This window comes from Stenotrophomonas sp. Steno-C18 (genome assembly GCF_056393195.1).
Map to the genome: position 1 here is coordinate 1 of NZ_JBWJOX010000008.1, position 57,671 is coordinate 57,671.

Annotated in this window: 30 protein-coding genes, 1 pseudogene and 1 riboswitch (1 of these 32 running past the window's edge); of the genes and pseudogenes, 9 read left to right on the forward strand and 22 right to left on the reverse strand. The window is 68.3% G+C overall.

From position 1 onward, the window contains the following. Nucleotides 1-195, forward strand: a pseudogene (locus tag AC06FE_RS15485) (transaldolase); the annotation flags it as partial. Between the two features lie 591 nt (nucleotides 196-786). On the opposite strand, the gene AC06FE_RS15490 reads toward AC06FE_RS15485, so the two are convergent. After that, a complete protein-coding gene (locus AC06FE_RS15490; protein ID WP_165931148.1) occupies nucleotides 787-2,202 on the reverse strand; it encodes a coniferyl aldehyde dehydrogenase in 1,416 nt (471 codons plus the stop codon). Between the two features lie 185 nt (nucleotides 2,203-2,387). On the opposite strand from AC06FE_RS15490, the gene AC06FE_RS15495 reads away from it, so the two are divergent. After that, nucleotides 2,388-5,171 carry a TonB-dependent receptor plug domain-containing protein gene (locus tag AC06FE_RS15495; protein ID WP_478073546.1) on the forward strand — a complete coding sequence of 928 codons (2,784 nt, stop codon included), beginning with the start codon at nucleotides 2,388-2,390 and terminating at the stop codon, nucleotides 5,169-5,171. 509 nt (nucleotides 5,172-5,680) lie between these two features. Here the strand turns inward: AC06FE_RS15495 and AC06FE_RS15500 are convergent. From AC06FE_RS15500 to AC06FE_RS15535, 8 genes are read right to left on the reverse strand one after another with little or no spacing between them, the layout of a single operon-like run. Then, a complete protein-coding gene (locus AC06FE_RS15500; protein ID WP_478073547.1) occupies nucleotides 5,681-8,020 on the reverse strand; it encodes a DPP IV N-terminal domain-containing protein in 2,340 nt (779 codons plus the stop codon). 25 nt (nucleotides 8,021-8,045) lie between these two features. Further along, entirely contained in the window at nucleotides 8,046-9,248 is a 1,203-nt protein-coding gene (locus AC06FE_RS15505) for a M24 family metallopeptidase (protein ID WP_478073548.1), read from the reverse strand. Further along, nucleotides 9,245-10,837, reverse strand: a complete 1,593-nt coding sequence (locus AC06FE_RS15510) for an aldehyde dehydrogenase family protein (RefSeq protein WP_478073549.1) — start codon at nucleotides 10,835-10,837, stop codon at nucleotides 9,245-9,247. The genes AC06FE_RS15505 and AC06FE_RS15510 overlap by 4 nt, the downstream gene beginning before the upstream one ends. A gap of 1 nt (nucleotide 10,838) precedes the next feature. Next, the gene (locus AC06FE_RS15515; protein ID WP_192287124.1) at nucleotides 10,839-11,744 is read right to left on the reverse strand and encodes a dihydrodipicolinate synthase family protein; all 906 of its coding nucleotides are present in this window, start codon (nucleotides 11,742-11,744) and stop codon (nucleotides 10,839-10,841) included. Beyond that, nucleotides 11,744-13,048, reverse strand: coding sequence for an FAD-dependent oxidoreductase (locus AC06FE_RS15520; protein WP_478073550.1), 1,305 nt, complete (start codon nucleotides 13,046-13,048; stop codon nucleotides 11,744-11,746). Before AC06FE_RS15520 ends, AC06FE_RS15515 begins: the two co-directional genes overlap by 1 nt. Further along, nucleotides 13,045-13,287 carry a (2Fe-2S)-binding protein gene (locus tag AC06FE_RS15525; RefSeq protein WP_132863943.1) on the reverse strand — a complete coding sequence of 81 codons (243 nt, stop codon included), beginning with the start codon at nucleotides 13,285-13,287 and terminating at the stop codon, nucleotides 13,045-13,047. Before AC06FE_RS15525 ends, AC06FE_RS15520 begins: the two co-directional genes overlap by 4 nt. After that, nucleotides 13,284-14,426 (reverse strand): NAD(P)/FAD-dependent oxidoreductase, encoded by a 1,143-nt coding sequence (locus AC06FE_RS15530; RefSeq protein WP_478073623.1) that lies wholly within the window; start codon nucleotides 14,424-14,426, stop codon nucleotides 13,284-13,286. The genes AC06FE_RS15525 and AC06FE_RS15530 overlap by 4 nt, the downstream gene beginning before the upstream one ends. Then, nucleotides 14,399-15,343 carry a proline racemase family protein gene (locus AC06FE_RS15535; protein WP_478073551.1) on the reverse strand — a complete coding sequence of 315 codons (945 nt, stop codon included), beginning with the start codon at nucleotides 15,341-15,343 and terminating at the stop codon, nucleotides 14,399-14,401. Before AC06FE_RS15535 ends, AC06FE_RS15530 begins: the two co-directional genes overlap by 28 nt. 149 nt (nucleotides 15,344-15,492) lie before the next feature. Here AC06FE_RS15535 and AC06FE_RS15540 point away from each other — a divergent pair, with 149 nt between their 5' ends. Beyond that, nucleotides 15,493-16,260, forward strand: coding sequence for an AraC family transcriptional regulator (locus AC06FE_RS15540; protein WP_192287128.1), 768 nt, complete (start codon nucleotides 15,493-15,495; stop codon nucleotides 16,258-16,260). A gap of 235 nt (nucleotides 16,261-16,495) precedes the next feature. Next, a complete protein-coding gene (locus tag AC06FE_RS15545) occupies nucleotides 16,496-17,572 on the forward strand; it encodes a helix-turn-helix transcriptional regulator (protein WP_478073552.1) in 1,077 nt (358 codons plus the stop codon). A 13-nt stretch (nucleotides 17,573-17,585) separates the two neighbouring features. On the opposite strand, the gene bla is transcribed toward AC06FE_RS15545, so the two are convergent. The 5 genes from bla to AC06FE_RS15570 form a co-directional block, all read right to left on the reverse strand. Then, nucleotides 17,586-18,614, reverse strand: coding sequence for a class A beta-lactamase (bla, locus tag AC06FE_RS15550; RefSeq protein ID WP_478073553.1), 1,029 nt, complete (start codon nucleotides 18,612-18,614; stop codon nucleotides 17,586-17,588). Between the two features lie 71 nt (nucleotides 18,615-18,685). Next, nucleotides 18,686-21,406, reverse strand: a complete 2,721-nt coding sequence (locus tag AC06FE_RS15555; protein ID WP_478073554.1) for a TonB-dependent receptor domain-containing protein — start codon at nucleotides 21,404-21,406, stop codon at nucleotides 18,686-18,688. Between the two features lie 176 nt (nucleotides 21,407-21,582). Next, entirely contained in the window at nucleotides 21,583-23,262 is a 1,680-nt protein-coding gene (locus AC06FE_RS15560) for a cation acetate symporter (RefSeq protein WP_313255867.1), read from the reverse strand. 38 nt (nucleotides 23,263-23,300) lie between these two features. Further along, entirely contained in the window at nucleotides 23,301-23,618 is a 318-nt protein-coding gene (locus tag AC06FE_RS15565) for a DUF485 domain-containing protein (protein WP_192287132.1), read from the reverse strand. Nucleotides 23,619-23,768: 150 nt separating this feature from the next. Continuing rightward, nucleotides 23,769-25,208 carry a DcaP family trimeric outer membrane transporter gene (locus AC06FE_RS15570; RefSeq protein ID WP_192287133.1) on the reverse strand — a complete coding sequence of 480 codons (1,440 nt, stop codon included), beginning with the start codon at nucleotides 25,206-25,208 and terminating at the stop codon, nucleotides 23,769-23,771. Between the two features lie 239 nt (nucleotides 25,209-25,447). Here AC06FE_RS15570 and acs point away from each other — a divergent pair, with 239 nt between their 5' ends. Both acs and AC06FE_RS15580 read left to right on the forward strand, forming a co-directional pair. Then, nucleotides 25,448-27,391, forward strand: a complete 1,944-nt coding sequence (gene acs / locus AC06FE_RS15575; RefSeq protein WP_132863959.1) for an acetate--CoA ligase — start codon at nucleotides 25,448-25,450, stop codon at nucleotides 27,389-27,391. Between the two features lie 174 nt (nucleotides 27,392-27,565). Beyond that, nucleotides 27,566-28,231: a response regulator transcription factor gene (locus AC06FE_RS15580; protein WP_132863961.1), complete on the forward strand. Its 666-nt coding sequence runs from the start codon at nucleotides 27,566-27,568 to the stop codon at nucleotides 28,229-28,231. 261 nt (nucleotides 28,232-28,492) lie between these two features. Here AC06FE_RS15580 and AC06FE_RS15585 read toward each other — a convergent pair whose 3' ends face one another. Further along, nucleotides 28,493-30,985: a methyl-accepting chemotaxis protein gene (locus AC06FE_RS15585; protein WP_478073555.1), complete on the reverse strand. Its 2,493-nt coding sequence runs from the start codon at nucleotides 30,983-30,985 to the stop codon at nucleotides 28,493-28,495. 206 nt (nucleotides 30,986-31,191) lie between these two features. Further along, nucleotides 31,192-31,352: riboswitch (yybP-ykoY riboswitch) on the forward strand. Nucleotides 31,353-31,359: 7 nt separating this feature from the next. On the opposite strand from AC06FE_RS15585, the gene AC06FE_RS15590 reads away from it, so the two are divergent. Continuing rightward, nucleotides 31,360-31,938 (forward strand): manganese efflux pump MntP, encoded by a 579-nt coding sequence (locus AC06FE_RS15590; RefSeq protein WP_132863963.1) that lies wholly within the window; start codon nucleotides 31,360-31,362, stop codon nucleotides 31,936-31,938. A gap of 222 nt (nucleotides 31,939-32,160) precedes the next feature. On the opposite strand, the gene AC06FE_RS15595 is transcribed toward AC06FE_RS15590, so the two are convergent. The 6 genes from AC06FE_RS15595 to AC06FE_RS15620 form a co-directional block, all read right to left on the reverse strand. Further along, nucleotides 32,161-35,610 carry a hybrid sensor histidine kinase/response regulator gene (locus AC06FE_RS15595; protein WP_192287136.1) on the reverse strand — a complete coding sequence of 1,150 codons (3,450 nt, stop codon included), beginning with the start codon at nucleotides 35,608-35,610 and terminating at the stop codon, nucleotides 32,161-32,163. Nucleotides 35,611-35,948: 338 nt separating this feature from the next. Then, the gene (locus AC06FE_RS15600; protein ID WP_478073556.1) at nucleotides 35,949-36,974 is read right to left on the reverse strand and encodes an OmpA family protein; all 1,026 of its coding nucleotides are present in this window, start codon (nucleotides 36,972-36,974) and stop codon (nucleotides 35,949-35,951) included. A gap of 10 nt (nucleotides 36,975-36,984) precedes the next feature. Further along, entirely contained in the window at nucleotides 36,985-40,365 is a 3,381-nt protein-coding gene (locus tag AC06FE_RS15605; RefSeq protein WP_478073557.1) for an Ig-like domain-containing protein, read from the reverse strand. Further along, the gene (locus tag AC06FE_RS15610; protein ID WP_478073558.1) at nucleotides 40,362-48,716 is read right to left on the reverse strand and encodes an SdrD B-like domain-containing protein; all 8,355 of its coding nucleotides are present in this window, start codon (nucleotides 48,714-48,716) and stop codon (nucleotides 40,362-40,364) included. The genes AC06FE_RS15605 and AC06FE_RS15610 overlap by 4 nt, the downstream gene beginning before the upstream one ends. Nucleotides 48,717-49,052: 336 nt before the next feature. Next, the gene (locus tag AC06FE_RS15615) at nucleotides 49,053-49,787 is read right to left on the reverse strand and encodes a winged helix-turn-helix domain-containing protein (RefSeq protein ID WP_192287140.1); all 735 of its coding nucleotides are present in this window, start codon (nucleotides 49,785-49,787) and stop codon (nucleotides 49,053-49,055) included. Between the two features lie 149 nt (nucleotides 49,788-49,936). Next, the gene (locus AC06FE_RS15620; protein ID WP_478073559.1) at nucleotides 49,937-52,081 is read right to left on the reverse strand and encodes a S46 family peptidase; all 2,145 of its coding nucleotides are present in this window, start codon (nucleotides 52,079-52,081) and stop codon (nucleotides 49,937-49,939) included. 210 nt (nucleotides 52,082-52,291) lie between these two features. Here AC06FE_RS15620 and AC06FE_RS15625 point away from each other — a divergent pair, with 210 nt between their 5' ends. Further along, complete coding sequence (locus AC06FE_RS15625) at nucleotides 52,292-53,977, forward strand: Hsp70 family protein (protein ID WP_478073560.1); 1,686 nt, start codon at nucleotides 52,292-52,294, stop codon at nucleotides 53,975-53,977. Continuing rightward, a complete protein-coding gene (locus AC06FE_RS15630; protein ID WP_478073561.1) occupies nucleotides 53,974-55,461 on the forward strand; it encodes a hypothetical protein in 1,488 nt (495 codons plus the stop codon). Before AC06FE_RS15625 ends, AC06FE_RS15630 begins: the two co-directional genes overlap by 4 nt. 93 nt (nucleotides 55,462-55,554) lie before the next feature. On the opposite strand, the gene AC06FE_RS15635 is transcribed toward AC06FE_RS15630, so the two are convergent. Further along, nucleotides 55,555-57,671, reverse strand: the 3' portion of a protein-coding gene (locus tag AC06FE_RS15635; protein WP_478073624.1) for a translocation/assembly module TamB domain-containing protein. It continues 1,663 nt past the right edge of the window; 2,117 of the gene's 3,780 nt are visible here — the last part of the coding sequence; its start codon lies off the right edge, out of view; the stop codon is at nucleotides 55,555-55,557.

A 57,671-nucleotide genomic window follows, 5' to 3' on the forward strand; every position in this document is an offset into this window, starting at 1 on the left:
TTCGGCGAGCTGCCGCGCAAGCTGGTGGCCGGTGCGGCCGAAGCCGTCAACGTGGCTGCCATCAATGAAGCCCAATTCGACGCCGACCTGGCCGCCGACCCGATGGCCACCGAGAAGCTGGCCACCGGCATCGAGGCGTTCGCCAAGGACCTGCAGACGCTGCGCCAGCGCATTGCCGACGAACTGGCGAAGTAAGCAGACCCACACGCAGTGCCCGAGAATCTCCCTTCTCCCGCCTGCGGGAGAAGGGGCCCCGAAGGGGCGGATGAGGGCGTATTTGCGTTGCCGTAGCGTTTACGTGCTTCCACAGCGCCCTCACCCCAACCCCTCTCCCGTTCACGGGAGAGGGGCTTGAGCAGAAAGCCAGGGCACGCAATGCCCGAGAGCCTCCTTCCCCGCCTTGCGGGAGAGCGGCTTTGGACACCACTTTTCGACACCGGCTCCCTCTCCCTTTGTGCCGGGTCATCCGTAACCGGCCGGTCCCCGGTCCGGTTACGGCTTTTCCTTTCCAACAGCAGCGGCGGGAATGCAGCCAAGCCCCATCCGGGCACGCAATGCCGCAGCTCCTCCCTTCTCCCATGCAATGGGAGAAGGTGCCCCGAAGGGGCGGATGAGGGCGTTTTTGCGTTGCCGTAACGCTGGCGTGCTTTCAAAGCGCCCTCACCCCAACCCCTCTCCCGTTCACGGGAGAGGGGCTTGAGCGGAAAGCCAGGGCACGCAATGCCGCAGGTCCTCCCTTCTCCCATGCAATGCCCCGAAGGGGCGGATGAGGGCGCTTGGGCAGCGTCAGCGCGAAATGAAGTCGATGAACTTCGCGACCTTGCTGTAGGGCGGTCGCAGCAGGTCACTGCCCGCACGCTTGGTCTGCCACAGCACCGGCAAGCGCTTGCTCATCGCATCGAACCCGGCGCGGCCGTGATACGCACCCATGCCACTGGCACCGATGCCGCCGAATGGCAGGCCGTTGATCGCGAAATGCAGCAGCGTGTCGTTGACGGTGACGCCGCCGGACACGGTACGGCCCAGGATCTTCTCCACCGTCGCCGCATCGTGGCTGAAGGGGTACAGCGCCAACGGCCGGTCGCGCCCGTTGATGGTGGCGATGGCGTCGTCCAGCGTGCGGTAGCCGCGAACCGGCAGGATCGGGCCGAAGATCTCCTCCTGCATCACCGTGGCGTCGTCGCCGGGCTGCAGGATCACCGTCGGCGGGAACAGGCGCTCGCGGCGCTGGCGCTCGGCATCGATCTGCGCCAGCTCGACCACCTGCAGGCCGCGCGCGCGCGCATCGCTCACGTAGCCCTTCAAGCGCGCGAACTGTGCGTCGTTGATGATGCGGCTGTAGTCGCTGGCATCGTCGAAGTTGCCATAGCGCGCGCCCACCTGTTCGCGCAGGGCCTGCACCAGGGCATCCACGCGGCCAGCGTCGACCAGCACGTAGTCCGGGGCGATGCAGGTCTGCCCGGCGTTGAACCACTTGCCCGTCGCCAGCCGCGCGGCGGCGGCCTCCAGCGGGTAGTCGGTGGCCACCACCGCCGGCGACTTGCCGCCCAGCTCCAGCGTCAGCGGCGTCAGGTGCTGCGCGGCCGCGGCCATCACCTTGCGGCCCACGGTGGTGGAGCCAGTGAACACTAGGTGGTCCAGCGGCAACGCGGAGAATGCCGCCGCCACGCCGGCATCGCCCTGTACCACGCTCACGCGCTCGGGCGGGAACACCTCGGCCAGCAATGACTGCAGGAAGGCCGAGGTCTGCGGCGTGTGTTCGGAAGGCTTGAGCAGCACGTGGTTGCCGGCCGCGATCGCGGTGGCCAGCGGCACCAGCGCGAGGTTGACCGGGTAGTTCCACGGCGAGATCACGCCGACCACGCCCACCGGCACCGCGCGCACCTGTGCCCGCGCCGGCCAGAACCGCCAGCCCACGCCCACGCGCTCGGGTTTCATCCAGCCGCGCAGGTGCGCGAGCAGGTGGTCGATCTCGCCGGTGACGGTCATGCCATCGGCGATCACCGATTCATGCCGGGAGCGATGGCCGAAGTCGGCGGCGATGGCATCGCTCATCTGGCCGATGCGTGCCTTGAACGCGGCGCGCAGGCGCTGCAGGTCGTCACGGCGCTGGGCATGGTCCGGGCGCTTGTCCATCCACGCCTGGCGCAGCCGCGCCAGCGTCACCTGCAGGTCCTGATCCGGCGACCCCACTGCATTCATCGGCATCTCTCCCTTGGGACGGGAGGGGCCAGTGCGCGTTCCGGGCTGTGCGGAGTTCCGCATCGGTCACCGGCGTTTCGTGCTATCGGCCCTGCCCCGCCATCAACACCATGAAAAAAGGCGCATTGCGCGCCACCGCACGGCGGCATCAGACCGCCAACCAGACACCACGCTCGGGAGGGAGTATGAGGGGTTTGCCACAACGCTGCACCATCGCCACGGCCATCGGCCTGGCATTGTTACCCGGACTGTCGCTGGCCCAGCAGGCCACGAACGAGGCCGGGGCCAGGACCCTGGACAAGGTGGAAGTGACCGGGTCGCGGATCAAGCGCACCGAGATCGAGGGGATCGATCCGGTGCAGATGATCACTGCCGAGGACCTGGAGCACCAGGGCTTCGCCAACGTCTATGACGCACTGTCCAACATCACCGCCAACACCGGTGTGTTCGTCGGCGAGGAGAACACCAACAACTTCAACGCCAACGCGCAGGCACTGAACCTGCGCGGCTTCGGCCCCGGCTACACGCTGGTGCTGCTCAATGGCCGCCGCATCCCGATGCTGCCCAAGCCGGCCGGCACGGTCAGCGGCAACGTCACCAACCTGGCGATGATCCCGACCTCGGCGGTGGACCGGGTCGAGATCCTGACCAGCGGTGCTTCGGCGATCTATGGTTCCGATGCGGTGGCCGGCGTGGTCAACGTGATCCTGAAGGACAAGGTCGAGGGCACCACGCTGTCCTATCGCCACGGCGACACCGTGCACGGCGGCGGCCGGTCCGAGCGGGTGTCGGTGACCACCGGCTTCGAGTTCGGCGACACCCAGGTGACCGCCGGCCTGGAATGGGACCGGCGCTGGCCGATCCAGGGCAACCAGCGCCGCTGGTTCGCCTCGCCGGACCGCTCGCCCGACCCGGACTACCGCGACCCCACCCAGGTCATGTCGTTCTGGGACCGCGAGAGCGGCTGGGACCTGCTGGACATCAGTGGCCGCTGCGACCCGCTCGGCTACGTGCCGGCCAAGCCCGGCAGCGCCACCGGCACGGAGCGCTACTGCGGTGACAACGACTTCGACAGCTACACCGTGCGCAACGGCCGCAAGCGCCTGTTCGGCTTCCTCAACGCCACCCATGCGCTGGGCGAGCACGAGCTGTACGCCACCGCGCTGAGCACGCGCTCGCGCGCCGATGCCGGCATGTACCGCTACGGCTACGCGGTCGACTACGAGGTGGTGGACGACATGCAGGCCGCGCAGCCCAACGCGGTGGCCTGGCGCCACGCCTACCGCACCTTCCGCAACAACGAGTTCCCGGGCAGCAACCAGAAGTTCAAGGAGAACAACGACGTCATCATCGCCGGCATCCGCGGTGCGGTGGGCCGCTTCGACTACAGCCTGAACTACAACTACGGCCGCTATCGCTACCGCGACACGGTCGAGCGCTTCAACGACAAGGCGATGATGGGCCTGCTGTTCGGCGAGGAAGGCCGCGACTGGTCGCTGCCGTGGGCCGGCAGCCGTTGGGTGCGCGTGGGCGCCGGCAGCCTGGACGCCAACCTGATGCCCAACGGCAACATCGACTTCTTCGGCCAGCTGTCGCCGGAAGTGTTCCGCGACGTCATGCACACCTCGGTGGGCGACGGGCGCTCCACCTCGCAGTCGTTCACCGCCGACCTGTCCGGCAACCTGTTCGACCTGCCGGCCGGGCCGCTGGCGTTCGCCGCGGTGGCCGAAGCCACCCGCGACAGCTACCGCTTCATCACCGACCAGCCCACCGTCGATGGCGACATCTACGGCTGGAGCGGCATCCGTGGCAGCGGCAAGCGCAACCACTACGCGGTGGGCACGGAGTTCTCGGTGCCGCTGCTGGCGGCCGGCTCGGGCTTCGGCCAGTGGGATGCCAAGCTGGCCGCACGCTACGACCACTACGACGACGCCTCTGACGTCGGCGGCGCCTTCACCTGGCAGGCCGGGCTGAGCTGGCGCCCCAGCGACTGGCTGCTGCTGCGTGCATCGCACGCGACTTCGTTCCGCGCGCCGGACATGCACGTGATGTTCGCCGAGCGCAGCTCGGCCTATACCAGCGGCGTGGACTACCTGAGCTGCGTGCAGCAGGAAGGCCTGCAGCGCGGCCAGAGCTGGCAGGGCTGCGGTGACGACTATGGCACCGGCTCGATCCGCCAGTACTCCGAGGGTGACCCGGGGCTTCACGAGGAAAAGGGCAGCAGCGACACCCTCGGCATGGTCGCGCAGATCGGCCAGAACCACTCCTTCACCCTGGACTGGTACCGCATCAAGCTGGAGGAGCAGGTCGGCCTGATCGGCGCCGACGCGGTGCTGCGCTATGCCGCCGAATGCGCGCTGGGCTTCGATGCACAGGGCCTGGACGTGGACCCGAACTCGCCCAAGTGCCAGACCATGCTGGCGCGCGTGCAGCGCGGTGGCCGCAACGACAGCGTGCTGTCGGTGATCACCAGCCCGTTCAACACCGGCATGTACCAGCAGAACGGCATCGACGCGAGCTGGAGTTCCACCCTGCCCACCGACCATTGGGGCCGTTTCTCCGCACGCATCAGCTATACGCACATCCTCAAGACGCTCAGCCGCTACCTGCCCGAGGACGCCGTGGAGAACATCCGCGACCGGCAGTGGAACAGCGAGTTCCGCACCCGCTCGAACATGACCCTGGGCTGGGACTACAAGCGCTTCTCCAGCTACCTGCACTTCAACCGCCTGGGTTCCTCGCCGGTGCGCTGGGCCGACAGCTACGAGCGCTTCAGGCCGTGGATGACGGTGAACCTGTCGCTCGCCTACCGCGCCACCGAGCAGCTGTCCTTCAACCTGGCGGTGGTCAACCTGTTCGACAAGACACCGTACCGGCATGCCTCGGAAAAGTGGTGGCCGTATGCGGACATCACCAAGTACAACCCGGTGGGGACGGAGTACTTCATGACCGTGGAATACAAGCTGTAACAAGCGGTCCGCGTTTCCCTTCCGCCACCGCGGTGCGTTCTCGCCGCGGTGGTTTTTTTTGCACGTGGAACGCCCCAGATAGGGCGCGGACATGCCTGGCTCGCCGCCGCCGCAGCACGACCTGCACGCCGGTCTTCTGCGGCGGCGTGCAGGGACCTTCCCCGGCGGTGCAAGGCGCCGGCTACCGCAACGACAACCATTGCCCGCCTGCGCACAGGGCCGGCCGGTACGATGCACGACGCCACCGGACCGCGTTGCGCGGCATGTTGGTGGCGTTTCCCGTGAGGTGCATGGCGTGGCGTGCAGGCAACCGGCCTGCACCATCCTCCACTGCCGCGTGTGCCGGCTCGGCAGCGACCGCCGCGCGGTCGATCGCCGCGCAGCGGCGGGCACGCCGCCAAGCCTGCAATCCGGTGCTTCAATGCAGATCGCCGCCGGACTGCACCCAGGGCAGCCGGCGGCGATGTGTCGGGAAAGGCGATCGCGACCGCGCGGTCGCGAGGGGTGCGTCAGCGCGTGCCCTGCTGGTTCCAGTCCGGCGTGGACAACCCGCGCAGGTGGCGCACGAAGAAATCGAACTTGCGGCGCTGGATGTAGTCCACCGGCTCCTGCGAACGGCCCACGCCATGCCCGGTGCCCGGCACCGTGAGCAGGTCGAAGTCCTTGCCGGCACGGATCAGCGCATCGGCCACCTGGTAGGTCGAGGCCGGGTCCACGTTCTCGTCCTGTTCGCCCACGATCAGCAGCAGCTTGCCCTGCATCCGATGCGCGTTGTCCACGCCCGAGGCGCGGCTGTAGCTGGCATCCACCGGCCAGCCCAGCCATTGCTCGTTCCAGCTGAGCTTGTCCATGCGGTTGTCGTAGCAGCCGTTATAGGCCACCGCCACGGTGTAGAACTCCGGGTGGAACTGCAGCGCGTTGAGCGCGTTCTGGCCACCGGCCGATGCGCCGTAGATGCCGACGCCGCCACTGATGTCATAGGAAGGATCACGCGCGGCCATGGCCTTGTGCCAGGCGATGCGGTCCGGGAAGCCGGCATCGCCCAGGTTCTTCCAGGCCACGTCGTGGAAGGCCTTGGAACGGTTCATGGTGCCCATGCCGTCGATCTCGACCACGATGAAGCCCAGGTCGGCCAACGCCTGCAGGCCGATCAACCGCTCGTTGCTGGACTGCGAATCGAACGGCCAGAACTTCTTCTGCACCGAGGAATCGTGCGGGCCGGCATAGATGCTCTCGATCACCGGGTAACGCCGCGTCGGGTCATGGCGGGTGGGCCGCACCACCAGCCCGAAGATCGGCGTGCTGCCATCGCGGCCGGGCGCGGAGAAGGTTTCCGGCGCGCGGTAACCGGCGGCGAACAGCGCGCTGGCGTCGCCGCGTTCCACGGTGTCCAGCAGGTGCCCGTCACGTGCGTCGCGCAGCTCGGTGATGTTGGGCTGGTCCAGCCGTGACCAGGTGTCCACGTAATGGTTCATGTCCGGCGACAGGCTGATCTCGTGCCAGCCGTCGCCGGGCGTCATGTGCTGCAGGTTGCGGCCGTCGAAATCGACACGGTAGAAGTGCTGCAGGTAGGGGTCGCCCGGCTCGCGGCCGTTGGCGGCGAACCAGACCTGGCGGCGCGCCTCGTCGACCTTGACGATCTGCCGTACCACCCACGGGCCACGGGTCAGCTGCTGCAGCCGGCCAGTGCGGCCGTCGACCATGTACAGGTGGTTCCAGCCGTCGCGCTCGGACATCCACACGATCTGCTCGCCGCGATTGCCCACGTCGTGGAACTCGGCGCGGTACCACCAGCTGTTGACGAAGGTCTTGCTGGCTTCCTCGACCACGCTGCGCGCCGCGCCGCTGTGCGCGTCCACCTCGACCAGGCGCACGCGCTGGTGGCCACGCGCGGTGTAGCGGAATGCCAGGGTGCGGCCGTCGGCGCGGAACTGCGGGGGGGTGATCTCGTAGGCGTTGTCGAACAGGGCGGTCGGCACGTCGATGCGACGGCCACCGGCCACCTCGAAGATCACCGGGCGATCGATGTCCACCGGGTCGCCGGGCTTGGGGTAGAGCTGGGTGCGCACCCGCGGCTGCACCTGGTCGCGCGGCGCGGTTTCCACCCGCGTCACCTGGCGTGCGAAGCCGGGCACCACGCGCAATACCACGAGGCGCGAGGAGTCCGGCGACCAGACGATGCTCTCCGGGTCGTAGAAATCGGTGGCCGCGCCGTCGCGCGCCAACACCCGGGTCTGGCCGTCGGCGAGCTGGCGCAGCACCACGCTGCCCTCGCGCACCTGCGCCTCGTAGCGCCCGTCGGGCGAGCGCTGCGGTGTGTCGTCGGCGGGCACCGACAGGTCACGCACCACGCCCCAGCCACGCGGGCGCGGTTCCCGCTCCGGCGCGCTCCAGCGCGCGCAGCGGTAGGCATCGCCCAGCTCGCACCGCATCCAGCCACCGTCGACCCAGGCACGCAGGGCACGCCCGTCCGCTTCCAGCGTGTAGTCGGAGAACGGCAGGCGCAGGGCCTGGACGCTGCGGCCCAGCAGCGGCGACAGCGCCGTCGCCAGCCGTGCCTGGTCGAACGCCGGCACCGCGCCGGCCTGGCCCACGCTGCGGCTGACGAACTCGAAGCCGCCCGGCGCGGTGCGCCGGTAGCGGTATTGCCGTGCATCGGTCCAGGTCGCCGGCCCGGCCAGGCCCTGGGTCAGGTACATCCACTGTTCGCGCAGCTGCAGCGAGCGGTTGAACGCCGCCGCATCCGGTGCCGGCGGCGCATCGGCCCGGGCCAGCAGCGGTGCACCGGCGCAGGCCAGGCCCAACGCCAGGCTGCGGGCGTAATGGTGGATTCCCCTGGATCGAAGCATGCAGCGTGTCTCCTTGCGTATCAGGTCAGGCAAAAGGCCGGTCGATGGCCGGCGATGGCGGCGTGAACCATTGCGCGCCGTCGGCGGTGACATGGAAGTGGTCCTCCAGGCGCACGCCGAAGCGGCCCGGCACCACGATCATCGGTTCGTTGCTGCAGCACATGCCCGGTGCCAGCGGCAGGGTATTGCCACGCACCAGGTACGGCGCCTCATGGATGGCCAGGCCGCAGCCGTGGCCGGTGCGGTGCGGCAGACCCGGCAAACGGTAGTCCGGACCCAGCCCGGCCGCTTCGAGCACGTCGCGCGCGGCCTGGTCGACCACCTCGCACGGCACGCCGGGGCGCACCGCGTCGAAGGCGGCCTGCTGCGCGGCGCGCTCCAGTTCCCAGATGCGGCGCTGCTCGGCATCCGGCTCGCCGAAGATCCAGGTGCGGGTGATGTCCGAGTTGTAGCCCTGCACGGCGCAGCCGGTGTCGATCAGCACCAGTTCGCCGCGGCGCAGGTGCTGCACGCCGGGAATGCCGTGCGGGAAGGCGGTGGCATGCCCGAACTGCACGATGCAGAAGGTCGAGCCGCCGTCGGCGCCCAGCGCACGGTGTGCCTCGTCGATGAAACGCACCAGCGTGTCGGTGCCGATGCCCTCGTGGGCGATGCCGGCGGCCAGCTGCTGCACGAACAGCGTCATGTCGCAGGCCTGCTGCATGAGTGCCAGTTCGGCCGGCGACTTGCACATCCGGCAGCCATCGATGAGGGAGGCCGCCGACTGGATCGCATCGGCGCCCAGGTGGGCGGCCAGGCCGACCTGCACGCGGAACGGTGCCTCCGGGTCCAGCGCCAGCGTGCGCGCGCCGCGTTCGGCCATGGCCTCGGCCACCCGCGCGTACGGGTCCTCGTGTTCCTCCCACAGGCGCTTGCCGGCCGGGATGCGCAGCACCGCGTCGAGCGAGCCTTCCTCGAATACCGGGCACACCAGCAGCGGCTCCCCTTCCAGGGTCAGCAGCATCGCCACCAGCCGTTCGCTGCCACCCCACGGCACGCCGCAGAACCAGCGCAGCGAGGTGCCGGCGGTGACCAGCAATGCGTCCACGCCCTGCGCCCGCATCAGCGCACGGGCCCGCTGCAGGCGTTGCGCATGCTCCTCGGCGCTGATGGCCGGTGCGCGCTGTGGCCACGGTGCCAGGCGTGCGCGTGCCTGTTCCAGGGTGAGGTGTCCGATCTGTGCATTCATGGCTGTGCTCCGATGTCATCGGTGGTCCAACGCTGGTCGATCCAGCGCAGCAATCCACCCGGGTTGCGGTCGCGCAGCTCCGGCGGGAGCAGCGCATCGGGCACATTGTCGTATGCCTGCAGCGCACTGAAGCGCAGGATCGCGGCCGGCAGGCCGACGGCGGTGAATCCCGGCTGCGTCGAGGCCGGGTATGGCCCGCCATGTTGCTGCGCCGGGCTGACCGCCACGCCGGTGGGCATGCGATCGCAGATCAGCCGCCCCACGCGCGGCCGCAGTACGCTGGCCACGGCCTGCCACGCGGCATCGTCGCTGCCGTCGCCGGCGCGGTACAGCGTGCCGGTGAGCTGGCCCTCCAGCGTGGCCGCCACTGCCTGCATCTGGGCGACATCGCTGACCCGCAGCAGCAGGCTGCTCGGGCCGAACGCCTCGCCCTGGAACCGCGCGGGCGCGGCGAGGAACGCCTCGGCATCCACCTCGAACAGGGTCGGGGCATGGGTGATGCCCACGCTGCCCGGCGTACCGCCGCACAGCAGGCGCGCACCGGCCTGGCGCAACGCTCCGATCGCGTGCTGCAGCGTGGCCAGCACCGCCGGCGACAGCAGCAGCTGCGGCGCGGTGCCGGCAAAACGACCGGCCACCGCCGCGACGAACGCATCGCCAGCGGCACCGCGCGGCACCAGTACCAGCCCCGGGTTGGTGCAGAACTGGCCACTGCCGAGCAGGCACGACGCGCTGAACGCCTCGGCCAGCGCTTCCCCGCGTTCGGCCAGCGCACCGGGCAGCAGGAACACCGGGTTCAGGCTGGACAGCTCGCCGAAGAACGGGATGCCCGCGGCATCGGCCGCCTGCTTCAAGGCCAACCCGGCGCTGCGGCTGCCGGTGAAGGCGATCGCGCCCAAACGCGTATCGCCGGCCAGCGCCCGCCCCAGTGGCGCGGGCATGTCGTACAGCAGCTGCACCGTGCCGGCGGGCAAGCCGGCCGCGTCCGCGGCGCGTTGCGCGTGTTCGGCCAGGCGCTGGCTGGTGCCCGGGTGCCCCGGGTGCGCCTTGGCGATCACCGGGTTGCGTGCGGCGATGGCGGCGGCGAAGTCGCCACCGGACACCGCGTTGAACGCGAACGGGAAATTATTGGGGCCGAACACCAGGACCGGCTTGCCCAATGGCGCGTGGCACGAACGCAGGCCGGCGCCGGTGTCGATCACCGGCCGGGTCCAGCTGGCGCTGCGTGCGGCGCTGGCGGCCTGGCGCAACTGGTTGCAGGTGCGCGGCAGTTCATTGCCGCGCAGGCGGGTGGCGGCCGGCAACCCGGTCTCGGCATGCGCCAGCGCCACCAGCGCTTCGGCATCGGCTTCCAATGCATCGGCGTAACCTTCCAGGAACGCGGCGATGCGTTCCGGGGCGAGCGCCGCCAACATCGGCGCGGCGGCGCTTGCCGCCGCCAGCGCCTGTTCCACCTCGGCCGCACCGCTGCGCGGGAACGCATCCCCGATGGCCTGCGCGGTGGACGGGTCCACCGCGCGGAAGCTGTCCGTGCCTTCCGCTGCCGGACGCCAGTGGCCGGCAATCAACAACGGCGCGACCGTGGCCATCTCAGCGCTTCCCGCGGGTGGCGATGGCGTGGTCGATCACCTGCAGCGCCTGCGCGCGTTCGCCGCCTTCCACCACCAGCCGCGGCGCGCGCACGCGCTCGCTGCCCAGGCCCACGCGCTCCTGCATCAGCTTGATCAGCTGCACGAACTTGGGAACGGTGTCCATGCGCAGCAGCGGCAACGACCACTCGTACAACTCGCGGGCCGCCGCGTAACCACCGCGCCGTGCCTGCTCGAACAACTGCACCGCTTCTTCCGGGAACGCGTTGACGGTACCGGCGATCCAGCCTTCGGCGCCCATCGCGATGCCTTCCACGATCAGGTCGTCCACGCCGACCAGCAGCACCAGGCGATCGCCGAGCAGGGCCTTGATCGCGGCCAGGCGGCGGATGTCGCCGGAGGACTCCTTGATCGCCTGCACGTGCGGGAACTCGGCGGCGAACGCGGCCACCTGTTCCGGGCTGAAGTCGGTCTTGTAGGCGATCGGGTTGTTGTACAGCAGCACCGGCAGATCGGTGGAGGCGATGACTGCGCGGATGTACGCATCCATCTCGTGGCGGTCGCTGGAGTACACGTACGGCGGCAGCACCATCAGGCCACCGGCGCCGGCCTGCTTCACCGCCGCGGCCAGCGCGATGCCTTCCTGCGTCGACAGCGCGGCGATGCCGGCCACGATCGGCACGCGGGCCCCCACCGCATCGACCAGGGTGCGCACGATGGCCACCTTTTCCTCGAAGCTCAGGGTGGCGCTTTCGCCCAGCGAGCCCAGCGGCACCAGGCCGCTGCAGCCGGCATCGACCAGGCGGCGTGCGTGCTCGGCCAGGAAGGCATGGTCCACCGTGCCGTTGGCGGTGAAGGGAGTGGTGATGGCCGGCAGTACGCCGCGCCAGAAGTCTGCATTGCTCATCAAGGCTTACCTGGTTCGTATGGGTCGAAGGATGCATCTGCCAATGCAGCCAGGCTGACCGGGGTCAGTGGCGGCCGCACGGCCGTGGGGGAGGCGGAAGGGGAGGTCAATCGCAGTTCGCGCAGCGCGGCACCGCAGATGCGGCCCTGGCAGGCACCCATGCCGCAACGGGTGACCAGCCGCAGCTGGCGCGGGTCCGGGTGCGCGTGCACGTCGGCCATCGGCACGTCTTCGCAGCGGCAGACCAGGGTGTCGGGGTCGGCCAGCGTGCGGGCCTGTTCGCCGGGCTGGAAGGTCCGAGCCAGCAGCGCGGCATAGGCACGCTCATGTTCGCGCCGGTGGCGCAGTGCCTCGCCGCCGCGCACGTCGCCCAGGGCGAAGCACGCCGCCATCGCGCCTTCGATGCGGGCGCAGTCGCGGCCGCCGATGCCGAGGCTTTCGCCGGCCACGTGGATGTCGGAGTGGCTGCTGCGCAGTTGCAGGTCCACGCGCACCACCGGGTGCGTGCAGGAGGTGTCCAGTTCACAGCCCAGCAGCCGCGCCAGCTCCACGTTCGGCACCAGGCCCCAGCCGACCGCCAGCAGGTCGCAGGCCACGCGCGTGCGCGGGCCACCGGCAGTGACGATGTCCACGCCCTGCAGGCGCTGGTCGCCATGCGCGGCCACGACCGTGCTTTGCCGGTGCCATGGCACCGGCGCCAGGCCGGCGCGCAGTGCCACCGCCTGCGCCAGCTTGCCCGGCCAACGCCACAGCTGGCGGGCGAAGCCATGCAGCTGCGCGGTGCTGGCCTGTTCGTGGATGCCGACCAGCGTCGCGCCATGGCGCTTGAGCGTGGCGGCCGTCGCCAGCAGCAGTGGGCCGGTACCGGCCACCACCACCCGCTTGCCGGCCACTGGCAGGCCCTGCTTGGCCAACGCCTGCAGGCCACCGGCACCGGTGACGCCGGGCAAGGTCCAGCCCGGGAAGGGCAGCAGCAGCTCGCGTGCACCCGTGGCGATCACCAGCTTGCGCCAGTGCAGCGCCACTGCGCCGTGCGCATGGACGGCGAGCAGCCGGTGCGGGTCGGCCAGGGTCACTTCGTGCCCGGCCAGCAGCGCGATGCCCGCGGCCTCCAGGCCTTCGATCTGCGCCCGCGCCATCGCCGGCACGCCGAAACGCAGGTCATGCCGCCATACCTGGCCGCCGGCGCGCGGCTGTGCATCGACCAACCCCACCCGCGCGCCACGGCGGGCACCGGCATGGGCCGCGGCCAGGCCCGCAGGGCCGGCCCCGACCACCAGCAGGTCGTAATGATGATGTTTCATCGCTGTGTCTCCACCCGCATGCCCGGGCGTGCCACCACCATGCAGGCGCGCAGCTGCTCGATCGCATCGATGCGGACCCGGCATTCGAAGCACAGGCCCATGCCGCACAGCGGCGCGCGCGGCTCGCCGCCGGGCGAACGCCGGAAGCTGCTGCGCACCTGCGCGATGGCGGCGGCGACGGTGGCGCCCTCCTCCACTTCCACGCGCAGGCCGTCCACACTCAATACGACGCGGCTCATGCCACCTCCTGCTGCAGCCGATCCGGCCGATAGGGGTCCAGCGCAAGCGCCGGACTGCGGCCGAGGAACGCATCGACCAGCAGCCGCGCACTGCCCGGTGCGGCGGTGATGCCCAACCCTTCATGGCCGGCTGCCACCCATACCCGGTGACGGCCCGGCACCGCGCCCAGGTACGGCAAGCCGTCCGGCGTGGCCGGGCGGAAACCGCACCAGCTGCGCAGCGCACGCAACTCCTGCAGCACCGGGACGAAGTCGAACGCGCGGCGCAGCATGCGTTGCAGCAGCGCCATCGAGATGCCGTTGTCCGCGGCGTCGTATTCGCGCGAGGACCCGATCAGCAGTTGGCCGTTCGGCCGCGGCTGCACGTTGAATGACACGCTGGCGGCATCGGCGCCATGCGCGGCGGCGGCATAGCCCATCTCGATCAACTGGTGGCGCAGCAACGGCCGGTGCCGGTCGGTGATGACCAGCTGCCCTTTGCGCGCACGCATCGGCAGTTCCGGCAGCAACTCCGGCAATGCGCTGCCGGTGGCCACCAGCACCGGCCCACGCAGCACGCGGCCATCGGCCAGCAGCACGCCGTCGTCGACCAGTTGCGTGGCACGGGCGCCGGCAAACAACTGCATGCCCTGCCGGCAGGCATCTTCGATCAGCCGCCAGGCCACCCGCGGCGGGTAGACCACCGCGTCGCCCGGCACGTGCATGCCACCGCACAGGCCCGCGGCAAGCTGCGGTTCGCGCTGGTACAGCCCCGCCGCATCCACCGCCATGGCCTGCACGCCGACCGCCGCCAACGCATCCACGCGGGCGGCCACGGTGTCCAGTTCGTCGCCGTTGCGTGCCACCCACAGGGTGCCGCAGCGTTGGTATTCGGCCTGTGGCCAATCGGCCCAACGCTGCCACAGCCGCAGCGAATAGCTGCACAACGCCAGCTCATGCGCATCGCCATCCATCGCCACCAGGTGGCCCATCGCGGCCGCGCTCGCGCCGCCGCCCACCGCGCCGCATTCCACCACCGCCACGCGCAGGCCGGCGGCCACCGCGGCTTCGGCGCAGGCGGCGCCGACGATGCCGGCGCCGATGATGATCAGCTCGAACGTACCGCCTGCACTCACGGCCGCGGACCGCCAATGCCCCAGGCGAACGGGTCGGCCGGATCGATCAGCACGGTGGCACGCGCGGTGATCCACGCCTGGCCGATGATGCGCGGCAGGATGCCGCGCGTACCGGGCTGGTAGGACGCTTCGAACGCGGTACCCAGCACGCCCTGCTGCGTCCAGTGCTCACCCGCATCGAGCTTGCCGTCAGCGGCCAGGCAGGCCAGTTTGGCGCTGGTGCCGGTGCCACACGGCGAACGGTCGTAGGCCAGCCCCGGGCACAGCACGAAATTGCGCATCTGCCCGCTGCCGTCCGGTGCGGTGGCGTTGACTTCGATGTGGTCGATCTCGCCGTCCTGGCCGCGGATGCCGGCCTGTTCCAGCGCCACGCGGATGGCCTCGGTATAGGCGGTAAGCGTGCGCTGGTTGGCCAGCTCCACCGTGCACGGTGCCTGCGCGGTGATGAAGAACCAGTTGCCGCCCCAGGCGACGTCGCCGCGCACCGGGCCATGCCCGGCCACCTCGACCACGACATCGGCCTGGTACCGCCAGCTCTCGACGTTGTCGACCGCGACCCGGCCATCGGCGAACAGTTCCACGCCCACCGTGCCCACCGGCGTCTCGATGCGATGCCGGCCCACGCCGATGCGGCCCAGCTCGGCCAGCGTGCGGACCACACCGATGGTGCCGTGGCCACACATGCCCAGGTAGCCGACGTTGTTGAAGAAGATCACCCCGGTGCACGCGGCCGGATCCTGCGCCGGCAGCAGCAGTGCGCCGACCATCGTGTCCGAGCCACGCGGCTCGCACGCCAGCGCCGCGCGCCAATGGTCGAACTGCCCAGCAAAACGCTCGCGGCGCTGCTGCAGGCTGCCTTGGCCAAGATCGGGAAATCCGCCAAGCACGACCCGGGTGGGCTCGCCTGCGGTATGCGAATCGATGATGTCTATCCGGTGCATGCGGCCATGCTCCCATTCGCCGCGCAGGCCCGAATAGCAGGCGATTGGGCGTGCTCATGCGGAATTCGGCACAGCCACCTGAACACGCGCAAACGCCTTCCGGCATGCGCTAGGATCGGCCGCACGCCACCCTGAAGGCCGCCACCGTGATGACGACGCCCCTGGATGCACGCCACTCCTCAAGCGATGTGCAGGACCTGTTCGATGCACTTCCCGACACCGTGTTCTTCATCAAGGACCGGCAGGGGCGCTATACGCACTGCAACCTCACCCTGGTGCAGCGGCTGGGCAGGAAGAAGCGTGGCGAAGTGATCGGGCGCTCGCCGCTGGAGGTGTTCCCCGCGCCGCTGGGCAACCGTTACCTGCTGCAGGACCAGCAGGTCCTCGGCGGCGACCCGATCGCTGACCGCCTGGAAGTGCACCTGTACCCGAACCGGCGCCCGGGCTGGTGCCTCACCCTGAAACGGCCGATGTACACCGATGGCGCCATCACCGGGTTGATGGGCGTCTCGCGCGACCTCGGCCGCCCCAACAGCCGCCACTCGGCGTTCGCCCAGCTCGACAAGGTGGTGGCGCACATGCAGCTGCATTTCGAGACCAACCTGCGCACACCGCAGCTGGCCGAACGCGCGGGCATGTCGCTGGCGCAGCTGGAGCGCCACTTCCGCCACGTGTTCCAGCTCACCCCGCAGCAGTACATGATCAAGCTGCGCATCGAGATGGCGATGCGGCTGCTGCGCGGGGAGGGCAGCATCGCCGGCATCGGCCAGCGTTGCGGCTTCAGTGACCAGAGCGCGTTCGCGCGGCAGTTCAAGGCCACCGTCGGCATGACGCCCAGCGAGTACCGGGCACTGGACGAACGCTTCGGCATGACCGAACCGGCACCGGACAGCCGCATGGCCGAGCTCACCGGCTGAGGCGCACCCACCGGCCCGGCAGCTGCACGCACGAGCGCATCGCGCTGCCCCACCCTGCCGTCCCCGCCCCCAGCGTCGCCACGCCCGCCCGGGCGAGGCTTGCCTGCCCGCGCGACGGGGTGCTAGAAGGGTCCATGCCGGCCCCTGTCCGGGCCGGGCATCTGGCGCGGCACGACGTACGGGGATCACAGCGGTCACGGCCGCTGCGTTTTATGGCTCGGGGACATGCAACACCATGGTCGGACGTGAACATGACATCGCGGTGAATCCCGATGCCTGCCCGGTACAAGCCAAGCAGGACATGCTCCGGGCGCTGGACATGCATGCCCTGTGGCGCGCCTGCGTGGACCTGGTCAGCCAACGCCTGCCCTGCCATTCGTGCACGCTGATGTACGACATCACCTGCGGCTACCAGCCGCAGCGCAGCCTGCACTTCCTCGGCGAGACGCCTTCCGGCCTGCCACCGCCCCTGCGCAGCCTGGACGTGGCCGCGCCCTACCTGCAGCAGCATCCGCGCATCCATTGGTACACGCTGTCGCAGATCGCCTCCGGCGACGCACAGGCGCGGCAACGGCTGCGCGCGCAGAACCCGGCGCCGGGCTGGCACGAGTTCATCCACATGGCGTTCTGGGGCGAGGACGGCCTGGAAGCGGTGCTGAGCATCCGCATGCGCGAAGGCCACGAACAGATCACCGACGGCCACCAGCAGTTCCTGGACGAGCTGCACCCGCTGATGGCCGCCGGACTGCAGCGCCTGCGCTCACTGCGCGACGAGCGCCGCAGCGTCTACCAGGCACTGCTCGACCGGCAGAGCCTGCCGGAGCTGATCCTCGACCACGAGCTGCACCCGATCAGCCTGTCCCCCGCGGCGCAGCGGCTGTGCGCCGACTGGCTGGAACCGGACCGGTCCGGACTGCCGGATGTCATCGCCGTGGAACTGCGCCGCTGGCTCGGCCAGCCCGGCGCAGTCGCCGCCGGCAGCAGCACGACGCTCAGCCACCCGCGATGTCCGGGCAAGGCGCTGCACATCCGCCTGGAAGCACAGCTGCCGGCCCATCCACTGCAACCGCTGTACCTGCTGTGCCTGGCCACGGCCGCGCCGGCGGGCAGCCAGCGGCCGGTATGGTCCAAGCTCTCGCCCACCGAACAACGCGTGGCCGAACTGGTCGTCGATGGCCTGCGCAACGACGAGATCGCCCATCACCTGAGCCGCTCGCGCAAGACCATCGAAAGCCAGATCAGCGCGATCTACCGCAAGCTCGACGTCGGCCACCGCGCCCAGCTGGTGCGCCTGCTCAGCACCGCCTGCTGAGCACCACGCGCGCTCAGGGCACGAACAGGAAGTAGTCATGCGCCGCCCGCGCCAGCTGGGCGATGGCCGCGTCGCGCTCCTGGCTGCTGGCGCGCGACTGCACGAACACGCTGATCACCGCATGGCCGCGTCCGCCCGGCAGGGTGATCACGCCGACATCGTTGATCACGTCGCCCACCGTGCCGGTCTTGTGCGCCACCGGCGTGTCGCGCGGCAGCATGCCGGGCAGGCGCGCGGTGCCGGTGCGGGTATCGCGCATGATCGCCTGCAGCACGTCCAGGCTGGCCGGGCTCAGCACCTGCCCCTTCCATGTCTTTTCCAGCAGCAACGTCATCGCGCGCGCGGTACTGGTGTCGCGCGGGTCGGCGTTCCAGGCGTTGGTGTGGCCGCGCCGCTGCTCCTCGCTGCGTTCGCCGCGCGAGAGCTCGGCGTAGGCGGCCGGGCCCATCGGCTGGGCCTGCGAGGCAGCGTTGCCACGGTAGTTGGCCAGCAGCTCCCAGATGTAGCGGTCCACGCGCAGGCCGTCGATGCCCAGCGCGCGCATGCGCGCGTCCACCGCGGCGGTGCCGCCGCCGAGCCGGATCAGGATGTCGGTGGCGTTGTTGTCGCTGACGGTGATCATCATGTGCAGCAGGTCGCGCACGGTGATCGCCGAACCGGCGCTCAGGTGCAGGTCCATCGGCCCGCCCATCTCCGGATAGATGTCATCGGCCTTCAGCGTGACCTGCTGCTGCAGCGACAGCGTGCCTTCGTCGACCAGCGTGAGGATATGCACCGCCACCGGCACCTTCATCGTGCTGGCCATCGGGAACGGCCGATCACCGTTGATGTAGACGCTGCGTCCGCTTTCCAGGTGCACGATGGCCGCACCCAGCTCGCCCCCGGGCAGCAGGCTGGCCAGGCGTTGCGCCTCGGCCTGCAGCGGCGCGGCCGGTGCGCTGCGCGCCAGCAGCGTGCCGGGCAGCCACAGGCTGGCCAGCAACGCGGCAGCCAGCAGCGGACGGCGCGGATGCAGGCGGCGAGGGGAAGCGGAACGGGTCATGTTCAAGGGGGTTTCCTCCAGGGACGGGAAGCGCCGCGGCGGGACTGACGATCATCCCGCCGCGACCAGGCTCAGAAACGCATGCGGGCGCCCAGCGTGTAGTAGCGGCCGACCACGTCGTAGTACGGCGAGCCTACCGCGCCCAGCGGCGATTTCTTGTCGAACAGGTTGCTGACGTCGGCGTAGATCTCGAACTCGCGGTCCGCGGACATCGGCAGGCGCATGCGTCCGCCCACGTCCCAGTACACGTAGGAACCGATGTCGCCGTTGGTCAGCTGCAACTGGTTGTTGTAGACGCCGGCGGACAAGTAACGGGCGCGCGCCTGCGCCGAATAACGGTCGCCACGCCAGCCGAAGGTGGCGTTGCCGCGCCAGCGCGGCACGCCCGAGCCGCCGGTCAGGCCCTGCGAGGTGACGTACTCGAAGCTGTTCTTGCCGTCGTAGGTGGTCAGGCTGTCCACCCAGGTCGCCAGCACGCGGGCGTGGAACTGGCCCGGCATCGCGGCGAACAGCGTGGCCGCCGGCAGGCTGTACATCAGGTCCACGTCCACGCCGTTGGTGCGGTACTCGGCCAGGTTGACGTAGTTGGAGTTGATCCGCTCGATCTCGCCGTTGCCGTCGCGCACCACGCGGCCACACATGGCCTGGTTGCCGGCGATGCAGCGCAGCACGGTTTCCTGCGCCGACACCTGGGTGATCACGTCCTTGATCTCGATGTCGAAGTAGTCCACCGACATGATCAGGCCCGGGGCACGGGCCGGTGCCCAGGTGAAGCCGACGGTCAGCGTATCGGCCTTCTCCGGGTCCAGGCGCGGGTTGCCACCGCCGATCACCAGTGCGCTGAGCGAGGTGCCGGTGAGCGGGTCGCTGATGGTCGACCAGCCGGTGGTGCTGGTGGTGTACATCTCCGACAGGTTGGCCGAACGGATGTCGCGCGAGCGGGTGAAGCGGCCGCGGAAGCCATCGAAGAACTCATTGGTCATGCCGTACTTCCACGACCAGATCGCACCGGAGCTGTTGTAGTCGCTGAAGCGCGCGGCGGCATTGACCTGCAGGTCGCGCAGCGCCGGCACGTCGCGCAGCAGCGGCGCGGCCACCTCGGCGAAGGCCTCGCGCACGGTGAAGCTGCCGGCCATCGGCGAGGAGCTCCAGGTGCTGAACGCCTTGGCCAGGTCCTGCGCGCCCACCTTCTGATCGATCTGCTCCTTGCGCGCCTCCAGGCCCACCGCCACCGATACCTCGCCGGCCGGCAGCGAGAACGGCTCGCCGCGCAGGTCCAGGCCGGCGGTGTCCAGCCGGGTGTTGGTCATGCGCCGCGGCGTGCCGGTCACGTAGGCGGCCGCTTCGGCCGAGGGCGCGCCGTGGCCGAACAGGTTGATCGGCACGCAGCCGGAGCCGGGGTTGGTCAAGGTCACCCGGCAGACCACCTTGCCGCTGACCGGATCGATCACCGCGTCCACCGCGTCGCGGTAGTTGCTGGTCAGCAGGAAGCCCGGCGCGGCCAGGTCGGATTGGTTGTCGCCGTGGCTGTAGTAGCCGCCCCAGCGCCAGTTGTCGCCCACCACGCCATCCAGCGCGACGGTGAACTGGGTGGTGCGACGGTCATAGTCGATGTCGGGGAAGGCGAAGTCGCTGTTGAAGCGGCCCAGGGTGAAACTGGTCTCTCCGGCCGCTTCCATCGCATCACGCACCGCCGCCGGCAGGAACGCGTTGTCCACGCCGAGGCGCAGCCCGGTGCCGCGGTTGTGGTCGCCGAACCACGGGAAGCGGTTCCAGCTGCGCGAATGGCGCACGTCCACGGTCAGGCCGACGTTGTCGGTGAGGTTCCATGACAGCCGCCCCAGCACGTTGTAGCGCCGCTGCGGCGTCATCAGCGAGCTGATGTCATCGTTGCTCGGGCTCTCGCCACCCTGGATCAGCGATGCGCCGGTATAGCCGGGGAAGGGACGCAGGCTGCCGTCCGGGTTGAAGGCCATGCCGGCCAGCACGCCGCTGGTGATCAGGCCACCGATGGCAGCGTTGCCGTAGCCCACGTCGCCGACCATCGTGTAGGTACCGTCGCCATTGGACAGCTGTGCGGTGCGGCCCAGCCAGCGGCGCGAGGTCTTGGGAATCACGCCGTCGTTGTTGAGCGCCTCCGCGCCGATCACCACATGGCCACGGCCCTGGGCGACCTCGAAGCCGGTGGCCGCCGAGACGTACTGCTTCTGGTTGTCCGAACGCGAGGACACCCCGCCCTGCACGTCGACCTTGGTCCCGACCAGCTGGCTGTCCAGCTGCACGTTGACCACGCCGCTGACCGCGCCCGAGCCCCAGGCCGCCGAGGCGCCGCCGGTGACCACGTCCACGCCACTGATCAGGATCGAGGGGATCGCGGCCAGGTCGTTGTCGCTGGAGAAACGTCGTCCGTCCAGCAGCACCAGCGTGCGGCTGGTGCCCAGGCCACGCAGGTCGACCGGCGCGCGCGCCGCGTCCACGCCGGTGGTGTGGGTCTGCGGCGACACCGTGCCGCGGAACTGCGGCAGGTCGTTGAGCGCGGCGGCGATGTTGGTGTGGGTGGAGAGTTGCAGTTCCTCCGGCGTCACCTTCACCGTCGGCGTGGGCGCGTTGAAGCCGGGGCGGTCGATGCGCGAGCCCGAGGCGATGACCTTGACGCTGGCGATGTCCACCACCTTGCCGTCGGCCGGTGCCGGTGGCGTGTCTGCGTTCTGGGCCGATACGGCGGGGATCGTTCCGACAAGGATCAGGGCGATGCCCGTGGACAACGCGGTTCTGGCGATACGAGACGACATACGGTTCCTCGCAGACGGCTGGAAGTGGATACGACGGACCTGTGATGCGGAACTCCCCTTGTCCGCATCTTAGGAAGCCGTCTTCCGACCCCGCATCAGGGAAAACCCCCATAGCCGACCCATAAACGACAACGGCCGGCGCAAGCGCCGGCCGTTGTTTCAAACGTTACCAATTATCAGTGCTCGGCCGCCTTGCTGGCACCGATGCCGGTCTCGGCACGCACTTCCTGCGCCGGATAGGCCGCACGTTCCTGCTGTGCGTTGCGGCTCTTGTCCAGCACCGAGAACAGCCAGATGCCGACGAAGGCGATGGTCATGGAGAACAGCGCCGGGCTGGTGTACGGGAACGGCGCGCTGCCGGCCGGGTTGCCCAACGTGTCCACCCACACCGACGGCGACAGCAGGGTCAGCAGCAGCGACGAGGCCAGGCCCAGGAAGCCGCCGATCACCGCGCCACGGGTGGTGCAGTCCTTCCACAGCAGCGACAGGATCAGCACCGGGAAGTTGGCCGAGGCGGCGATGGCGAAGGCCAGCGACACCATGAAGGCCACGTTCTGCTTCTCGAACACGATGCCCAGCAGCACCGCGACCACGCCCAGCACCAGGGTGGTGATGCGCGAGACACGCAGCTCCGAACCCGGCGGCGGGTTGCCCTGCTTGAACACGGTGGCGTACAGGTCATGCGACACCGCCGAGGCACCGGACAACGTCAGGCCGGCCACCACCGCCAGGATGGTGGCGAAGGCCACCGCCGAGATGAAGCCCATGAACAGGTTGCCGCCCACCGCCTTGCCGACCAGCACGGCCGCCATGTTCGGGCCGCCCTGGATGGTGCCGGTCACCGGGTCGGCGTACTCGGGGTTGGTCAGCACCAGTGCGATCGCACCGAAACCGATGATGAAGATCAGGATGTAGAAGTAGCCGATCCAGGTGGTGGCCCACAGCACCGACTTGCGTGCCTGCTTCGCATCTGGGACGGTGAAGAAGCGCATCAGGATGTGCGGCAGGCCGGCGGTGCCGAACATCAGCGCCATGCCGAACGAGATCGCCGAGATCGGGTCCTTCACGAAGCCACCCGGGCCCATGATCGCCAGGCCGGCGCTGGCCGCTTCCTCGGCGCTCTTGCCGCCATTGGCCGCGATCTGGGTCTTCACCCGCACCGCTTCGCTGAACAGCGCCTCGAAGCTGAAGTTGAACTTCCACATCACCATCAGCGCCATGAAGGTCACGCCGAACAGCAGCAGGCAGGCCTTGATGATCTGCACCCAGGTGGTGGCGGTCATGCCGCCGAACAGCACGTAGACCATCATCAGCACGCCGACCAGCGCCACGGCCACCCAGTAGTCCAGGCCGAACAGCAGCTTGATCAGCGCACCGGCGCCGACCATCTGCGCGATCAGGTAGAACAGCACCACCACCAACGTGCCGGAGGCGGCGAACATGCGGATGGGCTTCTGCTGGAAGCGGTAGCCGGCCACGTCGGCGAAGGTGAAGCGGCCCAGGTTGCGCAGGCGTTCGGCCATCAGGAAGGTCAGGATCGGCCAACCGACCAGGAAGCCCAGCGCGTAGATCAGGCCGTCGTAGCCATTGGCCATGACCGCCGCGGTGATGCCCAGGAACGAGGCGGCGGACATGTAGTCGCCGGCGATGGCCAGGCCATTCTGGAAGCCGGTGATGCCACCGCCGGCGGTGTAGAAGTCCGATGCCGAACGGGTGCGCTTGGCCGCCCACTTGGTGATGCCGAGCGTGGCCAGCACGAACACGGCAAACATGGTGATCGCCGTCCAGTTGGTCGGCTGGCGCACGGTCTGGCCGATGTCGCCGCCGGCGGCCAGGGCTGCGCCGCTGGCTGCCATCAGCGCGAGCAGCGCGCCCGATCGCAGGAAGGAATGGCTCATCGGGTCTCCTCCACGATCTGCTGGGTCAGCTGGTCGAATTCCTTGTTGGCGCGGCGCACGTAGAAGCCGGTGATCAGGATGGTGAACACCATCAGGCCCAGCGCGATCGGGATGCCCACGGTGGTGATCTTGCCCGCGGCGATCGGCGTGGCCAAGAACGCCTTGTCGAAGGCGATCAGGCCGATGTAGCCGTAGTAGGCCAGCAGCATGAGCACGGTCAGGGTCCAGCCAAGCCGGTTGCGCACCTTGCGCAGGCGTTGGTAGAGCGGATTGGAGGCGATCCGCTCAACACGGGGATCGACGGAAGCATTCATCGGGATTCTCCAGACGTGGGAATACGAGCGCCCCGGCGCGGGGTACGCGCCTCGGCGGTGACATGAGTGCTCCCCGTGGGGGTAGGGAGATGGTACGGACTACATTCCTGCAGACGGTGCCGGCATGGCCTGCATGCCGGCACCGCAGGATCAGAAGCTGTACTTGGTGGTGAACTGCAGGCGGCTGATGTCACCCTTCTGGCCGTTCTCGATCTCGCGCACGCCGTACATCAGCTCGGCGCCGATATCGACCTTGGGCATCGGGGTGTAGAACACGTTGCCGCGGATGGACTGCACGCTCTTGGTCACCAGGTTGCCGGTGATCGAGGCATCGTTGTCGTAGTCGCTGCGCGCGTAGATCAGGTTGGTGCGCAGCTTGGGCGAGAACGCATGGCGCCAGCCCACGTAAGCGGCGACCACGCCGGTCGGGTCGATCTCGTCGCGGATCGCGTCGTAGCCGCTGTCGGCGGTGATGCCCAGGCCGATGTAGCGCGAGATGCCTTCGCCACCGGTGAGCTGGTAGTGCAGGCTGTCGCTGTCGCCCATCACCCACTTGCCGCCCAGCGTCACGCCGCCGGCGACCTTGGTGGCATCGGCACCGGTGGCCTGGTTGTCGACCTTGAGCTGGCGCACCAGGCCAGCCACGCCGAACGTGCCCCAGTCACCCTTCCAGCCGTAGCGGGCGGTGAGGTCCGGCAGCGAACCGCGGTCGGAGTTGACCACCGACGGTACGTTCCACTTGCCGGTACCCGGGTTGTAGGTGCCGGTGAGGGTGGTGGTCTCCGGGTTTTCCAGGGCCACGCTGAAGCCGCCGTTGGTGTAGCGGACCTGGGCCTGGCGCACGAACACCACGCCGTCGGTCGGGCCGACGAAGTCCACCGCCTCGGGGATGGAGGCGGCATCCATGAAGTTGGACCAGGTCTGGCCGGCCAGCCAGTTGTTCCAGTACATGTAGGCATGGCGCAGGGTCACGCCGTAGGTGTTGGTCGCGGTCTGGTTGCCCAGCGAGTTGCCGAAGAAGTCCATCTCGACCATGGCGCCGGCCTTGTCGCCGTTCTCGGCCACGTGGTCCACGCCCAGGTTGAAGCGCGAGAACTTGGCGTGCGCGTTGTAGTCCACATCCGAGGCCTTGCCCGAGCCGCCGGCACCGTGCACCGGCGTCTGCCCCGGCAGGTACAGCGCGCGGCCGGTGGCGTCGTCGGCGAGCTGGCCGTCGCCGGTGCGCGTGGCCAGGAAGTCGGCCTTGATGAAGCCGCCGAACTTGAACGTGGTGCCCGGCGTCGCGCCCGGGGTGATGCTGGTGACCTGGATCGGCTGCTTGCCGGCCGGCACCGTCGCCGCCGGCCGTGCGGCCAGGTCGGCCTGCGCGGCACGCACCTGGCCGACGTCGGTCTGGGTCTGCGTGATCACGCCCTGCTGTTGCTGTTGGGTGGACACCAGCAACTGCACCTGCCGTTCCAGTTCGGCCACGCGCGCTTCGAGCGCTTTCTCCCTGGCCGTCTCGGCCCACGCCATGCCCGGCGCAACCAGCGCAACCAGCAGCGCGGCGGCGAGCGGACGGCGGGCCGTCTTCAACACGGATGTATTCATTTTCAGCCTCTCTCCCGACTGGCGTTTGCGGCCGCACCAGCTGCACGGTCGCGGCCAGCGTGCGGTCGGCCGGCACGGGGCGGCTATTCGCCATTAGTCGTAAGTCGGCGTGCATTCGACCATCGTCTAATCCGGGGGGCAGCGCGCGGGGGGGTGGATACGGCACACTTGGGTTGTCCGGCCCTGTCGCGCAGACAAGGCCTTTTCATTGGTTACAAGTGCAAAGGTGAGGGGTTGCCATGACTGATGTTTATCCCGTTGATGCCGGGTTCGCCGCGAAGGCACGGATCAACAAGACCACGTACCAGCAGCAGTACCGCGAATCGGTGGAAAACCCCGACGCGTTCTGGGCCAAGGCCGCCGAGCGGCTGGACTGGTACGTCAAGCCCAGCAGGATCCGCAACGTCAGCTACCAGCTCGACGATTTCCGCATCAAGTGGTTCGAGGACGGCGAGCTCAACGTCAGCGTGAACTGCCTGGACCGCCAGCTGGCCACGCGCGGTGACAAGACCGCCATCCTGTTCGAGGCCGACAGCCCGGACAGCCCGGCGCAGAAGGTCACCTACCGCGAGCTGTACGAGCGCGTCTGCCGCCTGGGCAATGCGCTGCGCAACCTCGGCGTCAAGAAGGGCGACCGCGTCACCATCTACCTGCCGATGATCGTCGACGCCGCCGTGGCGATGCTGGCCTGTGCCCGCGTCGGTGCGATCCACTCGGTGGTGTTCGGTGGCTTCGCCGCCAACTCCATCGCCGACCGCGTCGGCGACTGCGGCAGCAAGCTGATCATCACCGCCGACGAAGGCCTGCGCGGTGGCAAGAAGGTGCCGCTGAAGGCCAACGTCGACGCTGCGCTGAAGCTGCCGGGCACCAACACCGTGGAAACCGTGCTGGTGGTGCGCCACACCGGTGGCGCGGTGGACATGCAGGCCCCGCGCGACCGCTGGTTCCACGACGTGGTGGACACCCAGCCGGCCGAGTGCGAACCCGAGCGCATGAACGCCGAGGACCCGCTGTTCATCCTGTACACCTCCGGTTCGACCGGCAAGCCCAAGGGCGTGCTGCACACCAGCGGCGGCTACCTGCTGTACGCGGCGTACACGCACGAGGCGGTGTTCGACCTGCGCGAGGACGACATCTACTGGTGCACCGCCGACGTGGGCTGGGTCACCGGCCACAGCTACATCGTCTACGGCCCGCTGGCCAACGGCGCCACCTCGGTGATGTTCGAGGGCGTGCCCAACTACCCCAACACCTCGCGCTTCTGGGAGGTGATCGACAAGCACCAGGTCACCATCTTCTACACCGCGCCCACCGCCATCCGCGCGTTGATGCGCGAGGGCGAGGCGCCGGTCAAGCGCACCTCGCGCACGAGCCTGCGCCTGCTCGGCAGCGTCGGCGAGCCGATCAACCCGGAAGCCTGGCGCTGGTACTACGACGTGGTCGGCGATGCGCGCTGCCCGATCGTGGACACCTGGTGGCAGACCGAGACCGGCGGCATCCTGATCTCGCCGCTGCCCGGTGCCATCGACCTGAAGCCGGGCTCGGCCACGCTGCCGTTCTTCGGCGTGCAGCCGGCCCTGGTCAGCGCCGACGGCGAACTGCTGGAAGGCGCGGCCGAGGGCAACCTGGTGATCCGCGACTCCTGGCCGGGCCAGATGCGCACCGTCTACGGCGACCACCAGCGTTTCATCGACACCTACTTCCGCACCTACCCGGGCAACTACTTCACCGGTGACGGCTGCCGCCGCGACGAGGACGGCTACTACTGGATCACCGGCCGCGTCGACGACGTGATCAACGTCTCCGGCCACCGCATCGGCACCGCCGAGGTGGAAAGCGCGCTGGTCTCGCACCCGAAGGTGGCCGAGGCGGCCGTGGTCGGCTTCCCGCACGACATCAAGGGCCAGGGCATCTACGCCTACGTCACCCTGGTGGCCGGCGAGCCGCAGACCGACGAACTGCTCAAGGAGCTGGTGACCTGGGTGCGCAAGGAGATCGGCCCGATCGCCGCGCCGGACCACCTGCAGTGGGCACCGGGCCTGCCCAAGACCCGCTCGGGCAAGATCATGCGCCGCATCCTGCGCAAGATCGCCGAGAACGCCCCGGACCAGCTGGGCGACACCTCCACGCTGGCCGACCCCTCGGTGGTCGCCTCGCTGGTGGAAGAGCGCAAGGTGCGGTAACCGCGGGTACGGGAAGCTGCGTGGCTTCACCTTCTCCCTCCGGGAGAAGGTGCCCCGAAGGGGTGGATGCGGGGAGGCGCGCAGCGCACAACGGGCTTGGCCTGTGTACCCTCTCCCCTACCCCTCTCCCGCAGGGAGAGGGGGCTCAATACTCCGCCAACTCCGATTTCCGCCATGCCTACCCTGCTGATCGCCGATGACCACCCGCTTTTCCGCGAAGCCCTGAAGGGCGCGGTACAACGCGTCATCCCCGGTGTGCAGCTGCTGGAGGCGGACAGTGTCGAGGCCCTGTACACCCTGGCCGAACAGCATCCCGACGCCGACCTGGTGTTGATGGACCTGAACATGCCCGGCGCGCAGGGTTTCAACGCGCTGGTGCACCTGCGCTCGCTGCACCCGCAGCTGCCGGTGGTGGTGGTCTCCGCACGCGAGGAGCCCAAGGTGATGCGCCGCGCGCTCGACCACGGTGCCTGCGGCTTCATTCCCAAGTCCGCCGATTCGGACACCATCGGCCATGCCCTGGGCACCATCCTCGACGGCGAGCGCTGGGCCCCGGCCGAAGCGCACAACGTGCCACCCACCGACCATGAGGAATGCGAGGTCGGGCAGCGCCTGCGCGAGCTGACCCCGCAACAGTTCCGCGTCCTGCAGATGCTCGGTGCCGGCCGCCTGAACAAGCAGATCGCCTATGACCTGGGCGTCTCCGAGGCCACCATCAAGGCCCATGTCACCGCCATCCTGCGCAAGCTCGGCGTAACCAACCGCACCCAGGCGGTGCTGATGGCCGGCAAGCTGGCCATCGACGACGACGCCATCGTCGTCCCGCCGGAAGAAGACTGAGCCGCAACGCCGGTTCGGGAGCATTGCTGCGTTTGTGATCTGCGGCAGGTGATGCTGGGCTTGGGTGTGGAGCAAGAGCGACCCCTCCCCGGCCCTCCCCGTGGCTGCGCCAAAGGGAGGGGGCGGTTCATGCAATCTGGCAGCGCGCAGCCAAGCCCGCTCTTGCCCCCTCCCTTTGGCGCAGCCACGGGGAGGGCCGGGGAGGGGTGACGCTCGACTGCTCGACTGCTCACCGGCTTGCCCACTCAACCGCTCAACTCTTCACGCTGACCGTCGCAGCCCCCCGTTCCCCGCGACAGTCTTCGCAGCCTCCGCCTCGCCCACCACCACGAAGCGCTCCGCCGCCGCGGCCAGTTCCTGCGCCTGCACGCGCATTTCCGCCGCTGCCTGCGAGGAAGCGCGTGCGACGTTGCCACTCTGCCGGGTGCCTTCGCCGATACGGCGCAGCAACCGTTCCACGTCATCGACCGCGCTCACCTGGCGCTCCGAGCCGGCATCGATGCGCGCCATCGCCGTCACCACCTGCTGCACCCGGCCGCTGATGTCGTGCATCACTTCACCGCTGGTATCCACCAACCGCGCACCGGCCTCCACCTGCTGCAGCGACGCATCGACCAGCACCCGGATCTGCTGCGAGGCCTCGGCCGAGCGCTGCGCCAGCATCCGTACCTCACCGGCCACCACCGCGAAGCCGCGCCCGTGGCTGCCGGCACGCGCGGCCTCCACCGCGGCATTGAGCGCCAGCAGGTTGGTCTGGAACGACAAGCTGTCGACGGTGGCGACGATCTCGCGGATGTGCCGCGATGACGCACGCAGCTGTTCCATGCCGCTGATCGCCGCGGCGGTGGCCTCGCTACCGCGCGTGGCTGCCTCGCTGGCCGCTTCGGATACCGCCGCGCTGTGCCGCGCACTGCCGGCATTCTCGCGGGCCTCGCTGGCCACCGAGCGTACCCGTGCCAGCGCGTCATGCACGTCACTGACCTGCTGCTCGACCCGCCCGGACAGGTCGGCGGTGCCGCTGGCCATGTCGTCCACCGCGTCCTGCACGCTGCCGGCCGAGTACTGGATGCTGGAGACGATGCCGCCCACCTGCCGCATCGCCACTTCCAGCCCCTGCCGCAGCTGCGCGTAGATGCCGCGGCCGTCATCGCGCATGCGCGCACTCAGGTCACCGCGGGCGAAATGGCCGATCACGCGGGTGGCGTCGCCCAGCTGGGCCTGCACGCTGTCGAGCAAGGCATTGATGCGCTCGCCGAGCTGGTGGACGAAACCCTGCTTGTCGTCCAGCACGATCCGTCCCTGCAGCTCACCGGCAGCGGCCGCTTCGACCACCGCCGCCACCTCGTTGACGATCACCCGCTCCAGCCGGCGGTCCTGCCACTCCATCACCAGCCCCAGCACGCGCGACTGCTCCAGCACCGGGCTGACCCGCAGCAGGAAGCCGGTGTTGCCCAGCGCCACGTCGGCGTTGACGCTGATGCCTTCCTCCAGCGCCTGCCGGGCCAGTACCTCCACCTGCACGCCCAGTGCCTGCAGTTCGCATCCGGCCTCGACCACCCACCCGACGTCGGCCAGCGCGAACGAGTGCGCCAGCGCCGGATTGGCATAGACCACCCTGCCCTGCGCATCGGTGACCAGTACCGCGGCGCTGGCCACGTCCAGGGCCTGGCGTACGCGCTGGTTGGCCTGCGCGGCCAGCCGCTCGCTGGCGATGCGTTCGCGCAGGCTGGACTGCATCTGCATCAGCGCGCTGGCCAGGCGTCCGATCTCATCGTGCGAATTGCGGACCACCAGCCGCCCGTCCAGATCATCGTCGGCAATGGCGCGGGCGAACGCGGCGGCATCGGCCAGCGGTCGCTCCACCGCGCGCAGCAGCAGCACCAGCAGACTCACCAGCAGCAGGCCGACCACCAGCACGGTGGCGGCGAAGGCGGCGTCCATCCAGCGGCGTGCCGCGGCCTGCTCGTCGCGCTGCCGGGCCAGGCTGCTGCGCTGCGCCTGCTGCAGGCCGGTGATCACCGGCACCACCTGTGCGGCGAGGTCGTCCATGGCCTGGGTTTCACTGTCCGCGCCATACCGCGCGGCGGCATAGGACAGGAATGCACCCTGATACCGCTGCATCGCCTCGCGCACCTGCCCGCGCACGTCCTCGGGCATGCGCGTGGACTGCAGCAACAGTTCGAACGGCATCACCTGCGCGCTGAGTTCATCGGCGTATTTCTGCTCGCGGCGCAGGATGAAATCCTTCTCGTAGCGGCGCATGGTCAGCATCGACACCTGCAACGCCGGTGCCTGGTAATCGGCGATCAGGTTCTCCACCTCATGCACGGCACCGCGCAGTTCGCCCTGCATGCCGCTGTCGGCGTCGTGGCCGAGTTCGGTGATGCGTTCGTCCAGCGCCTGCCCGGATTCGACGTAGGCACGCAGCGGCTTGGCCAGCGCCTCGCTCCAGCCCGGACCGCCCTTGGCCGGCACCAGCGCGGCCTGCAGGCGGTTGTTGGCGGCGACGAAGGCCTGGCCGGCGGCGGCGGAAAACGACATGGCATATTCGGCCTGCGCGCGCCGTGCCTCGGCAAACGCAGCAGCCAGCGCTTCCAGTTGCGCGGCATCCTGCTGGTAGCGTTGCAGGCGCTGGTCGGCGTTGCGCATGCCGACGCTGAGCCAGGCATAGGCCGAGCCGATCACGATCAGGCCGATCACCAGCGCCAACAGGCTCAGGCGCAGTTTCTGGGCGATACCGAGGGGGAACTTCATGGGCCGGTACTCCGGGCGTAGGGATGCCTCGGAATCGGCCGGCAGACGGGTTTCTTGAGCACCCGATGGCGCGGGGCAACCGGTCCGGCGCGCGGCACAGGGCCGGGCGCCCATCAGGCCACGCGGCGGTTACAGGGGTATTGCAGTGGCCTGTTCGGCCCCGCCTCACGGGCCCGGGCGGTGGCCATGCTAGAATCCGCGCTCCCTTGGGGAGTAGCCTGCTTCCAGCGTTGGAAGCGCTCACGTCAACATACTCGGCCAGTGCGCCGTGGCGTGGGCAGCCAGACCCGGTTGGCGAGACCAGCGGCACGCGTGCGCAACGAATGGTTGGGCGCGCCGTGTGCCGTTTGAGTCCGCCCGGCCCGGTACTGAAGATGTCCCCACTTTCCATCCTGCTCGTTGGCTTTGCCATGTCCACCGATGCCTTCGCCGCTGCGGTCGGCAAGGGCGCGGCGATGAACAAACCCCGCCTTCCCGATGCGCTGCGCGCCGGCCTGATCTTCGGCGTGATCGAGGCAATCACCCCGATCATCGGCTGGCTGCTCGGCCGCGCCGCCTCGCAGTACGTGGAAGCATTCGATCACTGGATCGCGTTCGTGCTGCTGGGCGCGCTTGGCATCCACATGATCGTCGCCGGCCTGAAGCCGGAGGAGGCCGAAGGCGAGGATTCCGCGGAAAAGCCACGCCACGGCTTCTGGGCGCTGGCGGTCACGGGCTTTGCCACCAGCATCGATGCGATGGCCATCGGCGTGGGCCTGGCCTTCCTGGACGTGCACATCGGCGTGGTCGCACTGGTGATCGGCCTGTGCACGATGACGATGGTCACCGCAGGCATCATGCTCGGCCGCGTGCTCGGCAACCTGGCCGGCAAGCGCGCGGAGATCGTGGGCGGCGTGATCCTGATCATCATCGGCTGCACGATCCTGTACGAGCACCTGACCGCGGTGGGTTGAGTCCGGTGCCGTGGCAGCAGCAGCTGCAGGGCCCTGCCCTTGCCTGCGACAAACGGAAGCTGCTGGAGTGGCATTGCCGTGGTCTGACCGATCGCATGAAACACCCCCTCCCTTTGCCACGGGCAAGGGCGGGGCCGGGGAGGGGTTGCTGCTCGCCGCCACGCGCCGGCACCGAGCACGGCACGGCACGGCGCATTCCCCGCTTCGCGGCCGAGGTCGGTGCTACGGCTGCTGGCGCTGGCGCGGAGCGTTCATCGCCATCAGGAAGGCGCGCAGCGAGGCCGGCTTCACCGGCTTGGTCAGCACGCGGTAGCCACGCTCGCGCGCCAGGCGCTTGAGCTCGTCGCGGCCGTCAGCGGTGAGCAGTGCGCCATGCAACGGCCGGCCGGCGGCCTCGCGCAGCGCAACCAGTGCATCCAGGCCGTCCATGCGGTCGTGCAGGTGGTAGTCCACCAGCATCACGTCCGGCCGTTCGGCCAGCTTTTCCAGCGCCATGTCCACCGTGCTGGCGGCGATCACCTCGACCTTCCAGCGCCCCAGCAGGGCGCGCATGCCGTCGAGGATTTCCTGGTCGTTGTCCACGCACAGCACGCGCAGGCCGGCCAACGAATCATCCCCGCCGAACGCCGTGGCCTGGCGCGCCTCCACCAACGGTGCGGCGGGCGCTGCCACGCGCGGCAAGGTGATCGAGAACATGCTGCCGTGGCCGGGCTGGCTGCGGGCATTCAGGCCATGGTCGAGCAGGCGCGAGATGCGCTGGCAGATCGACAGGCCCAGGCCCAGCCCCTGCTCGCCCCAGTCGAACGGCTGCTGGTAGCGATGGAACTCGTTGAAGATCTGCTGCATGTGGTGCTCGGGAATGCCCGGGCCGGTATCCCACACCTGCAGCTCGACCTGTTCGCCGCGCACGCGCAGGCCCAGCACGATGCGGCCGGTACGCGTGTAGCGCAGCGCGTTGGCCATGAAGTTCTGCAGCACGCGGCGCAGCAACCGGCGATCACTGCGCACCCACGCCGCGCGCGCGAACACATGCAGGCGCAGGCCGCGGCCGGCCGCGACCGGCGTGTACTGCGCGGCCAGCTCGCGCACCAGCACGCTGGCGTCGAACTCGGTGATGGTCGGGCGCAGCCCGCCGGCATCCAGCCGCGAGACATCGAGCAGGCCGTCCAACAGCTCCTCGGCCGCGCGCAGCGAAGCATCCACGCGTTCGGCCAGGTGCCGTTGCTCGTCGGTCTCGGGCAGGCTGTCGCGCAGCGCCGAGGCGAACAGCCGCGCGGCGTTGAGCGGTTGCAGCACGTCATGGCTGATCGCGGCCAGGAAGCGGGTCTTGGACTGCTGCGCGGCCTCGGCTTCCTGCGAGCGTTCGGCCACGCGCTGTTCCAGCGTCTCGTTGGCCTCCAGCAGCGCCTGCTCGGCCTGCTTGAAGTCGGTGATGTCGTTGTAGCTGGTGACGTAGCCGCCCCCGGGCAGGGCCTGGCCACGCAGTTCGATCACCTTGCCATCGGCGCCGGTGCGCTCGAACACATGCGGCGAGCCGGCACGCATGTAGCCGATGCGCCGGTTGATCTGGATCTCGATGTCGCCCTCGCCCAGCTCGCCGCGCTCGGCGTTGTAGCGGATCAGGTCGGCCACCGGGCGGCCCACGTAAAGCATGCCGTCGGGGTAGCCGAACATCTGCTGGTAGCGGCGGTTCCACGCGGTCAGGCGCATCTCCGGGTCGACCACGCTGACCCCGGCGCTGATGTTCTCCAGCGTGGTGGACAGGATCTCGCGGTTGAAGCGCAGCTCCTGCCCGGCTTCGTCGAGCACCGCCACCACTTCGCCCAAGTCCATGCCCGAACCACGCAGCAGGCTGGTCAGCAGCAGGCGCGCCGACGCCGCACCGATGGACGCGGCCAGCAGGCGTTCGGTGAACTGCACCCAGACCCGGTCGGCGGCCGCGGACGGCAGCAGTTCGCGCTGCAACACGATCGCCTGCTCGTTGAAGGCGCGCCGGGCGCGTGCATCACCGATCACGCGCGTGGCCAGCGCCAGCAGGTCGCGCACCTTGACGTGCGCCGGCCAATCGCCGGAGACCACCGGGCGCTTGGCGTAAGGATCCAGGAACGGCGCCGCGCGCAGGCGTTCGGCCACGTCCGGGCGCCAGCGCACCGAGATCAGCAGCATGACGCCAGTGTTGAGCAGCAGCGACCAGAAGGTGCCGTGGGTGAGCGGATCCCAGCCTTCCAGCCCGAACAGCTGCTGCGGGCGCAGCCAGCCGATGCCGAACGGGCCACGCTGCAACAGCGAATCGTCCAGCCAGCCGCCGTGGCTCAGTGCCGGCACCAGCAGCGTGTACACCCACACCGCGAAGCCGACCACCATGCCGATCTCCACGCCGCGCCGGCTGGCACCGCGCCAGTACAGGCCACCGATCAGGCCAGGCGCGAACTGCGCCACCGCGGCGAACGCCATCAGCCCGTAGGTGGCCAGCATGGTGTCGTTGTTGCTGACGCGGTAGTAGCCGTAGGCGACCAGCGCCAGCAACACGATCGCCAGGCGGCGGATCCACAGCACGCTGGAGGCCACGTCGGCAGCCTCGCGGTGGTCGCCACTGCGGCGCAACAGCACCGGCATCACCAGGTCGTTGCTGATCATCGTGGCCAGGGCGATCGAGGAGACGATCACCATGCCGGTCGCCGCCGAGAAGCCGCCCACGTAGGCGACCAGCGCCAGCGCCACGCTGCCCTCGGACATCGGCAGGGCCAGCACCAGGGTGTCGTCGGAGGCCAGCCCGGTGCCGAACAGCGTCGCCCCGGCGCTGGCGATGGGGATGATCATCAGCGAGATCAGCACCAGGTAGCCACCGAACATCCAGCGCGCACGGCGCACGTCGGCGGCGCTGCCGCATTCCACCACCGCCACGTGGAACTGGCGCGGCAGGCAGATCAGTGCCAGGAAGCTGAGCAGGGTCTGCGAGACGAAGCCCACCGGCGGCATGCCTTCGAACAGCGTGCGCGCGGACTGCACCACCGACTCGCCGCGGTCGGCGATCAGCAGGTAGGCGAACAGGCCCACCGAGATCATCGCCACCAGCTTGATCATCGATTCCAGCGCGATGGCCAGCATCATGCCGTGGTGGTGCTCGGTGGCATCGACCTGGCGGGTGCCGAACAGGATGGCGAACAGCGCCATCAACAGCGCCACGTACAGCGCCGGGTCGGTCAACAGGCTGCCGCCGCTGCTGTCGCCGCTGAGTACCTGCAGGCTCATCGCCACGGCCTTGTACTGCAACGCCAGGTACGGCACCACGCCGATCAGGGCGATCAGTGCCACCAGCGCCGCCAGCCGCCGCGAGCGGCCGAAGCGCGAGGAGATGAAGTCGGCGATGGAAACCACGTTCTCGCTGCGCGCGATCAACGCCAGCCGCTCGATGATGCGCCAGCCGAAGGCCAGCATCAGCAGCGGGCCAAGATAAATGGGCAGGTAGCCGATGCCGTAGCGCACCGCGGTGCCGACGCCGCCGTAGAAGGTCCACGAGGAGCAGTACACCGCCAGCGCCAGGCTGTAGACCACCGGGCGCAGCCACAGGCGGTCCGGGTACAGCGGGCGGCGGTCGCCCCACCAGGCCACGCCGAACAGCAGCGCGGCGTAGCCAAGCGATACCAGGAGCAGGATCCAGCTGGAGACCAAGGGCGTACCCGTTTGGAGAAGCCGGTCGAGTTTAGCGATTTCCGTGGGGGGTGGTTTTTCAGGTCATGCCGGAAGGGTTGCTGCGGGGATGGAGGCTCCCCCCCCCAGCCCTCCCCTTGCCTGTGGCAAAGGGAGGGAGCAACAGCGGTGCTGCGACGACCTGACCGTTCACGGGAGCCGCCCCCTCCCTTGCGCAGCAGGGGAGGGCTGGGGAGGGGTGCCGTCGTTCTGCCCGGCCCTGCCCCGTCCAATGCCGCAGCCGGCCAGGCACTCCGTCCAGAAAGCAGAACGCCCCGGCATGGCCGGGGCGTTCCGCGTCACCTCATCCGCGCGGGTGCTTACCGGCCCAGCTCGAAGCGTACTTCCACGCGGCGGTTGGGCAGCAGGCATTCCAGCAGCGCGGCGCGCGGCTTGACGCCGTCGCACTGCTGCACCTGCTGGGTATCACCGCGGTACTCGTAGCGGATCTTGTCGGCGGCCACGCCACGACCGATCAGCAGCTCGCGCACGGTCTTGGCGCGACGCTCGGACAATGCCTGGTTGTAGTCAAAACCGTTACCCTGCATGCGGTCGGCATGCCCGACCAGGGTGACGCCGGCCAGCTCGCGCTGCTCGCTGCCGATCGTGGCCAGTGCACGGTCCACGCTTTCCAGCGAGTAGGTGCGGATGTCCTTGTAGCCGTCGCGGTCGAACTCGAACAGCACGTTGGCGATCAGCGGGCCCGGCGCCGGGGCCGGTGCGACCGGGCCGGACGGATCGGCGACGCCACACAGGCGCGCGGCGGTCTCCGCCTCGTTGACCAGGTCCTCGGCGATCTGGATGTACGGCTTGGAGTGACGCCACTGCTGCTGGTTGAACTCGTTGCCCGCGTGCACCAGTTCCACTTCACCGCAGGCCACCTTCTGCGCCGCGCAGGCAAAGCCCGGGGTGCCGTGGATGACCTTCAGGCGCTGCCACAGGTCGGCACGCAGGTACTTGGCGTTGTTGACCAGTGCGGTGTCGGTGGGGACCGGCGAGACGCCGTTCTCCATGTCCACGATCAGCTTCTCCGACTCGGTCAGTGCTTCCTGCGGGAAGGCGCTGCGGTCGTTGCGGGTGTACTCGTGGAAGGAAACGTCCAGCCAGCACTGCGCCTTGGACAGGTGGTAGTCGCGGATCGGGCGACCGCCATCGTTGAGCGCCTGGATGCGGCCCTGGGTGGCCTCGTAGGACTCCAGGTCGGCATGGATGGCCTCGTCGGTGATGCGCTTGGCCTGCGGGTTGAGCTGGGTCTGCTGCGCGGTGGCCACGCCACTGACAGCGGTCAGGACAGCGGCGGCCAGCAGGGTGCGGAACGAGCGGGTTTTCATAGGCGAAAGGGTCATGGTGTCATCCTCAGCGGGCCGGATCGCGGTAACGAACCGGGTCCCGACGGAAAAGATCTTCATCGAACTTGAAGCGCAGGCGCAGGAACGCACCCTGCTGCGTGTACTCGTAACCGTTGAGGTCGCTGTCGCCTTCGAAGCCGGTCCAGTTGTAACCGGCCGACAACCACAGGTTCTGGCGCAACAGGCGGCCCACTTCCAGACCATAGGCGTACTGGTTGGCACCGTACTGGCCACGGAAGGTGGAACCCAGCACGCCGATGTCCCAGTTCTCGGTGATGTCGTAGACCACGCGGCCGGACACCAGCACGGCATTGAAGCTGCTGTTGACGCGGCCACCGTCGCTGTAGGCGAACTGGTCGCGCTGCCACTTGCCGGCGATGCGGCCGGTCAGCCACCACGGACGCGACGGGTGCCAGTCGGCATGCGCCGAGACGATATGCGCGCGGGTGCGCACGTCCTGGCTGGTGCCATCCACCACTTCACCGTCGAGCAGGGTCAGGCCGCTCTCGTCGCGCTCGAGCTTGTACTCATAGCGCATCAGCGCGTTGACCCGGTTGCGGTCGGTGTCGCGGTAGGCCAGGCCAAGCTGGAAGCGATCCTGCAGCACGTCACCACGGTCTTCGTAGTTGGTGGCCAGCAGGTAGTTGCGACCCAGCAGCGTCCAGTCGCGGCTCAACTTGCGCGCCACCATGAATTGCAGCAGCGTGGTGTTGAAGGCCTCGTTGGCAGTGGTGCCCGGCACGTCCTCGGAGATGCGGTGTTCACCACGGATGGCACCGCGCCACAGCGGATTGGCGGTGTAGTCCAACGCCAGCGCCAGGCCGGTGCTGTCGCCGGTGTCACCGGCCACCACGTTCACCCGTTCGATCGAGCTGCTCAGGCGCAGGCCCTGGGCGATGTCCCAGTTGTTGCGGATGCCCGAGGCCGCCTGCACGTCGCGGCCGCTGATCGAGTCACGCATGCGGTACTCGGAGAAGGCCTGCGTGTCGCGGATGTAGCTGCTGTCGATACCGAACACCAACGCATCGGCCTCGCGGTCGGTGGTGGTGATGCCATAGGCGCTGGTCAGGCCGGTCTGCTTTTCGTAGCGACCGTACAGGCGGCTGCGCTCGAACACCTGGTAGTCGACGCCCGCGGCAACGCGGTTGCGGTCTTCACCGCTGACGCTCTGTTCGTACTCGGCGCCACCGCTGAACTTGTCGCTGAAGCGGTAACCCAGGCCGATGCGTGCGCTGTCCGATTCCAACTTGGTGCCCACCGGCAGGTCGCTGGTGATCGGGCTGCCGCTCGACGATCCATTGATGACCATCAAGCCGGTGGCCGGGTCCAGTGCCTGCTGGCCATAGCCCAGCGCACCGCCGCCGCCACCCGTGGCGAAGCCACCGGTCAGTCCACCGGTCTGCCCGAACGGCGCACCGGACGACCACGGCGAGGTGACGCCGATGGTCTCGCGGATGCTGCGCAGACCGAAGTCCACTGTCAGACGCTCGGTGGCACCGATGCGCACGCCCGCACCGCCGGCGTCACGCTTGCCGCCATCCGGATTGCGGTCTTCGCTGCGTAGCCCTTCGACGTACAGCTCCAGGCGCGGGCCCACGGCGTAGGCCATGCGGGCGCTGTACTCGCCACGGCCGCCGTACAACGGCGAGGCAGCGTTGTTGAACTCGGGATCGGTGCGTGCGGCGAACAGGCGGGCGTCGAACTTGCCGCCGTCATGGGCGAATTCCACGCGCCATGCATCGCCTTCCACCTCACCCACCACGTCCTTCAAACCCTGCGAGGTGACCTGGTTGAGCGAGTTGGTGTTGACCTCGCTGCGGGTGCGGGCGAACTCGGCGACCAGCATCGTGTTCTCACCGAAGCGGTAACCGGCGTTGACGCTGCCCATCTTGAACTCGGCGTACGGGTTGCGGTCTTCCACCGCCGAGGCGCCCACTTCGAGCTTGTCGGTCAGCTTGAACTGGCCATCGGCGCCCACCACCCAGAACTTCTCGGTCCGCTGGTCCAGTTCATAGGTGATGCGCAGCGACACCGGGTTGAGGTCGCTGTCGAACGAGGGCAGGAACTGGTTGAGCAGGATGCGGCCCGAGAACGGCTCGAAGCTGTAGTCCACCAGCCGCGCCAGCGGCTTCACCGAAACGATGCGCGTGGGCTGGTTGCGGTCGCGCACGATCATCTCCACGCGCTCGCTGCCTTCCAGCACGGCGTTGTTGCGCAGCGCGTAAGGGCCGCTGCCCTGGCTGCGGAACTCTTCGATGATCTGCCGCAGCGAGTCTTCGATGGCGAACACGTTGGTACGCACGCGCTCGCTTTCGAAATGCCAGCCCAGGCCGGTGGCGGTACGGTTGTAGGTGCTCAGGCTGCGTTGCGGGATCGGGCCGCTGCCACCGATGCCACTGGTGGTGGCCAGCGTGTCGCCGGTCTGGAAATCGCCGTACAGCAGGTAGCTGCGCTTGTTGTCGATGCGCACGTACAGGCGTTCGGCCGAACGTGCATCGAAGCCGCGCAGCGACGAGTCGCCGTACACCGGGTAGAACTCTTCCGGTTGGATGTCACGCAGCAGACGGCCGCGCACGTCCTTGTCCGAATCGTAGGCGGCGGTGAGCAGGTACTCACCCTTGATCTGGCCCTTGACGAAGAACGCGGTGCGCGCGGCGGCATTGGCCTTGCCGTTGTTGAACGTCTTCTCCCAGCGACGGATGTCACGGTCGAAGGCGTCGTTGTACTGCACCGGCGAGATCAGGCTGGCGTTGGACTTGTTGCGGAAATTGACGATGCCCTCGATCAGGCCGGTCGCCAGCAGCTCGCGCATTTCCGGCAGGAAGCCAATGGTGCCTTCGGCGGTCTGGCCGCCGGCGGTGATGCGCAACAGCACATCCTGCGGATCATGCGGCGCGACCAGGTCGAACTCGGCCACGCCGTTTTCCACTTCCACCTGTACGCCCGGCATCACCTTGTCGGCATCGGCCGCGCCCGGACCGAATTCATCGGTGCGCGAGCCCGGCAGACGCAGGCGGCCACCGCTGTTCTCGATGGTGGCGTAGCTCTTTCCGGCCAACGGCTTGCCGTCGGCACCGAGCAGGCGCACGGTGATATGCACCGGCGTCTGGCCGTCGGCCGGGATGCCGTCGCGGTCCACTTCCACCGACACGCGGTCCACGCCGACGTTGCCGCTGTAGTCGGCCTGGCCCGAACGGGCAGCGACGACTTCCGGCGGCGTATCGGTGGTGACCAGCGAGCGCGGATACAACGTGGTGGCATCACCCAACACCGGCGTGAAGCGCGAGCTGGTACCCACGTTCTGTGCCATGACCGGCAGTGCGGCGGTGGCCAGCGCGCAGGCCAGCAGGCTCATGCGCGGCATCTTGCGCAGGCAATGACGGCTCATGGCTGCACCTCCTGCGAAGCGGATGCCGAGGGCGGGTTGGGTCGCGGATGCACGATCGGTCTCTGGTTGGCCGAGTCCGTGGCCTGCTGCGGCGCACGGGCGGGCTTGCTTTCAAAACGCAGCGGCGACTGGCCGGTTTCGGTTTCCGGCGCACGCACCTCGCCCTGGGTCCGACGGGCCTTGACCTGTTCCAGCAGCGGGTTGGAGCAGCTGCCTTCGATGAAGTCGGCGCGATGCAGCTCGCCGTTCTTCAGGTCCAGGAACAGGCTGTCGGCATCGCCCAGGTTGCGGTTGCTGCTGGTGGTCAGGCGCGAGCCGGCCGGCAGGGTGGACGGATCCACCTTCAGCGTGTGGCTCTGCGGGGTCAGGCCGCAGTAGCTGTACTTGCCTTCCGAATCGGAGATCACCCAGGTGCCGTTGGAGAAGTACAGGCGCACGCCCGGGATGCCCAGCTCTTCGTTGTCCTGCACGTGGTTGTTGTTGCAGTCCACGAACACCTTGCCCAGCACGCAGGCTTCCTCGGTGAACACACCACCGGTGACGCGCACGCGGTACTGCGCTTGGTTGGACGGCACCGAACCCGGTACCGGCGTCATCGAACCCGGATCGATACAGCCACCGGTGATCGAGCAGCCATGGGCCTGCGCGCGGTTGATGCCATCGCCCTGCTGCGCACCGACGCCAACACGCACGCGGTAGGTCAGCACCAACTGCTGGCCGACGTTGATCGGGCCCAGGTTGAAGCCCAGGCGCGGGCCCGGCTTGCCGAACGGCTCATCCAGCGCGCGGCCGCCGACACGGGCGGTGCCGTCGATGTAGGTGAAGCCACGCGGCAGCGTATCGACGATGTTCACCGTCGCCATCGCACTGCCGGAGGTCTGGCGCACGGTGATGCTGTACTGCACGGTGTCACCGATCTCGGCGGTCTGGCGGTCACCGGTCTTGGTGATGACCAGGCCGGTACCGGCGGAGGTATCCAACGGCAGGTGGTTGTGGACGATGCCGGCGGTGGCCGAACCGGCAAACACGGTCAGCCAGTACTGGGTGGGCGTGCCCACCGCACCGGTCGGCGCATCGGCCTGCGGCTGCACCAGGTGGCTGGTGCCGGCTGCGCCCAGCGGCGACAGCGAACCGTCCTGCGGCGGAATCAGCGACGACACGAACTGGTAGCCACCCGGCGGCGTCACCGTCAGCTGGAACTCGCAACGTGCCGGCGCGGCCGGGCCGAACATGAACTGGTAGTAGCCACTCGTACCCACGGTCATCGATACCGCATTGCCTTCCACGCGGTAGCCACCGGCACCGGCGTTGAGGATGGCGGTCTTCGGGTCGTAGCCGTTGCACACGCCCACCGGGGTCAGGGTCACGATGGAGCCCGGCACCGGATCACGGGTGATGGCGTCGTAGACCACGCCCGACGGATCCACCGGCAGGCTCTGCTGCGGCAGATGCTGCCCGGCTTCGAGCACGACCTGCAGCTGGCTGGTGCCGTTCTCGGTGATACGGCAGGCGCTGCTGCTGCCATCGCTGATGGCACGCGTGGCGTTACAGGACACGCCCATGCCGCCGGCGGTTTCCTGGTTCACCGGCCACGCCCACAACACGCCCGACGCAGGGTCACGGAACTGGATGTTCCACTTGATGCCCGGCACCACGTCGCCGAAGCGGTAGCTGCCGTCCACGGCGGTGGTGGTGGTCTTGGCAACCTGGCCGGTTGCCGCATCCAGCAGTTCCACGATCCACGACTGCAGGCGCGTATCGCCGCCGTCGAGGAAGGCATCGTCGCTGCCGATGTCGTACCACACGGTGCCGCCGACCGATGCGGACAGCTGCACCTGGTTGGGCACGCGGCACACGTTCTGGGTGATGGCCGCATCGCACACCGGCAACTGGGTCACATCGCCTTCGAACGTGTTGCGCTCGGTGGTGGTCGGGGTGCGGAACTCGTTCTCACCGCCGCCTTCCACCAGCACGGCGTTGTTGACGGTGCCGGCCTGCGCGGCCTCGGCGGTGACGTTCACCTTGACGGTGATGTCCGAGGTGGAGGTCGCACCGGCGTTGACCACTTCCGAACTGCGGCATTCAAAGCGGGCATCGCCCACCGCGCCGGAGCAGGTCCAACCATTGCCGGACGGAACTTCCGCCAGGTTCAGGCCAGCCGGCAGGCGGTCCTTGACGATGTACTCGCCCGTGGATGCCTGCTGCCCGCCGTTACGCACGCGGATGGTGTACGTGGCGACGTTGTTGACGGTGAACTTCACCGTGTCGGACGACTTGCTCACCAGCATGTCCGGCGAATCGCCGATCTCGCCGAAGTTGTTGTCCACCGACTTGTCGCCCGGCTTGAGCACGATGCCGGTGATCTCCGAGGTGGTCGTCGACGGATTGCCGCCCGTGCCACCCGTGCTGCCGGCGGTGGTCTTGCCGTTGAGCGTTTCAGCCGGCTGGTTGGGCTCGGTCACCACATAGGTGCCCGGACGCAGGTTCTCGAAGGTGTACTTGCCGTTGGCGTCGGTGGTGGTGGTCAGCGTGACCGGGTTGCCCAGGTCGTCGGTGCCGGTCAACTCGACGGTGACGTTGGCAAAGCCGCCTTCCTCAGGCTGGCGGATGCCGTCGTCGTTGCTGTCGTTGTAGACGTTGCCGGAAATGCTGGCCGCCGGCACTTCGCCGAAGTTGTTCTCGACCGACACCTGGCCCACGCCAACGGTGATCGTGCCGATGAACGACGGGTTCTGTGCGGTGGCGCTGCCTTCCAGCGATCCGGTCCCCATCGGCGTGCCGCCGATGTTGCCCGGCTTGGTCTTGCCGTCATTGGTGCCGGCCGGCTGCTGCTTCTCCACCACCTTGTATTCGCCCGGAGGCAGGTTGAGGAAGCTGTAGCTGCCATCGGCACCGGTGGTGACGGTGATCGGGGTGATCGGGTTGCCGTTGATGTCGGTGCCGGTCAGTTCCATTTCGACGCCGGCAATACCGTCCTCGCCCGGATCGACCACGCCGTCATTGTTGGCATCCATCCACACCTTGCCGGTGATGCCGCTGTTGGTCGGCACCTCGGCGAACAGGTTGTCGCTGGAGAAATCACCCGGCCGGGTCAGGTCGATGTTGGTGATCTTGCTCGATTCCGGTGCCGCACCATTGCTGGCGGTACCGCTGTTGCCCTTGGTGCTGTCCAGCTGGCCTGCCGTGGTCTTGCCCTGCGCGGTGCCGGCCGGCTGGGTCGGCTCGATCAGGGTGTAGGTGCCCGGACGCAGGCCTTCGAAGCTGAAGGTTCCGTCGGCGTTGGTCTGCAACGGCAGGTCAACCGCATTGCCCAGGTCGTCGGTACCGGTCAGACGGATATCCACGCCACCGATGCCGGCGTCGCCCGCTTCCTTCACGCCATTGTTGTTGAGGTCGAAGAACACCGTGCCGGAGACCGACACCGGGACCACTTCACCAAAGTTGAAGTTGGCGCCATTGCCTGCCAGCAGGCTGATCTCGCTGATCAGGTCTACATCGGCCGCAGGGCCGGTCGTGCCTTCTCTGGAGACCACGCAGCCCACGCAGGCCGCGCCGTTCACGGTGCCGGCTTTGACCGCGCTGTGCAGGTTGAGATACGTGGCCGGCAGTTCTTCGCGCAGGGCATAGCGTGCCGACGGCGTCAGGCCGGTGAACAGGTAGCTGCCATCCGGATTGGTCTGCACGTCCTGCGACAGCTCGTACCCCCCCTTGCCGGCGTTCCATACCAGCAGCTCCACCTTGGCCGAGGGAATCGGCGTATCGATCGAGCTGGTGACATAGATGTCATCGCGGGCACGGTCGGCGAACACAAAGCCGCCAATGCTGCGCCCGTTGAACTTCGGGAAATCGAACTGCACGCCGTCGGCTCCGCTGGCGATCACCACGCCTGCAATGCTGCTCTGGGTGGGGGTATTGCCCACCGCGTAGCTGCCGCCAGCCGGCGTGACGCCCGTGCTTATGCCGTTGCGATGCGTGCGCGGCGTGTTGGGCTGCGGCAAGCCATTGTCATAGCCGTTGGTGGTCGGGCCACGCACCTGGACGATGGTATAGCCAGCCGCGTTGGACGGAGGCAGCGCCGCGAACAGGTAGTCACCGCTGGCATCGGTCTGGGTCTCCAGCGCGATCGGATTGTTGAAAGCATCCGTACCGGTCAACTTCACCGTTACCTGGCCGATGGCCGCGTCGCCCGGGTGCTGGTCGCCGTCGTCACCGACGTCCACGAACACGCGGCCGGCAATGCTGGCAGCACGAATCACCGGCACATCCGCATCGTCTTCGTTGTTGGTGGTAACCGTCTCATCGAAGGTCGGCTGGCCATCGCCGTCCAGACCCGGGCTTACCTTGGCGGTGTTCTTCACCGGCAGGTTGAACGGACCGGTGTACACGCCCGGCACCGGCATTGCCCACAAGGTGATGGCAACACTGTTGGCTGCCCCGGTGGGGAAGGTGCCGTGCAGGTCACAGGTCACTTCCTGGTGCTGGGAAGCATTGGTGATCTGTGCACTGCCGCCAGACAGGAAGCAGACGTTGCCGGTGCCCGCCGCGGGCACACCCGCGCTGACAGTCAATGGTGCATTGACGGCCGCACTGCCATTGGCTGCAGCCGTCGGCTGCTTGCCCGGTGTGGTCAACCACACAAAGCCTTTGGGAAGCGTATCGACCATGCGCAGGCGCGACACGGTGTCGCCCGCGCGCGAGCCACCTGCATCGGAGAAATCATTGTTCACCAGGGTGATCACGTAAGGCACGGCCTCACCCACCTCGATGGCCGTCTGTCCCGCAGGCAGGTTGGTGTCCTTGTTGATGGTCAGGTCCGCCCAAGGGAACAACGTGCCGTTCACACGCGCGGCGTTGTTGTTCTGGCTGCTGACCGTCGGACCACACCAGCCGTTCTTCTCGTAGCCATTGACGCTGCTGGCCGGGTTGTTGCTCTCTGCCGAACAGATCACGGCGATGTTGCCGTAAGGCACACCATTGCTGGCCGTGGCCGTATTGCTGCCCTGGTTGACAAGCTTGAAGCGCAGTTCGAAATCGACCTGCTCCTTGGCATCCAGGTGGTCTTCGCTCAGCGTGCACTCGACCTTCTGCTTGCCCGGGCCGGTGCTGCTTGAAAGCGCACAGCTCGCGTTACGCGCCACGCGGGTGTAGCCGGACGGCAGCGTACCCACGTTGTAGTTCTGACCACTGGCGGTCAACAACTGGTACTCGTAGCCGATAGCCTCCTCCAGCAGGTAGTCGGTCATGACCACCTTTTCTGCGCGCGTCGGGCCGTTGTTGCGCAGCGTGAAGCGGAAGGTCATGACATCGTTCAGGCGGAAGTCGCGCTGGCCGTTCGGCACCACCTTGATCTTGCCCTGCTCCAGATCCACGTCCGGCGAGGTGACCTGGAAGTCCATCTCATGCCGGTTGTTGCTCTGCGCGCTGGGGTCATTGCAGGCAGCGCTGACGCTGTCGCCGTCGGCGCGCCACTCGCACAGGCCACCGCCCAGCACAGCCGATGCGCTGTTCTTGGCAACCGGGTTGTCGTAGATGGTCGCACCGACCGGATGCGTGATCGCATTCAGGGCCGGACGCAGCACCCGTGTATTGACGACCACGGGATGCGCTGAGTTGGCGTCAATTTGCTGGGTGTTGGTGCAGGACACGCGCGTGTAGTTCGCGCTTGGGGTATTGGCTTGCGTAGTGCATTGCAATGCCCCTGAGGTACCGGCAAACAACTGCGCGGGGGTCCCCGTCAGGTCATACGACGGCTGGCTCATGTCCGCCGTGCCGGTGTAGAAATCGTCAACTACCGTGAATTCGCCATCGTTGTAAATGTGGTACGGCCCACGGTTGGTCGCGGTGATGGTGAACTTGACGGGTTGGCCGATGGCCGGCCTGGACGGATTCACCGTCTTGTTGCTGATCGCCACATCCAGGCGCGGCGCCACTTCGGCCGCGGCTGAGTCACTGACTCGGCCGGTCAGCACGGCGTCCGGCGAGGAGAGCGATGCGGTGTTGACCAGGCGACGGTTGGCCCCGGTACCTGCGACGCTGTCGAGAACACCCAGCTCGCGCTGGACATGCAGCCGGATGTTGATCACGGCGCCCGGCTGCACGTCCTTGAACGCACAGCTCAGGTTCTTCTGGCCCGCAGCGATGGTGGCGGGGCAATTGTGTGAGGCGTATCCCGTCGATCCCGCTTCAATCAGCACCGCGATGGCCGGGGTTTTCAGGTGCGGCAGGTTGACGATGCCGGGCACTGCGTCGGTCAGGTTCAACGTCGGAATCGGCAACAGGCCCGGTTCGGTCCCACGCGTGATGCTGATATGCCAGTACAGGTTGTTGTCGAGCTCGGACAGCGTCACGTTCTCGAGCGCAGTGGCGGCAACACCGTCCTTGGAAACGGTCTTGTTGATGGTGATCGCGCCGCTGTCGCCGGTTTCACCCACCGGGGTTCCGACCAGATTGCCGCCAGCTTCCCGGCAGTCGTTGCCTGCGTTGCTGTCAGCCGGATACGGGCGGCCAGCGGTGGGCACGCCCAGCAGGTCCAGCGCGGTGGTACCGGTGCAGGCCTTGTCATTCAACGTGACCGGCGTGGCATTCGGCGCCATGTCGGCAATCGTGGTGTCAAAGCGGACGACAAGCGTCCCGTCACGGACCAGCGTGTTGAAGGAGCTCAGGTCCGAGGCCAGCGCCGGGCCTGCCGCCACGCTTGGGCCGGTGGTCTTGCACACCACCATCTTCGTATGGTTGGGGGACGGCGCCTGGGCCATCTGCGCGCCGGATGCATTGGATACCGTGCAGACCCAGATGCTGGCGTCCGTCACATTGCTCAGCTGATCGTTCTTGATTTCCTCCGGACGGACGAAGTCCACCACCTGGAGCGGTTCGGCCCTGCTGTAGCGCAGGTCGCCGGAACTGCTGTTCTCGTTACGGATCGTCAGCTCCGTGCGGATGGTGGTACCCGGCACCTGGGGGCCGCTGAGCGGGCTGCCAGTGGCGCCCTGTTTGGCCTTGGTCAGCGACAGGTCCGCGATCGGCGGATGGACCGTGAAGTCCACGCTCTTGTCGTTGTTGTTCGGGTCGGCGTCCTGCAGGCTGCTGTCCGGAATCGCCTTCACCGTGATGGTGCCGGTCTGCGGCGCATTCGGATTGGTCAGCGGCGGCATTTCCACCTTGATGGGGAAATCCGCCTTCTGTCCGGGGGCAAGCGTGCCACCCGGAATCACGTCGGCAACCCGGCACACCACCAGTTGGCCCGGCGGTGGCACGTTCGGCACGGGCATGCTGCAACCTGCAGGCACGCTGACGATGGTCATGCCGTCGGGGATGACCGCCTGCACCACACCATTGGTGGACGTCACAGGGCCGTTGTTCCTGAAACTGATGGTCACGTCCGCCTGGTTGCCAGGCAGATAAGGACCCGGCAGCGGCGACACCAGCGCCTCGATGTCAGTACCCCGCTCGGTGGTGTACTGCACATCGTCAGTGTTGTTCGTGTTGACGCGATCAAGGTAGGTGAGCGTCGACTCCGGATAGATCTCAGCCTGGTTGATGAAGTCGCCATCCAGCATCTGCTTGCCGGCCACGCTGATGGTCGTGTTGTTGAAGCTGGCCGCGCTGAAGGGGCCTGCATAGGTACACACGACTTCATGCGCGGCAGCGCTGTACTGGCAGCTGCCGGCGGGGCCACCACTGGAAGTGGCCGTAACCTGCGCGAATTGGCCCTGACCGCCCGGCAGCTTGTCCTTGACCACGATGGTTGCGCCGGCCGGCACATCGGAATCGATGCCGGTGATGCGCGGTTTCAGCTCGAAATGGACCATGCCGCCGGCAATGGCGTTACCGACAGGAGACACCTTGGTCTTGGTGACGGACAGGTCACCGCTGTGGATGATCGAACCGGAATTGCTGGCAGTGGTGGTGTTGGCGTCATCGCCCGTCGCCACCAGGGTGAAGGTCCCCACCCTCAAGCCCCGTACCGGTACCGTCAGCGTGCCACCCGGAATGCCCGTCGCTACCGGGCAGCTCAGAATGGTTGCATTGAGTGAGCAACCCAGTGCCGCCAGGTCAGCCGGGTCCACGGTCAGTGCGTTACCCAGGTCCACCTTCAGTACACCGCCGGAACCGGCGGGCACCGCGGTCCAGTCGATGGTCATGTCTTCAACCATCTGCACGCCCATGTTGTTGGGCGGCTGGATCTCGTCCGGCCTGGCACCTGCCCATGCCGCTACCGGCAGGAACGATGCAGCCAGCAGCAGCAATGCGCCTGCTCTGTGCTTCCAGCACCACCGGGTGCCACTGCGACCCAGCCGCATTTCGTCCATGACGCCATCACTGGCAATGCACTGCTCGATTTGATTGTTCACCGGGAAAGCCTCTGCAAACACTGCGCGGCCGGGCCGCCATGCAGTGGCAGCCCGCGTGTGTACGTTCTTCTTCTGGTTTGGCGACCCGCCCCAAAACGGGTCGCAATTCAGCACCGTGAGGTGCGTGTGACGGCGCGGATTCTCACTGCGCTCTTACGCGGAAACAGTGCCGCCGCGTGACGGATACTTTCACTTCCTCACGTCACACAAATAATGTGATCTGGCTCACATCGCCATCATCTTGTTTTCACAGGGAAATCACGATGCATCCGCGGAATTCGGCTGAATGCGCGAAATTTCAAATCCGTGAATTTATTCTGAACGAAATTTATACATTCAGACCGTCAAGCGGTAGCCACTTCCCCGTACTGCGCGGATCGGCAGGGTATGGCCGGTGGCCATCCGCACGCGGTTGCGCAGCCGGTGGACGAGCACTTCGATGCGGTGCGGGTCGAAGCTCCAGGGCTGGTCGGTCAGGGCTTCGATCAGGCGCTCACGCGCCACCGTCTCAGAGGGGGACGAGAACAACAGGGACAGAAACGCCCGTTCTGCTTCGGTCAGGGCCAGCAGGCTGCCCCCCGGCGCGCGCAGGTCCCAGGCATCGGATTCCAGCATCCAGCCCTGTTCCGGCAGGCGGGCGGCACTGGCCTCCACCACCTGCGCCGGCTCGCCGGGCAAGCGACGACGCAGGCTATACAGCTTGGCCGCCAGCACGTTGGACGATGGCCGCTGCGGCAGGCAGGCGTCGGCGCCGGCCCACAGGCCTTCGGCCACCGCCTCGGGGGTGGCCGGGTCGACCAGCAGGACCACGCCGAGGTCATCGCGACGGCGCAGGTGGGCCACGGTGCGGGCCACGTCCTCGCGGATCTGCGAGGTGTCGATCAGCACGATGTCGCACGGCACGATGGCCAGCTCGCGGTACAGCGCGTCGATGCTGTCCAGCGCATGCACCTGCGCGCCATGCCAGACCAGCGGCTGCACCACATCCAGGCTGCCGACGATCCATATCCGCAGTGGCGCCAGGGCCAGCTCCCGCTCGACGCCCACCATGATGTTGTCCTGTTGCTGCACCGATCACTCCTGTTCGAAGGCATACCATTGCCTACGTATGTCGGATTCTAGCCCAGCGTAATACCAGTTACGGGAGGGTACATGTGTCAGAAGATTAAACAGTAACGGGGCCCGTAGGCCCCGTTACAGTTCTGCCGGTGCGGCCGGGCTTACTGCGCCGGCACGCCCATCTCCTGCAGCAGCGCCGGTGCCGGGTAGACCTTGGCCAGCAGCCAGCGCAGGTAGCGCATGTCCACGTGCACGGCACGCTTGTAGCGCGGGTCGAACCACCAGCTGGCGCTGACCGACTCCCAGTTGGAATCGAAGTTCAGGCCGATCAGCTCGCCCTTGGCATTGAGCACCGGCGAGCCGGAGTTGCCGCCGGTGGTGTCCAGGTTGGTCAGGAAGTTGACCGTCTGCGTCTTCAGCGCCGGATCGGCGGTACTGCCGAAGTCACCCTTGGCGATGGCCGCCAGCAGCGGCTTGGGCGCATCGAACGGCACCGTGTTGGTGTTCTTCTCGACGATGCCGGCCACCGTGGTCACCGGCGAATAACTGACCGCGTCGCGCGGGTGCAGCGCCTCGACCTTGCCGTAGCTGATGCGCAGCGTGCTGTTGGCATCCGGGTAAACCGCCCGGCCCTGCTTTGCACGCCAATCGAACAGCGCCTGCATGTACGACGGCCGCAGGCGCAGCTGCTCGCCCTCGCGCTCCTTGCTTTCGCGCTCGGCGTTGAGCTGCGCCATCACCAGCGCCGACGCCACCGACACCAGCGCGTCGCCCTTGATGAATCCCCCCTTGCGCGCGGATTCAAAGCGCGACAGGCGCTGCGCCTCGTCGCCCAGGCGGGTCTGCGCGTACATCTCGTCCAGGTGCCGGGCCAGCTCAGCCGGGGTACGGCCGAACAGGTTGTCGTAGTGCGCGTCGCGCTGTGCATCGGGCAGCTGCTGGTAGCGGGTCAGCAGCGCGGTGAGGATGGCCTTCTCCACCGTCGGGTCGTAGCGACGCTGCACCTGCTTGAGCACGCCTTCGATCAGCGCCTGGTCGCGCTGCTGGTAACCGCTCTCGCGCTCGGCGTCGGGCTTGGCCGATTCGATGCGCAGGCGTTCGAGCAGCATGGCCGAGCGCAGCAGCTGGGTCTGGCTGGACATCAGCGTCACCAGGAACTCGCTGGCACCGGCCTGCTCACCGGCCGCCAGCGAGGCGAACAGCGCATCGATGTCGGCGTTGTACTTGCGGTCGGTGGCGGCCAGCATCGCCTGCTCGTCCTGCGCACGCTGGGTCTTGGCATCGCTGCGCAGCAGCCCTTCCAGCTCGCCGGCGGCGCGCTTGCGGTTGTTCTTCAGCGACTGCAGCTGCGAGGCGTAGCGCGTGCGTGCATCGGCATTGTCCTTGCCGATCGCCTCGATGGTGTCGATCAGCTGCTGGAACACCGCCACGCGGCGCGGCAGCACCGTATCGATCTGGTTGGCGAACTCGGCGGCGGTGCGCAGCCGGTAGGTGGTGCCCGGGTAACCGGCCAGCATCGCGTAGTCGCCTTCCTTCGGCCCGTCCAGCGACATCGTCAGGTGTGCCGGCGGGTGGTATGGCACGTTGTCCTTGCTGTACGGCGCCGGCTTGCCGTCCTTGCCCACGTAGGCACGCAGCAGGGTGAAGTCACCGGTGTGGCGCGGCCACATGAAGTTGTCGATCTCGTCACCGTAGTTGCCGATCGCGCGCGGCGGCGCATAGACCAGGCGGATGTCGGTCAGCTCCAGCTGGCGGATGCGGTAGAAGTCGCTGCCGTAGTACATGTTGGCCACCGAGCAGCGCACGCCGCCTTCGGCCTCGCAGTCGGCGACGATGCGCTTGCGCGCATTCTCCACCGCATCGTAGTAGGCGCGGCCGGTCTTGCCGCGTGCGTCCTTGAGCACGTCATCGGTGACCTTGTCGAAGCCCACCGTCACCAGCACGCGGTAATCCGGGTTGGCCGCGCGTTCGTCGGCGCGCCCCTGGGCGATGAAGCCCTCGTCGATGATGTTGTGTTCCTTGCTGGCGTTGTACTGGATCACGCCATAGGCCACGTGGTGGTTGGTCAGCAGCAGGCCGTCGCCGGAGACGAACGAGCCGGTGCCGCCACCGACCCGCACCACCGCGCTCAGCGGCGGCGCGGTGACGTCGGCCAGTTCGGCCGGATTGCCCTTGAACCCCGCGTCCTTCAGCGTGCCGGCCAGGTCAGGCAGCTGCGTCGGCATCCACATGCCTTCGTTGGCATGGGCGGCGGTGGCCAGGGACATGCCCAGCGCCAGGGCGGCGGCAAGCGGTTTGCGGGTCATGGGTACTCCAGCGGAATGCAGAACAGGGCCAGACAGTAGCCGTGCCAGCCAACAGCGGCAACCGCCAGCGGTCATGGTCGGCGCCCCGATGCCCGCGCCGGCATGCAGGCCCGTGCCGCATGTCGATCCATCACCCGGTTGCACGGCGTGTTTCCGCATCGCGGTGGCTTGCCTACAATCGCAACGACAACTTGAACAGGGGCATCAGGGATGATCGTCGGCATTGATCTGGGCACAACGCACTCGTTGATCGGCATGCACGGTGCCGACGGCCCGGTCCTTTTTCCAAACCCGCACGGCCAGGTGTTGACGCCTTCGGCGGTCAGCGTCGCCGATGGCGCGGTGCTGGTCGGCCAGGCCGCACGCGACCGGCTGGTCAGCCATCCCGGCGACAGCGTGGCGCACTTCAAGCGCTGGATGGGCACCGACCGCGAGACCCGGCTGGGCAGCCACCGCTTCCGCCCGGAGGAGCTGTCCGCGCTGGTGCTGCGCGCACTACTGGCCGACGCCGAAGCCGCGCTCGGCCACAAGGTCGAGGAGGCCGTCATCAGCGTGCCGGCCTATTTCTCCGACGCGCAGCGCAAGGCAACCCGCACCGCGGGAGAACTGGCCGGCATCCGCGTCGAGCGCCTGATCAACGAGCCGACCGCCGCGGCCCTGGCCTATGGGCTGCAGGAACGCGAGCGCGAGGGGCGCATCCTGGTGCTGGACCTGGGCGGTGGCACCTTCGACGTATCGATCCTCGAGCTGTTCGACGGCATCGTCGAGGTCCATGCCAGCGCCGGCGACAACTTCCTCGGCGGCGAGGACTTCCTGCAGGTACTGGCGCACGCCTTCCGGCAGGACATGAAACTCGACCCGGCGACGCTCGATGCCAGCGAGCAGGCGCAATTGCTGCACCGCCTGGAGCAGCTCAAGCGCGAGCTCAGCGCGCGCAGCGCGGTTGACCTGCAACTCACGCTGGGCGGCCGCGAGCTGCACTGGCATCTGGATGAAGCCCGCTATGCGCAGCTGTGCGAACCGCTGCTGCAACGGATGCGCACGCCCATCGAACGCGCCATCCGCGACGCGCGGCTCAAGCCCGAGGCACTGGACGACATCATCCTGGTCGGCGGCGCGGCGCGCATGCCGATGGTCGTGCGCCTTGCCACGCGCATGTTCGGGCGCCTGCCACTGCGCCATATCCACCCGGACCAGGCCATCGCCCTCGGCGCGGCCGTCGCCGCCGGCATGAAGGCGCGCGACAGCGCGCTGCGGGAAGTGGTGCTGACCGATGTCTGTCCCTACACACTGGGAACGCAGGTGTCGCGGATGGGCCCGGACGGCAAGGAGCGCACCGGCTACTTCCATCCCATCATCCAGCGCAACAGCGTGGTTCCGGTCAGCCGCGAGGACGTGTTCCATCCGGTGCATGCCGAGCAGAAGGTCCTGCGCTTCGATGTCTACCAGGGCGAAAGCCCCACGGTGGACAGGAACATCAAGCTCGGCGAACTGCAGATTCCGCTGACCAACCACGGCAACGAGGACCGCTCGGTCACCACCCGCTTCACCTACGACGTGGACGGCATCCTGCAGGTCGAGGTCACCGAGAACGCCACCGGCAAGCGCCACGAGCTGGTGCTGGAGCAGAACCCCGGCGTGCTGGCCCCGGACCAGATCCAGCAACGCCTGCAGGCACTGCAGGCGTTGAAGGTGCACCCGCGTGACCATCAACCCAACATTGCGCTGATCGCGCGCACCGAGCGCCTGTACTCCGAACACGTGGACCAGCGCGAGCAGTTGCAGGGCTGGCTGCTGCAGTTCCGCGAGGCACTGGAAAGCCAGGACTCGCAGCGCGTGGAGCGCCACCGGCGCGAACTCGGCCGGGCACTGGACGAGCTGGAGGGACTGCAGTGAACTGGGCGCTGGAAGTACTCGAGCTCGACGCCAGCGCCGACGAGCGCGCAATCAAGCGCGCCTATGCCCGGTTGTTGCGCAGCAACCGCCCGGACGATGACGCCGCGGCCTTCCAGCGCCTGCACGAGGCCTACCAGACCGCCCTGCACTGGCAGCGCCATCAACAGGCGTTGGCGACCACCGACGCCGAAGCACCGGACAATGACCAGGACCCATGGCCGACGGCGCAGCCGGATGCAGGGGAGATCATCATCGAGCCGCAGTCGTTGGCCGACGTGCTGGCCGGTGCCGCACCCGCGGCCGTCGCGCCCACCCACCCGTACGCCGAACCGACCTGGTTGGCGCAGGACGATCTGGTCCTGCCACCGGCCATCGACCTCGACGCGCTGGTCGCGCGCATCATCGACGCCGCCGGCACGCAGCCACCGGACCGCTTCCAGGTTTGGCTGGACACGTGCCCGGAGCTCTGGTCGCTGAGCGGCAAGGCCGATGCCGGTGGCGAGCTCCTCGGCCGCCTGTACCACGGTGGCGACGCCATCGGCGGCGCCAATTTCGATCTGCTCGCCACGGCGTTCGGTTGGGACCAGGTGGGCACGCATGTCGACCCGGACACGCTGGCCGGCATGCGCGAGACGCTGCGCCAGCGTTGGATCTGGCAGGCGGGCAACGAAGCGGCGTTGGCACTGGAACTGCAGACCGACCAGGACGCACCGGCGACACTGCCCGACACACGGCGGTGCCGCACGCTGCTGACCCGTCCGTGGCACCACCTGCAGGCGCTGCTGAGCGCGGCAAACCCGGCCCGCCTGCACATGATGCGCAATGCGCTGCGGCACCTCGGCGACGCGGCCGCTTTCCTGCCCTGCCCGCCGTTGCACGAGATGCAGGTCAGGTTCTGGCGCGCGGTCACCGATGACGGTCGGCTCAGCCAGGATCGTGTGCTGCTGGGGTTGATCCGCGGCATCGGCCTGTCCGCACTGTGGTTGCTGCTGCCCATTGCGGTATACGTGATGAAAGCCAGCGCCGACCTGGATGCAGGCCTGGGCTGGCCATCGCCAGGTGAGCTGATGCCATTGGCCCTGACCGGTACGGCGGTCACGCTGCTGCTGGGCATGGGTGTGCTGCCGTGGAAGTTGCTGATGCATTGGCTGCCCACGCCTGCAGCGATGCGGCTGTGGCTTCCGCTGCTTGCCGTGGCCGCCATCGCGCTCAGCTCCACGCCACTGGGATTCCTGGGCATGCTGTTGGGCGGTGCCGCGCTGTGGCTCGCCGTGCGGCGTGCGCTGCGCGCCTCGGCGCGGCTCAACCAGATGCTGCCGCTGCTGGCGATCGGCCTGTTCTTCGCCGCGCCGTTCGTCATGCGCGGCTTGAACCTGTCCTACGGCGCGCTGAGCGGCGGCCTGACGCTGGGCCTGTGCCTGTTCGACCTGGGCCGCCTGCTTCGCACGCGCGGCGAGCGGATACCAACGGAAGACGCCCCGTAGTGCCGAGCCACGCCCGGCACGCATTTCCCCGGTAACGCCGGGCGCGGCATGGCGGCGCGCCCGGCCCATCCCCGGCGATGCACGGCCGGGGGCTTACTTCTCCGTGCGCCAGTTCACCGAACCACGGTTTTCCACCGTGCTCGATTCCACTTCGATGTCGAAGCCGCGGCGCAGCAGGTACTTGAGCGTGATCACCGAGCCGCTGCCGACCAGCGAGACGCCGTAGCCGACGTAGAGCTTGGGCGTGATGTACTTGCCCACGCCGATCACCGAACCGCCCAGGGCACGCGACTGGCTCACGCCGGCGTCGTCCAGGCCCAGCTTGGCACCGACCTGCGCGGCCAGCAGGCCGCTGCCGGCCGACAGCGCCGCCGAGGCCGCGTTGACCTGCTGTGCCTGATCACTGCTGGCCATGCTCAGGCTGCGGCCCAGCACCAGGTAGGCCAGGGCTTCGGACTGGGACATGGCCGGCTCCGACCACACGTCCACCTTCGGCGCCTGCGCGCGGCCGGTGACGTGGATGCCGGCGGTGACGTCGCCGATCTCGCGCTGCGCCTTGATGTTGATGCGCGGGTCCGAGACGATGCCGTAGTTCCACAGCAGCGTGCCGTCGGTGATGGTCAGGTCCTGGCCGTAGGCCTTGTAGCGACCGCTCACTTCCAGCCCGCCGTTGGCGGTCATCTCGCGGCCCGGGCGCGCGCGCACCTGCATGCGTCCGGTCAGCGCGCCCTTGAGGCCGAAGCCGTTCATCCGGACCTTGTCGCCGAGGCTGACGGTCAGGTCCATGTCCAGCGGCGAGGACGGCGCTTCCTCCGGGTCCACCGGGTCCAGCACCACGATGTCCTCCGACACCGAGGTGCCGCGGTCCAGGCGCTCCAGGTCCAGGTCGGCCTCCGGCACATGCACGCTGCCGCGCAGTTCCATCGCGGTGCCGGCCAGGGTGAAGTTCAGGTCCGGGTTGGCCACCACGCGCATCTCGCTGGTGTTGGCGAGCAGCACGTTGTCACCGTGGATATGCAGCTGCAACGGCTGGGCATCGCCGAACCACGACAGCCCGCCGTCGATCTTCAGCGCGCCTTCGCCGCCGGTCTTGGCCGAGGCGCTGATGCGCGCCGAGCCATCGGGCTGCGCGGTGAAGTTGCCCACGCCTTCGCTCAGGGTCAGGCCAAGCGCGGGGAACTCGCCGGTGAAATCGCTCAGCTTGGCCTCACCGCCCAGCGTGGGCTGCGAGCGCGTGCCGCGCAGGCTCACGTGGCCTTCGACCAGGCCCTTGGGCCGCACCAGGTCCGGCGAGAACAGCTCCATCCAGTACAGCCGCGACATGTTCAGGTACAGCTCGCCGTTGAGCGCGGCGTTGGGCTCCCAGCCGGTCTGCACCTTGGCGTCGATGAAGCCATCGCCCTGGAAGCCGACACCGAGGTAGCCCTTGATGCTGTTGGGCTGCATGTCCACGTTGATCGAGAAGTGGTCGTAGCGCACCAGTTCACCGCGGGCGTTGTCGCCCAGGCGGATGCCACCCTCGGCCGAAGCCACCTTGAAGCTGCCTTCCCAGGCATTGCCACGCGGGCGGATGTTGCCGTCCAGGGTGATGTCGCCCCGCAGATGGATGCGGCGGCCCGAGTTCGGCGGCAGCCACGGCTGCACCAACGCCAGCGGCAGTGCATCACCGCGCAGCAGCAGGCCCTCGCGCGGCCAGTTGGCGGCCACGCACAACGCGCCACCGGTGTCCGAGCCCAGGCAGGCATCGCCCAGGGTGAAGGCGCTGCCCTGCACGCTGAACGCCGCGGGCTGGCGCAGCTGCCACGGTGCGCCCTTGATCGGCGCGATCCGCAATACCCCCAGTTCGCCACGCCACGCCTGCCCGGCCTGGCGCACGCTGCCACTGAGCGCGAGCGCGCCCAGGTCGTTGCGGGTCTCCGCGTCCAGCTGCAGGTTCTGCACGCTGCCGCGTGCATCCACGCGCACGTGGTCGAGCAGCATGCCCACCTCCAGCGCGCTGCCCTGCACCTGCAGGTTGCCGTTGTCGCCGGCCCACGGCAGGCGGCCGTTGATGCTGACCTGGCCGGCCTTCCAGTCGTCCCATTGCAGGCTGCTGCCCTGCAGGTTGGCGGTGATGTCCGGCTGGCTGGGCGTGCCGCGCAGTTGCACGGTGCCGGCCAGGCTGCCGCTGCCGCCGGGCAGCAGGTCGGACAGGTGCAGCGGCTCCAGCC

Coding starts and splice junctions, on each gene's coding strand:
- AC06FE_RS15490 (WP_165931148.1), bottom strand. CDS start 2,202: ATGAATGCAGTGGGGTCGCCGGATCAGGACCTGCAGGTGACGCTGGCG.
- AC06FE_RS15495 (WP_478073546.1), top strand. CDS start 2,388: ATGAGGGGTTTGCCACAACGCTGCACCATCGCCACGGCCATCGGCCTG.
- AC06FE_RS15500 (WP_478073547.1), bottom strand. CDS start 8,020: ATGCTTCGATCCAGGGGAATCCACCATTACGCCCGCAGCCTGGCGTTG.
- AC06FE_RS15505 (WP_478073548.1), bottom strand. CDS start 9,248: ATGAATGCACAGATCGGACACCTCACCCTGGAACAGGCACGCGCACGC.
- AC06FE_RS15510 (WP_478073549.1), bottom strand. CDS start 10,837: ATGGCCACGGTCGCGCCGTTGTTGATTGCCGGCCACTGGCGTCCGGCA.
- AC06FE_RS15515 (WP_192287124.1), bottom strand. CDS start 11,744: ATGAGCAATGCAGACTTCTGGCGCGGCGTACTGCCGGCCATCACCACT.
- AC06FE_RS15520 (WP_478073550.1), bottom strand. CDS start 13,048: ATGAAACATCATCATTACGACCTGCTGGTGGTCGGGGCCGGCCCTGCG.
- AC06FE_RS15525 (WP_132863943.1), bottom strand. CDS start 13,287: ATGAGCCGCGTCGTATTGAGTGTGGACGGCCTGCGCGTGGAAGTGGAG.
- AC06FE_RS15535 (WP_478073551.1), bottom strand. CDS start 15,343: ATGCACCGGATAGACATCATCGATTCGCATACCGCAGGCGAGCCCACC.
- AC06FE_RS15540 (WP_192287128.1), top strand. CDS start 15,493: ATGACGACGCCCCTGGATGCACGCCACTCCTCAAGCGATGTGCAGGAC.
- AC06FE_RS15545 (WP_478073552.1), top strand. CDS start 16,496: ATGGTCGGACGTGAACATGACATCGCGGTGAATCCCGATGCCTGCCCG.
- bla (WP_478073553.1), bottom strand. CDS start 18,614: ATGACCCGTTCCGCTTCCCCTCGCCGCCTGCATCCGCGCCGTCCGCTG.
- AC06FE_RS15555 (WP_478073554.1), bottom strand. CDS start 21,406: ATGTCGTCTCGTATCGCCAGAACCGCGTTGTCCACGGGCATCGCCCTG.
- AC06FE_RS15560 (WP_313255867.1), bottom strand. CDS start 23,262: ATGGCAGCCAGCGGCGCAGCCCTGGCCGCCGGCGGCGACATCGGCCAG.
- AC06FE_RS15565 (WP_192287132.1), bottom strand. CDS start 23,618: ATGAATGCTTCCGTCGATCCCCGTGTTGAGCGGATCGCCTCCAATCCG.
- AC06FE_RS15570 (WP_192287133.1), bottom strand. CDS start 25,208: ATGAATACATCCGTGTTGAAGACGGCCCGCCGTCCGCTCGCCGCCGCG.
- acs (WP_132863959.1), top strand. CDS start 25,448: ATGACTGATGTTTATCCCGTTGATGCCGGGTTCGCCGCGAAGGCACGG.
- AC06FE_RS15580 (WP_132863961.1), top strand. CDS start 27,566: ATGCCTACCCTGCTGATCGCCGATGACCACCCGCTTTTCCGCGAAGCC.
- AC06FE_RS15585 (WP_478073555.1), bottom strand. CDS start 30,985: ATGAAGTTCCCCCTCGGTATCGCCCAGAAACTGCGCCTGAGCCTGTTG.
- AC06FE_RS15590 (WP_132863963.1), top strand. CDS start 31,360: ATGTCCCCACTTTCCATCCTGCTCGTTGGCTTTGCCATGTCCACCGAT.
- AC06FE_RS15600 (WP_478073556.1), bottom strand. CDS start 36,974: ATGACCCTTTCGCCTATGAAAACCCGCTCGTTCCGCACCCTGCTGGCC.
- AC06FE_RS15605 (WP_478073557.1), bottom strand. CDS start 40,365: ATGAGCCGTCATTGCCTGCGCAAGATGCCGCGCATGAGCCTGCTGGCC.
- AC06FE_RS15620 (WP_478073559.1), bottom strand. CDS start 52,081: ATGACCCGCAAACCGCTTGCCGCCGCCCTGGCGCTGGGCATGTCCCTG.
- AC06FE_RS15625 (WP_478073560.1), top strand. CDS start 52,292: ATGATCGTCGGCATTGATCTGGGCACAACGCACTCGTTGATCGGCATG.